Consider the following 54,138-nt stretch of genomic DNA (forward strand, 5'->3'; position numbering starts at 1 on the left):
GGGATTTTATTGTTCACAAATCCAGTGTGGGAGCGAGCCTGCTCGCGAAGACGGCAGACCGGGCAACAACGCCCCCAACTGGCGCACCAAAATACAGCTATAAATCGCCGAACATCCCCGATACGACGCCTTTTCATCCATAACGACGACGGTCACAACGCTGGCACGCCCACTGCACACGCCCTCCCCGAGCTTTCCAAACCGTTCAGGGAGCAAAGGCATGAACACACAACTCAAACCCACGCTGGGCACGCTACACCTGTGGGGCATTGCGGTCGGGCTGGTGATTTCCGGAGAGTATTTCGGCTGGAGTTACGGCTGGGGCGTGGCCGGGACGCTGGGCTTTCTGGTGACCTCTTTCATGGTCGCCACTATGTATACCTGCTTCATCTTCAGTTTCACCGAACTGACCACTGCGATTCCCCACGCCGGTGGTCCCTTTGCCTACAGCCGCCGTGCCTTTGGTGAGAAAGGTGGATTGATCGCCGGGCTGGCGACGCTGATCGAATTCGTCTTCGCGCCGCCAGCCATTGCCCTGGCAATCGGCGCTTACCTCAACGTGCAGTTCCCCGCCCTCGACCCGAAACATGCCGCGGTCGGCGCGTACGTCGTATTCATGGGTCTTAACATTCTCGGCGTGAAGCTGGCGGCGACCTTCGAACTGGTGGTCTGCGTGTTGGCGGTCGCTGAGTTGCTGGTGTTCATGGGCGTGGTCGCCCCGGCCTTCAGCTTCAGCAACTTTGCCCTCAATGGCTGGGCGGGTTCGGATGTGTTCGGTGCACCGGCGATTGCCGGGATGTTCGCGGCGATTCCGTTTGCGATCTGGTTCTTCCTCGCCATCGAGGGCGCGGCCATGGCCGCCGAAGAGGCCAAGGACCCGAAACGCACGATTCCCAAGGCCTACATCAGCGGCATCCTGACCCTGGTGTTGCTGGCCATGGGCGTGATGTTCTTCGCCGGTGGCGTCGGCGACTGGCGCACCCTGTCGAACATCAACGACCCGCTGCCGCAAGCGATGAAAACCGTAGTCGGCGAAAGCTCCGGCTGGTTGCACATGCTGGTGTGGATCGGCCTGTTCGGGCTGGTGGCGAGCTTCCACGGCATCATCCTCGGCTACTCACGGCAGTTCTTCGCCCTCGCCCGTGCCGGCTATCTGCCGGCCTCCCTGGCGAAACTGTCGCGCTTCCAGACGCCGCACCGGGCGATCATCGCCGGCGGCGTGATCGGCATCGCCGCGATTTACAGTGATGGCTTGATCAATCTGGGGGGCATGACGCTGACGGCAGCGATGATCACCATGGCGGTGTTCGGCGCCATCGTGATGTACATCATGAGCATGCTCAGTCTGTTCAAACTGCGTAAAACCGAACCGAACCTGGAGCGCACCTTCCGCGCGCCGTGCTACCCGCTGGTACCGTTCATTGCACTGGTGCTGGCGGTGGTGTGCCTCGTAGCCATGGCCTGGTTCAACACACTGATCGGGCTGATTTTCCTCGGTTTCATGGCGGTGGGTTTCGTTTACTTCCAGCTCACCTCGCAACTGCGTGCCGATGCACCAGCGGATGCGATGCTGACCGGGCTTTAAAACGGCCAATGTGGGAGCGAGCCTGCTCGCGAATAAACTGAGACTGTCGCGGGGTACCTTGCCGACCAGCGCTATCGTTGGCGACTATCGCGAGCGAGCTCGCTCCTACAAGGCCTATCAGGCATAGAATGGAACCACTGCGAAAATCATTCGCTCAAAAGTGGTAGGCACGATCGATTGGCGAAACCCGCCAATCGGCCTGCTTTCAAGGAGAACCCTATGCCCTGGTATGCCTGGTTGATTCTGATCGTTGCAATCGGCTCGATCGTTGGCGGATTGATGATGCTGCGTGACACCGCCAACAAGGTCGAGTTGACCGATGAACAACGTAAACGCGTGGCTGAACGCAACGCGGAAGCGGACGCCAAGGATGCGCAGGACCGCTGAACTGATCTGATAAGGAAATTGTAGGATCGAGCTTGCTCGCGATGAATTCAAAAGCGCCGCGTTTAACCGGAAAACACGCGTAATCGTTTACGACCATCGCGAGCAAGCTCGCTCCTACAAGGACCTGGGACTATTTTTCCCAATCCGCCTTGGCAATGTGCAAGCCATGCACCCCCTTGTACGCCGCACGTTCTGGCTGGCTCCAGCCCTCCAGCAACGAATCCTCCAACCGATAAATTTCCACCCCCAGCGGACGACATACGCTCAACGGATCCTGCGCATCCGGCTCCTGCATCGAAGCATTGTAAGGGGCAGGCGATGTGCTAGCATCGAGATTTCAATGCCCCGACAGGTCAGGGCAAACATTGGATGTTTTGAGAAATTCTGAGGATTGATAATGTTTTTTAGGAAGCGAACCGCTGCTGTTAACGTAGATGAGAATACGACCTATACACTTGACTCGTTTCCGCTTCGGCCGCCGCTTCCTCTTCCTGAGGGTGTATCGAGGGAGGAACTGTTCGATTGGTTAAAATCCGTTCGGGTCGCCGATGCGCCCGATAGCATCGTTGAGTATTGCGTCCAGGATTTCGAACGTTTCGTCCAGACGTTTGGATTGGTTAAACGGGCCACTGCAGATGCTACCGGCGAACTGACTGGCTTGGAGCTAGGGGGAAACCCATACTTCTCGACGATGCTGCTGAAGAAATTCACATCTGTTGACTGGAGCCTCGGGAATTATTTTGGCGACCATATTCCTAAGGGCGACGCGCAGCAGCGTGTTTATTTGAGTGAGTTTCGAGCGATTTCGACCAAGACGCACGTCGATCTCAAATATTCGCATTTCAATATTGAAGAGGACGATTTCCCATTCGAGTCGGAATCTCTCGATATCGTCCTGTTCTGTGAAATCATCGAACACCTCTTAAACGATCCATGTGCAGTGCTTCGGCAAATAAAACGAGTTCTCCGAGACAACGGAACGCTGGTTTTGACCACGCCCAATGTAAACCGCCTCGAGAACGTCGCGCGCATGATTGTCGGCTCCAATCTGTACGACCCGTACAGCGGTTATGGTCCGTACGGACGTCACAACCGTGAGTACAACAAACACGAATTGTACAATCTGCTCACGTATCTCGGATTTACCGTAGACGAGATTTTCACGGCCGACGTACACCAGAATGATACGGGTTCATATCTGGATCCGGATAAGTTCGGGCAGTTGATCAAATACCGCGAACATGATCTCGGGCAGTACATTTTCATCCGCGCCAGAAAGACCGGCGAAGATAAAGGGAAAAAACCAGCGTGGTTGTACAGATCCTACGAACCTGCAGAACTCGAGTGATTTCCCTCTTGCTGTGAAAGTGATCACAAAAGGTCAAAAGGTCGTCCAAACCGCCTTCGGACGACCTTTTTGCTTTTACATTTCCCAATCCGCCTTGGCAATGTGCAAGCCATGCAACCCCTTATACGCCGCACGTTCCGGCTGGCTCCAGCCCTCCAGCAACGAATCCTCCAACCGATAAATTTCCACTCCCAACGGACGACATACGCTCAAAGGATCCTGCGCATCCGGCCCCCACATCGCCAGTGACAAATCGCCGCCCGGACACGTCGACAGCGCGCACAGCAAATCAATCTCGGCAAAGAACTCCAGGTAGTCACCCTGCTGCGCCGGGCAGGCTTTCATGAAGTACATGTCGTCGTGATTCAGGCCCGTGCACTGAAAGATGTTCAGCACGTCGTGCACATCGAATTCAGTCAGGCCATGGGGCAGTACCGCGCGGGTCAGGTTGGAGTGGCAGTGATGATGAAAATCTTCGCCGGTGAGCATTTTGTTCACATAGGGATCGCAACGGGTGCCGAGCAAATCGTGCAGGCGGCCACCATGCTCGTCGATGCCGTAACCGGCCAGGCTGTCATCGGTGATGGTCACCAGCGGCCGTAGAAAAGGCAGGTTCGACCACAACCGATCATGGGTGCTGACGTGCGCGCCCTGCAGCTGGCGAGTGCGCGAAGCCCACAGGCGTTCGCGCGGATCGTGGGCATTCCACACGTTGAAGTCGCCCACCTGCGGACCGACAGGCGTCGTGACTCTGAACACATGTCCGGCCGGGACATGCCAGGCGCGGCCGGTGCGAATGGGTACCTCGAACGACTCGATCAGCGTGCGCCCATCCTTCGTGTCGCGCACCCGCTCGTAAAAGGCCTTGTCCACCTGCAAGGCCGAACCTTTGCTGACTTGATAGGCCGCCGGATAGTCTTTGTACATGGCACGAATCCTCGATCAGTGATGGGAAGAAGGGGCAAGCATTTGCAACAGCAGATGCTCGGAATCATCGAGATACAGGCTCATCGCCTCCTCGGCGGCGCGTTTGTCACCCTCGACCAGCAGCTCATGGATCAGTCGGTCGCGAGCCAGCCAGGGCGCCTGAAAACTCGATTCATCGGGAGCGGTGCAGAACACCAGGCGCAATTGCGCGACGACGTTGGTGAAGAACTCATCGAACAACGGACTGCGCAGCAACCCGACGATGTGTTGATGAAAGGCCAGGCTGTGGGTGCCGACGTCGCGCCAGTCTTCGCGCTCACGCGCCAGCTCGGTGGCCTCCAGGGCTTCGAGCATCCGGTCGGATTGATAGTCGCGAAGCGGGCGACTCATGCTGATGGCCTGCAGCTCCAGGGTGCGCCGAACCTTGAACAGATCCCGCACATCGTCAAAGCCCAAGCGGCGAACCATGACGCCTTTGTTGCGAACATAACGGGTCAGGCCTTCCTGCCCCAGGCGATGCAGGGCTTCACGAATGGTATTGCGCGAGGCGTTGTAGGCCGACACCAGATCGTTTTCCACCAGCGCCATGCCGGGCAGCAAACGCCCGCCGATAATGTCCGCGCGCAATTCCAAGGTGATGTGATCGGCCAGTGAAAGTCCGCTGCTCATGCTCATTGCCTCAAGATTGTTCAACAATCGTCAAGCAATGAGTAATCACTATTCGTGCCATTACTTGTGTGCGTTTGAACCAAGTTCGACGCATCTGCATGCTTTTTAGAAGTAGAAGTACAGTCACCATCCAATTTTCATTGGTTAATATGGCGCATTGATGTGGAGATATCAGATGCGTTACTCGCAGGACCATAAAGCCCAGACCCACCAACGCATCATCAAGGAAGCCTCAGAACGCTTTCGCCGTGACGGTATAGGCGCGACCGGCCTGCAACCTCTGATGAAAGCGTTGGGTTTGACTCACGGTGGTTTTTACTCGCATTTCAAATCCAAGGACGAGTTGGTAGAAAAGGCATTGCAGGCTGCCGGCGATCAGGTCGCCGGCATTTGCGCCGAGCTGTTTGCCCAGGAGCGCCCGCTTGAAGCATTCATCGACGCCTATTTGTCTGAATGGCACCAGACTTCGCCCCACGAAGGTTGCCCGCTGCTGACCATGTCATCGGAACTCGGTATGCGCGGGCAGCCGAGCCCAACCTCCGACGAGGTGTTGAACGCCCGGCTTCAACAGATACAAGGCACGCTTGAAGGTGAAAACGTGGTGGACCGAAGCATCGTCATCATGTCGACACTGGTGGGGGCGCTGCTGCTTTCGCGCAGCGTCGAGAATCCCGAGTTTGCCCGGCAGATTCTCGACGTCACGCGGACTCACCTGAACGAGTCCCAGGCCTAGCCGTTCCAGCGCTTGAACAACACGCTGGCATTCACCCCGCCAAAGCCGAAGCCATTGGACAAGGCGTAATCGATGGCCATCGGCCTGGCCTGACCGTGGACGATGTCCACACCCTGGGCAGCAGGGTCCGGGTTATCGAAGTTGAGCGTCGCCGGTACGACCTGATCACGGATTGCCAACAGGGTGAAGATCGCTTCAAGCCCGCCTGCTGCGCCGAGCAAATGCCCGGTGGCGGATTTGGTCGATGTCACCGCGATCTTGTTATCCGCACCAAACAGCGACTTGATTGCCGCCAACTCCCCGAGATCGCCAACCGGTGTCGAGGTCGCGTGGGCATTCAGATGCTGAACCTGCTCCGGCGAAACACCCGCCTGAGCCAATGCCAGCGACATTGCGCGACGCGCACCGCTGCCATCTTCAGGGCCTGCGGTCAGGTGATAGGCATCGGCACTGGTGCCGTAACCCACCAGCTCCGCCAGGGGTTTTGCGCCACGGGCCAACGCATGCTCCAGGGACTCGATCACCAACAGACCGGCGCCCTCGCCCATGACAAAGCCATCACGGCCACTGTCGAAGGGGCGTGAAGCGCGCTCGGGGGTGTCGTTGTACCCGCTGGACAAGGCGCGAGCGGCCGCAAACCCGGCGAGGCTGACCCGATCGATCGCAGCCTCCGCACCGCCACACACCGCGATGTCCGCTTCGCCGGAACGAATCAGCCGCGCCGCGTCGCCAATCGCCTGGACCCCGGCCGCACAGGCCGTCACCGGGGCACCCAATGGGCCTTTGAAACCGTGCTGGATCGACACATGGCCCGCCGCCAGATTGACCAGAAACGACGGGATGGTGAACGGCGACAAGCGCCGAGGACCACGGCTATCCGTCGTACGCACCGCATCGGCAATCGCCCCGAAACCACCCACACCGGAACCAATGATGGTCGCCGTGCGCTCCTGGGCATCGGCGCTCTGCGCCTGCCAACCCGCCTGCTCCAGCGCCTGACGCGCCGCTTCGATGGCGAACAGAATGAAACGGTCCATCTTCTTCTGTTCTTTGGGTGGCGTTGCCACATCCGGATCGAACCCCGCTTCGGGATCCTCCTGAATCGTCGGCACAACGCCGCCGACCCGGGCCGGCAGATCGGCTATCACCTCATCCGGCAAATTACGCAAACCGGAGCGCCCGGCCAACAGACGCTGCCAGACCGCTTCGACTCCGCTACCCAGCGGAGACACCAGGCCCATGCCCGTTACAACCACTCGACGATCACTCATACCGCAATACCTCGTGCCGATTTATCGCGCTTCATTTGTAACGCGTAGCGGCTTTGCTTTTGGAAAGATTAGGCGCCATCACGTGACGGGCCGCGACAAAAGCATCCCAGTCAGCTGCATCCGGCAGGGACGGAATGGTGACCAACTCACCCTGATCCAGGCCCGACAGCGCGGCGTCGACCATCTCGCCCGCCTCCATCACCATCTCCGCCGGAATCTGCGAAGCATCGATACCGGAACGCTCCCAGATTTCAGTACGTGTTACCCCTGGCAACACAGCCTGGACCTTGACCCCGGTGCCATCAAGCTCGGCGTTCAACGATTGGGTAAGGCTCAACACATAAGCCTTGCTGGCGCTGTAGGTGGCATTGAAACGCTCGGGAAACAACGCCACCACCGACGCGATGTTAATGATCGTACCCCGACCCGCCTTGGCAAAACTGGCCGCTGCAGCCGAAGCCAAGCGCGTGACCGCAGTCACGTTCAACTGAATCATTCGCTCCAGCTGATCGGTGTCGGCATTGGCCAACAACCCATCCGCCGCCACACCGGCATTATTCAACAGCAGGCTGATACTCGAATCACTGCGCAACCGTTGCTCAAGCTTGAGCACATCATCCTTTTGCGTCAGATCCGCCTTGAGCACTTCGACCTGGACGCCATACTCGGCGCGCAACTTGCTGGCCGCCTCGTCGAGCCGCTGCTGATCGCGAGCCACCAGCAACAAATCAAAACCACGCGCCGCCAGACGCTGAGCGTAAACCGCGCCAATACCGGAAGAAGCACCGGTGACGAGGGCCGTACCTTGGGATTGGGGAGAATTCATGGCTGTGCTCCGCAGGAGATGCTTGTGGGAAGGCCAGGCGCCTGGGCTTTAGGGCACCTGGACGGGAAACTCATTTATTATAGACATAATCTAATCTGAATATGATAGCCGTAATTTTCATAAGGCCGATAAAAGGTAATGTCTGGTAGCGATTGTGAAAATCGAGCAAGAGGCGGATTTTCATCTGTCGTGCTCTCATACCGCCACACGCACGGGTCCACACACGGGCTTCCAAACTATTCGATTATGGACCATCAGCCCGAAGTGATTTACTTGATTAAGGTCTTCAAGATCAAGCCTCACCGGCCATGGTGCCCTGGCACATGAGACATGGCTGTTTCGATAGGTTAATAATGGCTTGTTTCGAGCGCCCCCCATCCGAGCATCGCGGGTTTGAGATTGGGGTGAGTTGTAGGCGCGTGTTGAATCTGGCACTTCTTCAACCATCATTTGATCCACGGCGATCAAGCAGGTGAATTGCACGCTCACAAGCCTGGAATGTAGTGGCGGACCGTAGAAGCGGTAGAACGACGTCTGCCTGACGCACCGCATCAGGCGTTTTATAGTCCAGTGTCCGGTGTGGGCGCTCGCAGGTGTAGATCACTACAGACTCATCCGCCTCTTTGCCGGACCGTCTAAGCGCGCCATGCATTATCTACCAGTCACTTGATCACCGTGAACGGATGCTCTGCCTAGCGAACGAATGCACTAGACTTTTAAGTATTGAATAATGGTTGATACGTTTTCTTCCAACGCGTTCCTAGAATTATCGATAGTTAAAGCCGGTGCCAAAGGAGGTTCATAGGGCGATGAGATCCCCGTAAAATTTGTCAGGGAACCGCTGCGCGCCTTTCGGTATAGTCCTTTAGGGTCTCTTTGTTCACAAACACTTAGCGGCGTGCATACAAAAATCTCATGAAAGCAATCATCGCCGATTATATTGGACGCCAGTCTGCGGTCCTCTATCATTGGAGAAATGATCGCCACGATGACTATCAAGCCCGCATCATTCATGAGCTTGGCAACCTCAGCTATTCTCCTTATATTTTCTGATCTATCAGACAAGCTAAATCCCAAGTCTTTATTGAGACCATGCCTGACGTTATCACCATCAAGGATGAAGCAAGATTTACCTTGGGCAGTTAGACTCTTATCCAAGGCACACGCCAAGGATGATTTTCCAGACCCGCTGAGTCCCGTTAGCCAAATAGTAGCGGCTGACTGCCGTAGCCGGGACTCCCGGTCTTTACGAATCAAGGCTCCCTGGTGCCAACTAAGGTCATCCCCGTATCCGCTCATTTCACCAAGACCTCGCTATCTGAAAAAACCTCACACTCCGGCCCGTCAAACCATGCTACGCCTTCCTGTACAAAAGTCATTCTTAGCGTTGACAGCGCCGCCAGCTCAGGAGCGGTGACCTTTACGTTAAGCTTCAGCGTTTGTCCGGCTAGCAAAGTTTGCTCGATCCTGGTCCTGACCCCATCAAAAATGATGAGTTCACCCGTAGCCGAATTTATCCAGTGATAGCTAATATTGATTGGGTAACGGCCGCGACTCTGAAAACGGTATTTCGAGTTATTGGTTATCTGAACCTTGACATCGAAGCTTGCGCCCTGCTCGACAGCGCCTGGTGAAGATACTATATTAATATGAAGACCTTTTCTTTCCTCTGAGGACAGAGGGATATTATAAGCCTCGTCCATATGTCTAGGGTTCGAAATATAATTACTAACCAGCAACGAGTTTACCAACTCATCATATCTTGACTCAAAAACCCCGACTGCCCAATCGTAAAGCTCTTGATCCAACGAGGTAATTTCTCTTATAGCACTAATCGCCTCATTTGATATTTCACTGTCCGCCGGTCGATTGTCCGATACTCTCAGTTTCTGATGAGAGAACTGCGGATATACATCTAGAGCATTCGACAATAGATGTAGCGAGTGATTCATTTTCTCTGCAATGCCAAAGAACATGAATTTTTCCAGCCGAGACTTAGCCAGATCAAGTAATGCTCGATCATTAATACGTGCAGCATAACTTTTAACTGTGGCCGTACCATAGCCTACTGGATCTTTAGAAAGCTGGTCAAAGTCGAGATCTGCAGCAAGAAACAGAGTTTGGGTGTTAACCATATCCCACTGAGTATCTTTGTCCGTAACAAAATCCAATAGAGACCAGTTTTCCCCCACGACGCGATCATGGCGATAAGCATTTGGATCACGCTTGACATGTGAGTACCATGAAATCGTACGCTGCACAGGATCTCTCAACATCGTTATGTAGTTCAAATCCTTCCCTATATAACGATTCAAATCAAACCATAGATGCCCACGATAATAATCATACCCTGCAACATTATCTCTATCCAACTTAAAAAGCTCGGGAAGTAATTGAGCCGGGCATATCTGTGAATGATCAAACTGAGCATCCAAAAACGCAATAAGAGAAGTGCCAGCCGTCTTTGGAATATGAAGATAGTAAAGTGATTTATTCATTATTCACCGAACCCACAAAAAAATTAATACAAACTATCAAGCTATAAAATAAACCAAGAAACTTACGTGAACAAAGAGATAAAATAGCTGCCCTTTCAACGCCGAAAATCGAATTTTATAACATAATCTCTTAGAGCAGCAGTTTTCGATTTCAGAATAACCCAAGACGACCTCGAACATGATCAGGATACTTTCCTCCATGCGTAGCCGCCCATGGTTTTGCAGGAACGGGAGATTTGTCTTTTGATCTGGGATGTGACTCACTTCGTCAGCGCCATATTTCGGCATGTACAAGAAGCACCACCGTGTTACTGAGGGATACTCCCGCCAAAAACGAGAAAAGCCCTGCAGACATGAAACTGCAGGGCTTCTCGGTCAGGCCGACCATCACATTAAGGCCGGTAAGGCCGGTCAATGACCAGCCCCTTGGCGTTGAATAATCAGCTTAGTTCACTTCCAGCTTCTCGCGATTGCGATCCAGAATCGCCTTGCCGATGCCCTTCACTTCCAGCAACTCGTCCACCGATGCGAACGGTCCATTAGTTTCACGATACGCAACAATCGCTTTGGCCTTGGCTTCGCCGATACCGGACAATTGGCGTTGCAAGGTGGAAGCATCGGCGCCGTTCAGATCGACCTTACCGCCCTGTGCCTTTGGCGACACCTCTTGCACCAGCGGTGCATTACCCGCCTCCGCCTTCACTGCGGGCGCGGAAATGGATACCGTCGAGACACTGGTGAGCAGGGCAAAAACCAGAGAGTAGAAAAAACCAGTACGCATATTGAAGCTCCATGACATCGGTTGAGGAAGCAGCTTTTCCGAAGCTGCCTCCCAAACTTAGGCGATGTCTGGAGCCTGTCAAAAATATGTCCGTTACAGGATATGAAACAATCAGGGTTCGAGGCGACGCTGCTGATAGATCCAGTCAACGATCTCGCCATCGGGGGTGTAGCCACTGACGGTGTCACGCAGAAGTTGACGGACGCGTGCGTAATCGTCCTGATCAACGGCAACCAACAACTCGCGCAAGCGGCCTTTGAGCAAATCCCAGGGCAAATGATCCTCGTTGGCACTCATGATCATCGGATGTTGCGTTGCCGAAACGTTGTCGCCAATCAGCAACTCCTCGTAAAGCTTCTCGCCAGGACGCAAGCCGGTGAATTCGATCGAGATATCGCCTTGCAGGTTTTTCTCCGAACGAACGCTCAACCCGGATAGATGAATCATCTTCTCCGCCAGCTCGACGATCTTCACCGGTTCACCCATGTCGAGCACGAATACATCGCCGCCCTGCCCCATGGAACCGGCCTGGATCACCAACTGCGCGGCTTCGGGAATGGTCATGAAATAACGGGTGATTTTCGGGTGGGTTACCGTCAACGGACCACCGGCCTTGATCTGGCTGTGAAACAGTGGAATCACCGAACCTGACGATCCCAGTACGTTGCCAAAACGAACCATAGTGAAACGGGTCTTGTTGACCCGGGATACATTGGCCTTATCGCCAAACAGAACTGGGGCAATCTCGCGACTCAGGGCTTGCAGCGTCAACTCGGCCAGGCGCTTGGTGCTGCCCATAACATTCGTCGGACGAACCGCCTTATCAGTGGAAACCAACACAAAGTTGGACACACCCGATTGCAACGCAGCCTGAGCGGTGTTGAGCGTACCAATGACGTTATTCAACACGCCCTCGGCAATGTTGTGCTCGACCATCGGCACATGCTTGTACGCCGCAGCGTGATAGACCGTGTCCACACCCCAGGTCTTCATGACATCCAGCAGTTTGTCCTGGTGACGAATGGAGCCGAGGATCGGCAACAGCTCGACAGGAACCGACTCGCGACAGCCGCGTTGCTCCAATTCCGTCAGAATGCTGTAGAGATTGAATTCACTGTGGTCGAACAGCAAAAGCGTGGTCGGGCCAAGAGTGAAAATCTGCCTACACAATTCCGCACCGATCGAACCACCGGCACCGGTTACCATGACCGTCTTGCCTTTGATACAACGCTCCAGCAAATCCGGCTGCGCCGGCACCGAATCGCGCCCGAGCAAATCGGCGATGTCCACTTCCTGGATGTCTTCGACCTTTACCCGGCCACTGGCCAGGTCAGTAAAGTTGGGGACGCTTCGAATGTGTAGCGGGAAACGCTCAAGAAAAGTCAGAATTTCCCGACGTCGAGCACGGGTAGAAGATGGCAACGCCAGAAGAATTTCCTGGGCCCCCGTCTCATCGATCATTTGCTGAATGTGTTTGGGTTTATAGACCTGCAGGCCAGCAATCGCCCGATCCGCAATGCTTGCGTCATCGTCAATAAAGGCCACAGGGCGCATGACCCGCCCCATACGAAGCGCGGCGACCAACTGGTTGCCAGCGACGCCGGCACCATAGATCGCCACCTTGGTCAGGCCGTCATCACGGTTAGTGAACGGTACATGATGATTCCCTGAGAACCAGTCGCCCATAAAGTATTGGCGCATGCACAGGCGCAGACCACCGATGATGACCAGGCTGAGCCACCAATAGTTGAAGACGATGGAGCGTGGCACGACAGCTTCGTGGTTGCTGTACCAATAGACCACGACCGCCAGGATGAGTGATGAGAGACTGACGGCTTTGATGATGGCAATGAGCGCGTCGTTACCGAAATAGCGCATGACGGCACGGTACATGCCAAATCGAACGAACAGAGGTATGGCAACGATAGGAGCGCTGACAAACAACCAAAAATGGACCCTGAAAGGGTTGTACATATCATCGATACCCAATCGGACGATGAACGCCAACCATAGAGCCCCCCAGACCAAAACAATGTCTGTGGCAACCTGAAGCAGTCGCTTGCGACGCCGGGGAAGACCTAAAAGGCGTGCTCTGACCTTGTCCATTAACTCTTCAAACACCTCAGTTTTCTCCCTTCAACTGCCATATCACCTTAGTGGAACCTTATAGGCGCATCTCATCCACTTTTAAACCTAAATGACAGAACTGTTACCCAGTTTTTTCCTGTGGTGCTTCAAGCTCACCCGCATGAAACTTGATGGCTAACACAACTAATGGAGCATAGGCCAGAATCACCCCCACCCCGGAGTCCAGACCGAATTGAGTAACGCCTAGTGCGATAGGCAACAACCAAAGCAAATTGATCGCTCCAACGACCGCCGTAACCGTTAAATGGCTGCCAAACCGACGAGAGGCGAACTGATACGCATGACTGCGATGCGCTTCATAGACCTTGTCACCCCGGAGTAAACGGCGAAACAGTGTGAAAGTCGCATCGACAATGAACACGCCTAGCAGGATCAGCCAACCCCACAGCAAATCAGCTGAAACCCACGCGGCTTGCAGCGAAAGCCCTCCAAGGATCACACCCAGGAACCCGCTTCCAGCGTCCCCCATGAAGATCCTGGCTGGTGGGAAATTCCAGAAAAGGAAACCCGCAACGGCAAAGGCCAGCAACAAAGGAGCCCAAATCAAGTCGTTCGCACCACCGAGCCAGTACAATACGCAGGCCCCCAGGCAGGCGCAAATCGCCTCAACACTGGCAATGCCGTCGATACCGTCCATGAAGTTGTACAGATTGAGCAGCCACACCAGATAAAACGCGGCCAGCACATGACCCAACCATCCGAGGTCAAAGGTGCGCCCAAAGAACTCAATTACGGGCAAGCCACCAAGCCAGTACAGCAACCAGATTGATGCAGCGAAATGCCCCAGCAAGCGCCAACGGGCGGCGATGTGCCCGTGGTCATCCATGAAACCGATCACGGCAATCAGGGCGCCGGCACCGGCGATAGCCAGAAACGCCTGGAAAGTCATCAGCCCTGCAAAAAAGAGCATGAACAGCGCCATGGTAAACGCCAAAACGATTGCCACTCCTCCCCCCCGGGGCGTGGGAACCGAGTGAGAGCTACGCGCATTGGGTATATCCATCAGGCTCCGCGACAGGGCGTAATGGCGTAATGCCCAAGTGAGGGAGAAAGACACGATGACGATGACAGGGATAAACCAGCCATAACTCATGATTTACGGGAATCCAGAAAATGTTGCGCTGTCTGCGCCAACGCTTGATCGAGAGTGACCGGAGGTATCCAGCCCAATAGTTGTCGGTTCTTGCTGATATCGACCTGTAAGGACCCGAGAATACGGTCAGCCAGCGCCCGCTGGCCCAGCAACGCTGCAACGCCACTCATCAAACCGGATGGAACGGGCAACAATCGGGCAGGCTTGCCCAGGGCTGCCGCCAGTTTGCTTAAAAGCTGCGTAGTCGAAACATCTTCATCATCGCTGGCCAGGAACACTTGATTGGCCGCAGCCGGATGGTGGCAACAGGTCACGATCAAGTCCACCAGATTGTCCAAGGCAACGAGGCTACGCCGGTTGTGGACCGAGCCAAATGGCAAAGGAACACCACGATACAACCAACGCATCATGCTCAAAAAGTTGGCCTTGACCCCCGGCCCATAGACCAATACTGGCCGGATGACGACGACTTCCATCCCCGTGGTTGCAGCGAGTGACTTCAATCCTTGCTCTGCCTCGAGCTTGGAAATGCCATAAGGGTCGATCGGCGCAGGCTTGTCATCGGCACGGTAGGCGATGCCGGGCGGAGTACCTTCACCATTCACCTTGATGGAACTGATGAAGATGAAACGCTTTACTCCGCACGCTGCGGCCTGACGCGCGAGGTTCAATGTAGCTTCGACGTTGACTTCGCGAAACGCGGACAGTGGGTCGAGAGCCACCTCATTCATGACATGAACACGAGCGGCCGCATGGATAACCACATCGACGCCAGTCAGGGCTGCCTTCCAATCGTTCGTTGCGTTGAGACCGCTCAATGGGAGCGATCGTACGCCCGTACTCAGTGCGGCGGGCTGAGTTCGCAGCGGCGCAACAACCGTACAATCTGGAAGCTGTACTAAACGATTGATCAATGCCTGCCCCAGAAATCCGCTTCCGCCAGTAACCAGAAATGTTTTAGATCGCATGGGAGGCTCTTGGAATTGAAAAGAACAGCAATGCCCGGGCACCGTGCTGCAACCGCTCAAAGAAGAGAGCGATAAATCTCGGCATAGGATTTTGCCATCGAATCAGAAGAAAACACCGCTTCGAAACGCCGCGCCGCAGCCTCTCCCATCGACGCAGCCAGCTCCGGTTGAGTCCAGAGCTGGTTCATTGCCGCGGCCAGCGCGACAGAGTCGCGGGGTGGAACGACCAAGCCGGTCTCCCCTGCGATGTTGATGTAGGTGGTACCAGAGCCTATCTCACAAGAGATCATCGGCTTGCCGTACATTGCCCCCTCAAGCAACGAAATGCCGAACGACTCGGATCTCAGGTGTGAAGGAAAAACAAATGCGTAGCACAGTGCCAGAAGCGCTGCCTTGTCATCGTCAGGCAACCCACCCAGGAAATGCACATTAGAAAGGCCCAATTGATTGGCCTGCGCCTTGAGTTCAGCCTCAAGGTGCCCGCCGCCTAAAATGACAACGGGGAGCTGAGTCGATTTAGCCGCCTCAAGCAGATAGTCCAATCCCTTGTAATAACGCAACGCGCCGACAAACAGAAAAAACCGTTCGCCCAGCCGCGAACGCCAAAACTCGAGTTTTTCAGCCGAAGGCGTCGGATAAGTTTCGCGATCCAGTCCATAAGGCACGACACGGACCTTGTCCTTGAATCGTGTCAATACCGGACTGCTTTCAGCGTAGTTGGGAGACGAGGCGACAATGCAGTCAACATTGGACAGGAAGCGATTCATCAAAGGCTGATAAAGCTTGAGAAGTGTCTTTTGCTTGACGATATCTGAGTGGTAACTGACAACGGCCGGTTTTTTGATTCGGCTGATGAAATGCACCAGATCCATGTAAGGCCAGGGAAAGTGGTAGTGAACAATGTCCGCCTTCTTCACCAACTCGGAAAAATCCTTGAGCGCCGAGAGCGAGAAACCTGTAGAGGCGACATGCAGATCGAGTTTGGAGCGGTGAGTCAGATGGTGCCCCACCTTTTCGTTGCGTGCAGCCCCCCGCTCACTGAGATAAAGCACTTCAGATTCATATCCGTGCCGGAGCCCGCCCTCGGCAATCTGAAAAATGACTTGCTCAATACCACCCATGGTCTCCGGGTAGTACGTCTTGAAGAAGTGCAGAACCTTGATCATTGTCCTTTGACCACCTTCTGATAAACCTGAAGCGTTTCCATTGCACAGCGCTCCCATGAAAACCTTGCCGCATGCAGTAACCCTTGCTCTACGGCACCGGATCGCCACGCCTCATCCTCCAGCCCTCGCCGGATAAGTTCAGTCAATGTCTCGGTGTCCTGAGCTTCGCACATGAGGGCCGCCTCACCGGCAACCTCCGGAAGCGAAGAACTGTTGGAGCACACCACCGGGACACCCGAACTCATTGCCTCAAGGACCGGCAAGCCAAATCCTTCATAAAGCGATGGAAAGGTAAAAAGTCGGGCTCCGGCAAATAACAAAGGCAGATCTTCACTGGGGACAAACCCCAGGTAGTAAGCCCATCCTTCGCGCTTTGCACTGTCGAGCCGCTGATGAATGCTCTCGTTTCGCCAGCCATGGTAGCCAGTCAGCACCAATGGCCAACGCTTGCGAATTTCGATCGGCAAGCGGGAGTAGGCATCCAGTAACGTCTCGATATTCTTGCGAGGTTCGATTGTTCCGACAAACAAACTGTAACCACCAACGTCGAGACCATGACGCGACAACGTGCTTCTGAGTTCGTCGGCGCTACGAGGATGAAACTCGGCGGAACTGGCCAACGGAACCGTATGAATACGATCAATAGGCCATGAAAAATAATCGGCCAACTCTTTACGGGTGTACTCAGAATCAGTGATCAGCGCGTCCGCCCTAACCAGAGTGGTTTTAAGCTCTTTCTGCAAGTAGCGCACAAGTTGCGGCGCATGGCAGTGAGACCACGTAAAGGGCGACAGATCGTGAAAGGTTGCAACACTGCGCCCGGCGAACGGCGGCAGATAATAATTAGGGCTGTGATATAGAAAATCACCATGACCTTTTAACGCACGCTTCCTGAGCAACGGCATAAGCAGCCGATAGGCTTCAACCGCCAGGAAGTTTTTTTGAACGGCCCGCTTCAAGCCGTAACCGTTACCCGAAGCGTCGGCAGCCGTAGGCAACGAAGGCAAAAACCGCCGACCGGCAAAAAACTGCAGGTCGGTGATTTCCGGGTTTTGCTGCAGCCGCAGCGCCAATTCGTAGGTGTAACGACCGATGCCGGTCAGCGGGAAGCGGACCGGTTCAACAGAAAGAATTAACTTCATTTATTCAGCCGTCAGCATCCAACGCAGGGTTTCACTCAGAGGCGGTGTGGTCCAGCCGGGTACCAGCGCTCTCAATCTGGCGTTGTCGCCGCACAAGGTTTTCACTTCGTTGGCCCGGACAAAAGCTGGATTTACTTCAACTTCAATGTCTTGTCCGGTAAACCCTTCGCACATTTCGATCACTTCACGAAGTGAATGGGTTTGTCCAGAACTGACATTAATTGTCTGTCCTAGTGGTTTCACCTCGATCAACCCTCGATAAGCGGATACCAGTGCACGAACATCGCTGAAATCACGCCAAACATCGAGATTACCCAATTCGATTTTTTGCGCCTTACGACGGAAATGAGAAACGATTTTGGGCAACAGGAAGTTTTCCGCTTGTCCAACACCCGTGTAGTTGAAAGGACGAGCGATGACTATCGGCAGCCGATCCTGCCAAAGGTTGGCCATATACTCCATGGCCAACTTGCTAACGGCATAATCGTTGGCCGGCGCAGGAGCAGTGGACTCCGAAAGCAGTCCACCCGAAGCATTGCCATAAACATTGGCACTGCTGGCGATCAACACGCAATCCAGCGATTTTCCGCTGGCTTCGACGGCCTCGAGCAGATTACGCGTCCCGATGAGATTGACCTGATAGAACGCGTTCGCTGCACCATGACCGACAAACGCCAATGCCGCGAGATGAACGACAACATCCGGCTGAATCTTTGCCAGCAGCGTACGCAAACCCGGACCATCAGCCAAGTCGACCTGGTGATAATTGCGCTCATCGGAAGGCTGACTACCCAACCCGATAACCTCATAACCATGAGACCGAAGCTCATCTGCCATGTAACGACCGGTGAAACCCTGAATCCCCGTAATCAGCGCACGTTTGCCGGCAATGGTCATCAGAACGAGAATCCTTGTTCATTTCGACGCAGGTCCGCTTCAACCATCATGCGGCACAGCTCTTCCAGCGAAGTTTTCGGCTCCCAACCCAGTACTTCCTTGGCTTTGGCCGGATTACCGATCAGCAACTCGACTTCAGTCGGGCGGTAGAATTTCGGGTTGATGGTGACCAGCACCTTACCGGTTGCGGCATCAGTACCCTGCTCGTCTTCCGCGGTCCCAGCCCAGGATATGGTGATACCAACAGCCTTGAACGCCATGGAGACGAAGTCGCGAACAGTTTCGGTGCGGTTAGTCGCCAACACGAAAGTATCCGGTTCATCAGCTTGCAGCATGCGCCACATGCCTTCTACATACTCTTTGGCAAAACCCCAGTCGCGTTTGGCGTCGAGATTGCCCAGCTCCATCTTGTCCATCAGGCCCAGCTTGATCTTGGCGACGGAGTCAGTGATTTTGCGGGTCACAAACTCACGGCCACGCAGCGGAGACTCGTGGTTGAACAAGATACCGCTGGTCGCGAAAATCCCGTACGACTCACGATAGTTGATGGTCATCCAGTGAGCGTAGAGCTTGGCTACACCATAAGGGCTACGTGGGTAGAAAGGCGTGCTCTCGACCTGCGGGATAGCCTGAACCTTGCCGAACATCTCGGAGGTGGATGCCTGATAGAAACGAACCTTCGGGTTCACGATACGAATCGCTTCAAGCAGGTTTACCGCACCGAGTCCGGTGATTTCTGCGGTAGTGAGCGGCTGCTCAAAGGAAACACCCACGAAGCTCTGTGCCGCGAGGTTGTAGACCTCGGTGGCTTCAGTGGTTTGCAGCAGACGGATGCTGGCCGACAGGTCGGTCAGATCGTACTCGACCAAATGCAGATTAGGGTTGGACTGGATGCCCAACTCTTCGATACGCCAGAAATTGACAGAACTGGTACGACGGTAGGTACCGTAAACGGTGTACCCCTTCTCCAGCAGCAGTTCCGCCAGGTAGGCGCCGTCTTGACCAGTGATGCCAGTAACAATTGCTTTCATGCGAATCCTCTAAACTCCATTTTGAGCCTTGGTTGGGTGGCTCATCAAGACAAGATGCACGGTCGGTGCCGTGCCACCATTCTAGTTTGTAATGATACCTAAATTGCCTGCGCTATAGGAACTTTACCGGGAGGAGAACTAACGCCTCTCGTCGCCTCAAAAGCCCAACCGCCGCCCCCCTCAAAAAAAACCTCGACACAAAAGTGACGAGGTAATGATTTTTGCAAATCAGGTGATCATCTTACTGATGGATGATCATAAATTTAACAGGGAGACAGGTCCATAAGTACCAAGCAGCCCTCCACATCATTGAATACGCAAGGAAACAAACCCAATTCCTAATTTTCGTACATCACCACCCGCACCGAGCTTATTAGGAGAAACAGGTGTTGGCGGGAAGAACGAAATGGCATCAACAGAATCTCCTTGGAGATCAACTTTCAACCGCACCTCTGATGTCATTGAAGCAAGCGTCACCTCGTACTCATGACTACCAATTAGCACTTTAATAGGTTTACCTGCATTAGAAGCATATGCATGCGCTGCCAATACAAGAGTAAATTTTTGCGGCAACGGAGAACTAAAATCGATACGGACACTATGAGAAAGATTCCTGTCAGACCAACGCCCCCAAGGTTCAACACCCGAAAAACCCTTGACGCTCTTTACAAAAATCGGCCAACCGGTTCGCCTAAAATCTATTCCTTCCTGCAAACTGGCAGTGTAGCGCACACCCAAATGGTCAGCATAATAGTTCGTTTTTTCCATAATATGCCTAACACTTAATCCAGCAAGATCAACACTCGCAGACGAGTTCAATCTGAAAAACACGAGTTCTCCATTAGCGCTAGTCAACAAAGGTGCTTCGCCAAGTAATGTCGTCAATCCATCAACTAATCCCTTAGCATTATCGGAGTAACCACGGCGATCTATATAAATACCCTTGAACCCCAAACGCTGTACGACGTCTATTTGTTTCCCTAAAGGCTCTTGAGAAAGTGAGCGGTAAAATAAGTCGCCGTCACGACCCTTCATTCCACCGAAATTCCATCTCAAAGCCTTAGAATGCAAAACACCTGCTGCCAATTGGTAAACAGACAACCGAAATAGAGGGGGGGTCTCTGGAAAACCTAAATATGGAAGTTGATAGACCGCAGAACCTGTGGGCAGAGAATCTTCGATCGCTCTTACAAATTCTCGATCACTCTTATACGCGTCCTGCTCTTTTACATTACAAGTTCCGCAAGCGGGTACCGTTTGATCGTACAACCCCACGAACAGCAACACTAATGCGATTATCAGGGACCAAAGACGGACCTTCGACGAAAATCTCTCCACTAGCATCTGGAGAGCTATGAAAAAAATAAGTATCGCGCCAAATCCAACAAAAACACTAATCCTGTTCCAACCTCTTATCGAAGCCGAGACAAAAGACGAAAAAATCGCACCCAAACCGCCGATAGTGCCAAACATAAAAAGAACAAATACAACAGCGACCAAGAAGCCCAGAGTAGAGTTCAACCTCACTCCGGAAAGTGATGCCAATAGCAACAAAAACCCAATCAACAATCCCAAAGAACCAACCACACCCAAGGTTGAGGATGCATTTTCATTAATCAATGGAAATATAGAGTTATAGTAGTTAGTAAATGCACCAACCCAAGGGATTCTATGATCAGCTCGAGGAAGGATCAGTTGCATTAACTTAAAGCTATAGATCTCGGCTTCTAGCGGCGATCGCTGTGCGACTTCAGGGTTAGCACCACTCTGATAATCTCCAATCAAATTAGGAGTTACGTTGAGCAATACTCCGGCAACCAACACAGACACAATTAGCAGCGCACGCGCTGGCGCGTGCAGGCGTCTAGATTTAAGCCAACCGAGCGCCCCTCCCAGAGAAACAACGATAACGCCAAATAGCGCGTAATACACACCAAAGGAAGCAAGAATCAGCAATGCGAGGACTAAAGCCAAGTACTTTACTACAACCAACGAACTGATTTTTTTCCAACCCCCATCATCTGAAGACTGAAAAATAGCAAACGAGAGGTAGAAGAAAATTGGTACTACAAAATACCAAGTATAGAACAGATGGTTAAATCTCAAAATATGAAACGGCAAAAAAGTAAAAAGCAAAGCTCCAACTAGTGAAAAAGAACGCAAAAGTCCAAACGCTCTCATAACAACAAATGAAGCTATAAAAACAGCAGGAAACCCAAGAAGGAAAAACAGATTCGTCCCAATAAAACTGTTACCCAACAACATACCAAGCAGCTTGATTAGTAAGTGACTACCAAAATCCGAGCCTGGGAAATCCAAAAAACTTGAGCCAAACGGGTAACCACTTCGAGCATTCTCAAAAAGCCACCCTTCCGTTACTCGCTGTGCCATCCAGGCGTGAAAGAGGCCGTCACCAGAGTACTGATAAGGGATGGAAATATTTGGCCATAGACCAGCCGGCCACCCACTCATCAGGACACTTGCAAGAAAAAATGAACACAGCGACCCAAAGAGTACTAACCACCAATCCTCTTTGAATGTCACCAACTGAGACTTTAGCCTAGGTTCCAAACTTAATGCCGGCATCTGGCGAAACGATTTAATTGATGTCACCGTTCTAAATCCCTTAACAACTAATCAAAATTTACGCGTTCCGACTCAACAACCAGCGGCATATTTCGAACTTGCGTATGTACGGAACCTATATACTCACCCAACATACCTAAAAACAGAATCTGCACTGAGCTAAAGAAAAACAAAGAAATCAACATCGGTGCAACGCCAAGCTGAAACGAGTCCCAAAACAGAATTTTCGCTATCAAAAACCCAAAGGCTATCAACAAGCTAAGTAAAGCAAGGACCCCGCCCCCCATAACCATCAAACGCAATGGAACTTTCGAATGATTTGTAATACCCAACATCGCAATATCATAAAGGGTATAAAAATTATTTTTTGTAATACCGCGTTGGCGCCGGGGTTGCTTGAATGGGACTGTGGCGATTGGAAATCCGATCTCACAAAGTAGCCCGCGAAAGTAGGGGTAAGGGTCATCGATTTTTTTAAGAACATCAAGCACGACACGATCGAAAAGCCCGGCACCTGTGGCATTTTTGACAAGAGGAACTTCAGAAATTCTGGAGATGAACCGGTAATATGCTTTTCTGGCGAAAAACATCAACGGTGATTCCTCGCTCTCAGGCTTGACGGCCAATACGGTCTTAAACCCCTCCTCCCACTTTCGTACAAACTCCTCTATCATCTCCGGCGGATCTTGAAGATCAGAGGCTATCAAAACGCATGCATCTCCCCGGGCCTGCAATATCGCATGATAGGGAGACCGAATATGCCCGAAATTCCTCGCATTAAGGATTAATTTTACTCGCTTATCCTCTGCGGCAATCCCTCTGAGCTTTTGAATGCTCCCGTCAGTAGAGCAATTATCGATAAAAATATGCTCATAATCATAATCCAACTTCGACATAACAGCCGTAATACGCTGACAAAGCTCATCAATATTGGCCTCTTCATTGTAACACGGCGTTACGATACTAATAAGCTTACGCATAATTAAAAACAAACCTGTTATTTATAAAGAAAGAGAGTATCGCCATTGGAAGAATCAGCGCAATGCCAGACACATATGGCACGACCCCAAAGTGCGCAAGTCCGGTTATGCACCCTAGATTTAAGCAATATACAAACGCATAGCCGATTACAAATCTAAAAATAAGTTTATTATTTTTAGATCCAAAAACAATAGAGCCCGTACTTTTAAAGTTAAACAACACACCCAATACGGTAGCCAGAAACAGCGCAATACTGTAGTGAAGCCCTATATAGAGGAAAAATGCAAAGCATCCGTAACCAAAAGCCGCATTCAACAACCCCACGAGCAGGAACCTTAGAAATTTAATTTTAAAAAGACTACGAAACTTCACAGTCGGACTTCCCGATCTGAAACGCCTTCCAAATACAAGTCAATTTCACTCAGAATACCACTCAACGACGACTCACGCGGTAAGTAACCGTACTTTTCCGCAGCACGATTAAGCGAGTAGTAGTTCGATTTAGATCCTGTCGCATTGAGTTTTGCACTGTCACCGATCACATCATACTGAAGGCCGAATTTTTCTTTTATCCGTGCCAACAAAGAAAACTTGTCGATGGGATCGAGCGTATAGCAATCAACAGAATCATTTACTGGGTCTGCAGTAAGCAGCTTCTCTATTAACTGAAAAAAATCGACAGGTGACAGATAATCCCTCACCATATTTTCAGGCGACACGCCCAATACGTCACCAGCCTTCAGCGCACGCAAGATATCACTTAAGAAAAAACGGGCATCTGGGGACTGTCGGTGACTAAAGTAACCAAACACTCTTAAATCGATAATACTAAAATCAGAGAGTGCTCGGTGGCGGCATTCTGCGTAAAACTTCGCGATAGAGTACCAATCTTGCGACTGCAAATCATTTATTGGAAATGTAGCTTTGGAACATTCGCCAACGGGCTCTTCGAAATTCGTGCCGTAAGCAGCACCACTACTCAGAAAGATATACTTGCAGTGAGGGTGTTTTTTTATATAAGCCAGAGCGAGCTGATCATATTGCTCTGTAACTTCAAAAATCTGCGACCCCATGATTTTGGCTCGAGCAGGATCACCTACACCTACAAAATTTATAATTGCATCGAAGCCGCCGTCAAGACTAAAACTGGAATAATCCAGCACGGGAAAACATTTACGCTCCGCTATTTTTCGAACATCCGGACTCAGTGCAGCCAGGTTACGCACGAACAAATGGCACTGGTAGCCCGTGCTATCGGCAAAAGACGAAACCAAATCTTTTGCGATATGACTGTTAGCCCCCAATATTGCAATATTCATTTACTTGTACCCAGTAGAGGTGTCTGCTCATCAATGGGACGACCAAACTCCAGTCTCGGCCGGCACTCCCGGGCATCAGGCATAAGCACTTCAATAAGCATAGGTTTCGGCTCATTAAAAAAGTCCGCTACTGCAGTACGAAATTCCTCAAGCTCAACAACACTTACTGAAGTGACGCCATAAGCATTACCGATCGCTTCAAACTGGGAAGTATAACCATCCCAATAAGTAGATGAATTCCTTCCCTCGAAGTACATCTCCTGAAAACCACGAACCATTCCTAACGAATGATTGTTCAGCACGATAGTCAATATAGGGAGTTGATCTCGTGCAATGATGTCCAGTTCTTGAATATTGAGTTGCGCACCACCATCCCCGGTGATTACAACAACAGGTTTGCTCGCGGCATAACAGACACCTACAGCCGCTGGTATGGCGAACCCCATGGTGCCCAGGCCGCCTGAATGGTGCATGGCTTGACGCTTGCCTAACTTGATCGTATGCGCTGCCCACATCTGGTTATTACCGACATCGGCCACATAATCAATGGCTCGCCCCTCAGCAAGCTCATTCAAGACACCAAACAAATGAAATGGACTAATTTTCCAACTAGAATACTCGTCAACAAAAGTCTCTTTGAACTTAAGTATCAACCGATTTGACCAGTTTTTCCACTCAGGATTGATCTCACTGCCATACAGCAAGAACTGGGAGAAAACTTTTTCGAGATCCACTTCGTATGCACAGTCAGCGGCAACCCTGTTATTCAACTGCCCAGGCTCAATATCGAATTGAATTATCTCTGCTTGAGGCGCAAAGCTTTCAGGCTTCGCCCCTGTTTGCCGCACGTCCATTCGACTACCCAGAACAACTAAAAGATCACAGTTCTGAACGGCATAATTAGCTGCTCGAGTACCATAAGCTCCTAACATTCCGAGATAATAGTCGCTCGATGGTAGCTTCTCAGCACCCTTCAGGCTGGCAACATGCGGTATCCCCATTTGATTAATCAGAGAAAGCCACTCAGAAAAGTTTAGTGCATTTACGGCCCCGCCACCAATTAGCATCAAAGGGCGACTGGAACTCTCCAACTTTGATTTAACAACCTCATAGTCAGAAAAGCCCTCACCAACATGCTCATTCAGACTTTTTCTGCCCAACAAATCAGCCAACTTAGAGTCATCCAACTCTGCACGCTGAATATCCATAGGAATATCCAACAACACAGGTCCTGGACGACCTTCTTTAGCGATATATATAGCTTTCAACAGGCACGGGATCAACTCATCGACATGGCTAATTTGACAAGCATACTTCGTTATACTTTTAACCAAGGCAACACTATCCAACTCTTGAAAACCTTGTTGGCGTATAGACCTGTCGCCTTTCAACTCATATGTATTGACCTGACCAGTTAAAAATATACATGGATGCCCGTCAAGCCAGCAATCAGCGATTCCAGTCATCAAATTTGTAGCACCTGGGCCACTTGTTCCTAATGCTACACCCAAGACTTTATGGTTTGTAGCACGTGAAACTGCAGATGCAGCAAAGGCTGCGCCTTGCTCGTGATGCATAGAAACTAATTTGGTTTTACCCAACAAATTAATACTATCCACCAGGTGAGTAATCATCCCACCAATAAGCTCAAAACCATGCAGAACGTCATTTTCTGCAAGTACTTTTGCTACTGCATCTGAAGCTTTCATATTTAGAAACCGATCCCGAAGAACTCTTCCAACTTCTCACCGACGTAGTCGAAATGCTCCTGACCCAATGCTGGTTGAACACCGAGCCAAAAGGTTTGGTTCATCGTGCGGTCGGTATTGGTCAAATCACCAACAACTCTATACTCCACGTTTTGAAAGTAAGGCTGGCGAGTGAGATTACCGGCGAAAAGCAGTCGTGTTCCGATCTTGTTCTGATCGAGAAATTTAAGCAGATCCACTCGATTGACACCCGCGCTCTCCTTGAGCGTTACCGGAAAGCCGAACCAGGAAGGATCGCTATTTGCCGTAGCCTCAGCGATCTCAAGAAACTCGCTCAAGCTGGAAAGACGTTCTTTTAGCAGCTTGAAGTTACGCTTACGAGTATCGATAAACTCTTGAGCACGATCCAGTTGCGCCAGACCACAGGCAGCCTGCATATCAGTAATTTTGAGGTTGTATCCCAAGTGAGCATAAACATACTTATGATCATAACCTTGAGGCAAACTACCAAACTGCTGACCGAAACGATTACCGCATGTATCATCACAACCAGGCGCGCAGTAGCAGTCACGCCCCCAATCTCGGAAGGACTCAGCGATTAGTTTGAGTTGGGCATTGTTGGTAAATACTGCCCCACCTTCACCCATCGTGATGTGGTGCGCAGGATAGAAACTCAGAGTGGCGATGTCACCGAAAGTACCAACCAACTTACCATCATAGGTGGCGCCCAGTGCATCACAGCAATCTTCAACCAGCCACAGGTTGTACTTCTCGCACAATTCCTTGACCTTACCCAGATTGAAAGGGTTACCCAGAGTATGGGCAAGCATGATTGCCTTGGTCTTGGGCGTGATGGCCGCCTCGATGAGATCGGCGTTGATATTGTGAGTAGCCATATCAACGTCTACAAACACCGGTATGGCGCCGAACTGGACAATTGGGTTAACTGTGGTCGGAAAACCGGCCGCAACACCAATGACTTCATCGCCTTTTTTGATGGCTCGCTCGCCAAGCTTGGGCGATGTCAAGGTACTGAAAGCTACTAGGTTAGCCGAGGAGCCGGAGTTGACGCTAAGCAAATACTTGACGCCCAGAAACTCAGCGAGTTTTTTCTCAAACTCTGCGTTGAAGCGGCCCGTTGTAAGCCAGCCATCAAGGGACGCTTCGACCATCAGTTGCAGTTCGCGTGCGCCGATCACCTTGCCGGATGGTGGAATAACACTTTCACCAGCAACAAATGGCTTGGCAGCCAAAGCAGTCTGGGCATAACGCTCAACGAGCTGGCTGATTTCCTGACGGAGCATATCGGGGGTCATGAGATTTCCTACTTAAAGCTTTAGTTAATTAGTTACTTGTGGCCATAGCCGTCATATAGCCGTTTATTTCTTCCATACAACGAGCCCGCATGTCATCGCTGCGCAACCATGCACGGTGCCAATTGACAATATGGATAAGTGTTGTTTCCAGGTCCCAGGTAGGGGTCCAATGCAGGTGCGCACGTGCTTTTGAGATATCCAGCTTGAGATAACGGGCTTCGTGTGGTTGCGGGTCGTTGTCCAGCTGCCAGCTAGCGCCTGCGCCCCAAGCTTCGACCATATGGTTGAGTATCCACTCCACAGGCCTCGCATCTTCATCCCTAGGTCCAAAGTTCCAACCTTGGGCGAATGGATGGCCATGTTCCCACAAATTCTGCGCCAGAACCAAATAGCCACCCAGAGGCTCGAGAACGTGCTGCCATGGACGAGTGGCCTGTGGATTGCGGACGATCACAGGTATGCTTTTCTCAACAGCACGGAGGATATCTGGAATAAGGCGATCCTCCGCCCAATCACCACCACCAATCACATTTCCCGCTCTCGCGGAGGCAAGTGCTGCTGATTTTTCACTACTGAAGAAAGATTTGCGGTAAGCCGAGGTGAGCAACTCTACGCAGCCCTTACTATTACTGTATGGGTCGTGCCCGCCCATCGGTTCATTTTCGCGGTAGCCCCACTCCCACTCCTGGTTTTCATAGCATTTGTCGGTCGTGACGTTGACTATGGCTCTCAGGTTAGAGCACTTGCGAGCGGCTTCTAACACATGAAGTGTGCCCATGACGTTGGTCGCATAGGTTTCCACCGGCTCACGGTACGACAATCTGACCAATGGCTGAGCCGCCATGTGGATCAAGATATCAGGATCAAACGCTGTCATGCTGTCGATCACGGTTCGCAAGTCACGAATGTCGCCGATTTCAGACTGCATGCCTTCAGATACACGAGCCTCATCGAATAGCGCAGGCGTCGAAGGCGGGGTGAGCGCAAAACCCTTTACTTGCGCACCCATACCCTGCAGCCAGAGCGACAGCCAGCTGCCCTTAAAGCCAGTGTGACCGGTGAGGAAGACTTTTTTCCCTTTCCAGAAGGCAGGTGCGACAGTAGCTTTCATATTATTCCCAGGTTTTCCACGGAGCCTTGCCATTGTGCCATAGATTTTCAAGCATGTTTTTGTCATGCAAAGTATCCATTGGCTGCCAGAAGCCGTGGTGTTCGTATGCCATCAATTGGCCGTCAGCAGCGAGGTTCATCAGTGGGTCTTGCTCCCATACGGTGCTGTCGTCGGTCAGGTAATCGAGTACCTGGGGAGTCAATACGAAAAATCCCCCGTTAATCATAGCGCCGTCACCCTTGGGCTTTTCTTTGAAGTTGAGTACCTGCCCCTTCTTGATATCTAACGCACCAAACCGACCTGGCGGGTAGGTAGCAGTGAGTGTTGCCGCTTTACCATGTTGTTTGTGGAAAGCCACCGTCGCACTGATGTCCATATCTCCAACACCATCACCATAGGTAAAGCAGAACGCCTCTTCATCACGAACATAGTCTGCCACTCGACGCAGACGCCCCCCTGTCATTGAAACGTCACCAGTATCAATCAACGTCACGTTCCAAGGCTCCGCGCGCTTGCCATGCACTTCCATGCTGTTTTCTCGCATGTTGAATGTTACATCGGACATGTGAAGGAAGTAGTTCGCAAAGTACTCCTTAATCAAGTATCCCTTATAACCACAGCAAATAACAAAATCATTAATGCCGTGAGACGAATACATTTTCATGATATGCCAAAGTATCGGCTTCCCACCGATTTCCACCATTGGCTTTGGTCGAATGCTGGTCTCTTCGCTCAAGCGCGTCCCTAAGCCACCTGCTAAAATTACTGCTTTCATAATCCCTCCTGATTAGTTTGAACGCACAAAGGCATCTGAGTAAAAATTCTTTGCGGGCAAGCCCGCCTTAGCCAGCGATTCACGAGCAGAAAAAATCATATCTTCCGAGCCGCAGGCGTATACAACCGATTGAGAAAGATCCAAAGCATCCTCCATCAAAGCTGTTTGTACATAGCCATTCCGCCCAGCCCAAGAAGAATCTGCCCGAGACAATACCGGTATAAACACAGCGTCCAAACCATCGAGATTCGGCTCCCAGTAAATATCTTTTTGAGTGCGCCCCCCCCAATAGATATAAATCTTCTTTCCCACAACCAGTGCAGGGGTACTGAGGATTTGCTCTAGGATCGCTTTGACTGGCGCAATTCCAGTGCCAGTTGCCAAGAAAACGATATTTTTGCACTCTTTTTCACGCAAACTAAAGGTACCCAACGGCCCCTCTAATCGCAAAAGATCATTCACCTTAGCCTCAGTGAACCAATACTGTGACATGACACCCTGCTCGACTTCCCGTATGTGCAGTTCCAGTTTTGCATCTTCACGATGAGCATTGGCAATGGAATAACTACGACGAACACCACCAGCGCCAATTACATCCAAGTACTGCCCAGGCAAATAAGAAAACTTACTATTAGGTGGAAGCCTCAATATGAGCTGAATGACATTATCAGCAAGCATCCCAATTGCATCAATTCTGCAGGGCATAGTTCTGACACTGATATCGCCAAGAGCGCCAATATCTTCAATATCCAACTCAACGTCAGTACTAGCATAACGACAACATGTCAAAACGTACCCATCTTGACGCTCTTCCTCACTGAGCGAAAGCTCACCTTTGAAAGCCTCTGTCTCCCCGCTCACCACTTTTGCCTTACAAACGCCACAGCGGCCGGTCCTGCAACTGTACTCCAACGTTATCCCTTGAGTTCTAGCATTATCAAGCATCGACTCGCCGATCGCCGAATTAAACACCTTCCCGTTACATATAGTGACTGACTTCATAATCCCAACCAGATAACTTAAATTATTGATAAAAACTATAAAATATATACTAACTACCTAACCAGTTCTATACGCCAATCACGAGGCGCCTCGACTTGACGAGTGAGCCTGTATATTTTCGAAGCCTCTCTAGGCTTTGACTCAAAGATACCAGCGATTGCCGGCTCACTAGGAATGTATACTCGTTTCCTAGCAACCTGATATATCAGATTACCATTAATAAATACCGGCTGACCTGAAATATCTATTGTATCACCGTCTGCTACCCCATCTAACAACCCAGACTCGATAGCATGCACTAACGAGTTCCTTGGCTCCCCAAATATAAAGTCCAGCTTTTCAGAACGATCCAAACTAACGAGAAAATTAAACCCTAACCAAGATGAAAACACCAAACACACCACACCCTTCAACCACACATTGGATAATTGGGCTACAAAGAACCACCCAAGAGCCATCATAAGGGCTACGCCAAAATATTGATAATAAACACCTATATGACCCACACCAACTATCAATTCAGACTGATACTTTGAGGATATTGAGATCAATAACGGAGGAAAACACATCAACACCAGCGCAACAAAAACAATACCTAGACTTGGGAAATTTTGAGATAGGCGTCTCCTCTCAGAAAATGACCAAAAGCAGAAAAAAGACAACACAAAAAGCACCACCATAATAGCTGCATGATCTTTCATCAACGCAAACGCTTGAAGCAGAGAGAAATCCCCCTCCCCCCTCAAAAAGTAATAACTACCAGGCAATCCCGAAGCAAACTGAATCAGATAAGTAACAGGGATCTTATCCATTGCGCCGATTTGCGAGCCCGGATAACCCACCACCGCCATATCTTTAATATACAATGTCACAACGACATAAATTACAAACGGAACAGTAACAATCAATATTCCCGGCCACTTTCTTTGACAGCTAGAAAAAAATATCATTAGAAATGCAATCGGCACGTAAATAACATTTAACTCATAACAAAACGCCGAAAACAACGCAATCGAAGATGACAGCACTACTAACCACAACGAACCACCGCGAAGCCACTTCACCAACAATATCAATGACAGTATCAACTCAATAGCCAACATTTGCAAAAAGGTAGCATAGGACCCGATAGGGTCATGAAAATCCCTCACCTGAAAGCACATCAACAAAAATAATACAAACAACCCAGTCATTGACCACGCCGACTGCAAGAGCCGTAACAGATGCACAACAAGCCCGATATTTACAGCAACCAATACGACATCAAAAAACCGAACCAAAGCAGGGTCATTCACATAGTAGTAAAAACTATAAATAAAAGGAAAGGAAAGCATTAGCCTTCCAGCATGAAGCCAACTAGTCATGATTTTTATAGAGAAATCGAAGAGAGAAGTCTCCGCCCTATTAATCAACCCCCACACTTGGCTATTTAGCGAGTCATCAAACCAGAATCCGTTTGTTAAATATGGATACATGACTATAACAAACAGAATAGATAACGCGACCACAATTACTAAATCAATGGTTCGAAGTCTGATAGCATGTATTGTGAACACGTGGCTCATATCCTTTCCGTTTCAGCATACGGTTATTTGTTCACCCCCTTTAACAGAGAGCATACAAAAGCGAAAGCCCCTGCACGAGGCACTTGCAGGTCAAAAATCGACGAATTATATCCGAGATGTGCAGTGGAAGGGTGAATAGTCGCCCATTTTTAACCCAAGCTTGACACCGCCAGCACGCCTGTATTCGACTCCTGATTCGGTTGAGTTCAGGGCATGATCACCATGCCGAAAGGGCTTTATGACGACATTTTTTCCGTTTTAGCAAATGCTTGAGCAAATGCTGAGGAAATCAACTCCTTTTAGGACAAGCTAGAGCTGTTAGCCAATGACGACGCCCCTCCCCAAAATTGTTCAAGTATGCGACGACAACGCAAACCTCTGCAGGCCTACCTTCCGCACATCGAAGCCATTCACGATCAACCCGAGCTGAACTGAGCCTGTGAAACCGAACACTGGAGAAAAAATCATAGGCCAACTCGAGACCGATGCGAATTTCGCTGACTTTAATTTCTTGTTGGCAGAGTTCAGCGAGAAAAACCACGCACTTCAGACAACAACGGATTCAAATCAACGCATCTTGTAATTGCTTAGCACTTTCCTCCCACGTCAACCATGGCATTGTCCTGGACTGAGGGTGTTGACCTCGCTCGAATAACTGCATCCAGGCCCTAACGAATCGCGCCAGATCGCTCCCTGACATGCCTTCGAAATAAAACGCATGTTCGGCTGCGATTTCCCGGAAAACCGGAAGGTCACGGACAATCATTGGCAGATGGTGCTGAGCCGCTTCAATCAGCGGAAGACCGAATCCTTCACCCTCGGACGCCGCAATCAGACAAGTCGATGCTGAATAGATTTTTTCTAGGTATTCGTCACTGATGCCTTCCAGCCAAAAGAGTGTGCGCCCTTTTGCCGGGTGTACACTCAGACGCTCAACTAGGTCATCGACCAGCCATCCCCTCTTGCCGACGATGACCAGGTTGATTTGATGACCTTCTTTCCACAGTTCTTCAAATGCCGCCAGCGTTTGAGAATGCCCCTTTCGAGGCTCAATAGTACTGACCATCAAGAAACTTGGTCTGTCAGCCAAATTACTTAACACATCCTGTGCATCCTCAGGTAACCCCAAAGATGGTAAACTGCTGTTGATATCAGCCCCCAAATGGAAACTCTTAACCACCGGCTTGTTACCTGCATACTTTTCTGTATTGGACGCCAGCCATTGCTCCATTTCCCCGGCCACAGCGCCAGAAATGCAAATAAGTTTGCTTGCGACCATACTGATCTTGCTCAGCCAGTCATTAAAAAACTCAGCATTTGGCGAGGGCCACCAATCAGGGCGATGGAAGAGCAACAGGTCATAAACGATGTAGTTAACCTGCACACCCATCAGACGCATTTGACTATGCAGCGGATAGAGCTGGCCGGTCAAATGCATATTCAGATCCAACGATAAGTAAATATCATCCTGCGCGTAGTCAATCACCGCATCTATCGTTTCAGGGAACTGGGCATGAATACGCGAGGCAAAGTTATTGGCGTAGTAATATCTTCCGTCTGCATAATAAACAGGACGCACTTTCAGGCCCGAAGGCGGCGCACTCAAAAACTCATGCAGCAGACTACGCACGACGCGTTGAATACCTGACTTTGCATCACTATGAACAATGCAGGAGACATCCAGTAAAAGCTGCTTTTCTTCTTCCAGGCTCGCGAAGTTAAAGGCGAGACTTTTTGCTATCTTGAATAAATCGTTATCGTCAGGCTGAGTCCCCGAGAGTTCAACTAGGCGCTTTTGCAAAACGTCTTTCGAATAACATGAAGCATCTATAGCTGCTGGAAGCGCACCTTGCTCCAGCGCCGCAATTGCTTTCTTGGCCGAATCGTCCCAAGAAAATTTCGCGACTTGCTCGGCCGCACTTTCGACCAAGCGCGCATGAAAAGCCTCACTCTCCAGCGCTTTGGCCATTTTCGCTGTGATGGACTGAGTGGAAAGAGGATCAAACAACGCGTCGGCAAATCCAATGACTTCCGGAATACTGCTGCAGTTAGAACCAATTACCGCTGCACCACACGCCATAGCTTCGAGCACTGGCAGGCCGAAACCTTCGTGAGTAGACGGAAAGACAAACAGCTTAGTCAGCGAGTACAACGAGGCCAGGTCGCTTTCACTCACATAGCCGGTCAGGACCAACTCAGTAGGTTTCACCCTATACTTCTTCGCTAGAGCGAGCAGTTCCATTTTTTGCTGAGGCTGCAACTTACTCACGATGACCAGTTGGTGCTTATCTTTTAGAGAAGCGGGCAGCTTGCTGTAGGCCTCTAGTAGACGGCCGAAATTTTTTCTCGGATCAAAGCCACCTGGGGCATACAGGATAAACTCGCTTTTTATTCTCAGGCGTTCCAAAACGAGCAGACTCTTGTTCAAGTCATGCTTATCGCGGATAAACTGGTCGCCAATGGCAGCCGAAATGTTCGCTATCTTGGACCCGTCCATACCCAGTTGAGTAACAGCTTCCTGACGCGATGAATCAGAGATGGCTAACAGCGTATCCGCGTTTTTCAACCAGTCGATTTTACGGTAGTAATAATCCTGAAGGTCGAATGTCGGGAGATAGACCTCCTTGTTCATATACGGAATCAGGTCATAGAGCACCACTGCTGTCTGATGACTTGCAGGGATTGCTCCAATCGAAGTAACAGCGTTAGACCTATAACCTTCGAACAAGCTACTGACCACAACTGCGTCCGGCTCAAGCGTACTCAGAAACGTTTCGCGGACAACTTCGGAAGCACGTGCCAACCACGGGCTCGGGTTTATATCATTGGGTACGTCAAAGATACGGATCCGACTCTCCGGGATAAGACCTGAAAAAGCGGCGATGATATCGGGAATGCTTTCTGGCATGCGACTGTTCAGCGCCAACCATATTTCATGTTCGCCAGCGTTTCGCGCCATGGCCAGCGCCAGGGAAAGAGAATAACGACCGATACCTCGATAACGACTTTCAGACTGGGCGCCTTGTAGGTCAATAACAATACGCATCAGCGGTTTTCCTTGCTCTCAAATGCCAGTTTCAATTCGGAGTAAATACGGGTCACCCGTGGACTCGCAGTGAGGATGCTATCCTCGGGCGCCTCTACCGGGTCACGCTGCATGCTTCCATGGCGCAAGGCGAATTGCCTCATAAATTCAAAGAGCCTTGGGTAGGACTTTATCTTATTACTGATACGCATCTGCAGACCGGGCCGGTTCATGACAAAGCGTATCGAGCGGACCAATAACGAACGAATGACGCGTTTGGCCAGGCGGACGGGAAGCGTTATCGCCCCCCGGAACAGTGATTTTGAAGCGCGCAAGGGCTGAGTGACTCGCCATGACGTACTGTTCAGGAGCGCCATTATCCGAGCTTCATAGGCATTGACCTGAATCCGCCAATGGTGCTCACTTTTTGCCGATTCATTTAGACGTGTCTTGAGTTCCTGTAACGCATCCTGGAGATTATTCAGCTCCTCACGCATCCCATCCTTAACACGGTTCAACTCCTCGCGCAGCCCATCCTGAGCATGAATCAGTTCGTCGCGCAGCCCATCCTGAACATGATTTAGTTGTTCACGCAGTTCGACGGCAGATGAACCACTTTGCTCCATCCACTGTGCGAGTTGCGTGTCATAACGACGTGCGAGTTTCTCAAGCGACAGACCATAATCTTGAGCAAAGACTGCGTCGAATTTTTCAATCTGTTCAGGGGATGCTTGTTTTTGCGCGATGATTGCATAATCCGGACTGACGCCATGCAACACATTCAACAAGTCAACTGACCCACCTTCGGCTAGCGCAGTTGATTCTTGCAGGCGCAGCAGTTTAGAGCGGCAAAATCCTGAATACTCAGTCAGGAAACTCAAAAGCAGATGCGGGATCGGACGCTCATGAGTAGGGTCAAGAAAGAAATTCTGAGTGCCTACCACCAGATTTTCCGTGTTGGGGGTTTCCAGTATGAGCAATCCGGCAGGTTTGAGTACGCGCAGTGCCTCTGCAACCAGTACTTTCAAAACCTCAAAGGGAATGTGTTCAGCGATATGAAAACCCGAGACTACTGTCAGGCTTTCATCCGGCAAGCTTTTCAGCATTTCCAGTGCATCACCCTCTTCAACCGGCAGTCCCAGCGCGTGACAAGCGTCAAGCATGCCAGTATCAAGATCGACGCCCAGAGGATCGAAGCCCACCTGGGTCAGTATCTCCAGCCACTCCCCGCGACCGCACCCCAGATCAAGCGCTTTACTCTCTGGATACAGCTGAATGAGAGACTCAAGAAATGGCACATAGACTTGTTGCCGCTCCCGAATCAATTCACGCGAACCACGATAGCGGTCTTCAAAAGCTCGGTAGAACGGAATGTTCATCGGCTGCACTCCACGCTCGGTGGCATCCAGGCCAGCCCTACAAACTCGCTTTGTAAAAGATTGACGACGTTGAACACGAGAGTTAAATCCATCCACTCATAATTACGTGATAAATGACTGCCCGATGTATGCAATGCGACAGCAACGGAGTAAGAGCCAACACCCAGATTCGCTGCGAAAGTGAACGAATAGCTCAACGCTTCCCCCGCTTCCAGGTTGTCAATTTTGCACCCCAAATGGTGACTGTTGGTACCAAAGACTGGCTGTCCCAGTCTGTCCTTGATGAGGTAGCCGACCACAAGCTCTGGGATCGCACTGTTGATCTTTGTTTTGATGCGCAAGGAAACGCTTTCACCGACTGATACATACTCGATAGGGTCGCCTGCTGTGTTATGCAAAGTGACGGACTCGATACTCGCTTCTCCGGTGCCGGATCGGGTCTGTATGGAGCCGTCTTCCAACTCACGGAGCTGTACTGTCGAGTTCTCTTTTTCGGCGATCAAGGCATTGTAGAAATCCATGACCTCTTCAGGCTTGCCGTCTTTCAAGACGGCGCCTTTTTCAAGCAGAATCGCGCGATTGCATAGTGCCTGGATCGAACCGCGGTCATGAGAAACAATAAGTAGCGTGGTTCCCTGCGCCTGAAACTCGCGAATACGGTCAAAGCTTTTGTGCTGAAAGTAACTGTCACCTACTGCAAGCGCTTCGTCCACGATCAGAATTTCAGGACGAACTGCAGTGGCGACGGCGAAGGCAACACGCATTTGCATCCCGCTGGAGTAGGTGCGCACAGGCTCGTCGAAATACGAACCGATTTCGGCGAAAGCCTCAATTTCACCAATGACACCACTGATTTTTTCAGCACTGAACCCCATCAGGCCAGCAGCGTGATAGACATTCTGGCGCCCGGTCAAATCAGGTGTAAACCCCATACCCAACTCAAGAATGGCGGCAATACGTCCATTAACGCGAACGCTGCCCTCCGTTGGCTGCAAGGTTCCAGTGATCATTTTCAGCAGCGTAGATTTTCCCGCACCGTTTTGACCGACGATACCGATGGCTTCTCCCGGATTGATGGAAAAGCTGATGTTCTTCAGCACCCAATGCTCTTCTCTGGGACTGAATTTCAGCCCGAACCAACGGCCAACTCGCTGCAATTCAGAGGCGTAGGTGCGATAAGCCTTACCCAAGTTATCTACAGTCAGCAGGCTCATAACACGTCCACCATTTCCGGCGCAGCGCGGCGGAACATAAACAGCCCCAACAGCATCAAGCCCAACGCGATAACAGTCGTCACCGCGATTAACTCGATATTGGGGGTTTTGGCGTATACCAAAACATCGTGGTACGCACTGACGATCGGGAACATGGGGTTGATTTCCATGTAGTTTCTGAATTGTTCAGGAATAATATTGACGGGGTAAACCACGGGGGTGAACCAAAACCAGACTTGCAACAGGATAGGTACCACTTGGCCTACGTCCCGAATGAAAACGTTCAGTACACCGAGAATCAAGCCGATACCTACAGCCAGGCAAGTGACTGAGACCGTCAATGGGATGAGCCATAGCATCTGAATGTGTGGCCATTGACCCAACAAAGCAAAAACCACCAATAGCGCGACAAACAGCAACGCATAATTGAGCAGGCACGATCCCACGACAATCACCGGCAAGGTGATACGCGGAAAGCGCATTTTTTTCATGAGGTTGCCTTGATCGATGAACAAGGTCAAACAACGCCCGATGATCTCCGAGAACAGGCTCCACGCCAGCATACCCGCCATCAAATAGAGGGCGTACGCGTACTTATTGTCGATCCCAGGCAGCTTTGCTGCCAGAACGTTGGAGAGCACCAGCGCATAAATGGCGACTTGAGCCAGCGGATTGATGATCATCCACAGACCGCCTAAGCGGCTTCGAGCAAAACGGGCAGAAAACTCATTACGGATGGATGAAAAAACGAAGCCTCGGTAATCCCAAAGGCTTTTGAACAGCTCCAACATTCCTGACTCCTGGTAAAAGTGAAGCCAGGTTGCTTCACTCTTTGCAATTCTGAATCGTGCGATTTACAGCGCAGGGATAGAAGCCTTTTTCAGGCTCCATCGCTTCACACCCCATAATCATACTGAAGGTACTTACTGCTGGATCAAACCGGCAATTTCCGCCACATAGCGCGCAACAAGCTCTTCTTTCGCACGACTTTCCACGTTCAACCGGAGCAATGGCTCCGTATTGGAACCCCGCAGACTGAAGCGCCAATCGCCAAATTCAAGACTGATCCCATCTGTTTCATCAATAAGCGGTTTTTTCGGCAGGAAGTGTTCGAGCACTTTTTTCAAGGTCTCATTCACATCGACCACACGGTAGTTAATCTCTCCGCTACAAGGAAATGCTTCGATCCGCTCGTCAACCAACTGTGCCAGTGTTTTTTCGGAGGTTGTCATCAACGCCGCCACCAACAACCACGGAATCATTCCGCTATCGCAGTACGCAAAATCCCGGAAGTAATGGTGGGCGCTCATCTCTCCACCATACACCGCATCTTCCTCTCGCATGCGCTCCTTGATGAAGGCATGCCCGGTTTTGCTCTGAACCGCGATACCACCCGCCTGCTCGACCTGCTCAATGGTGTTCCAGGTCAGGCGCGGGTCATGGATGATCTTGCTGCCCGGATGTTGTTTGAGCAGCATTTCGGCCAGCAGGCCCACAAGATAATAACCCTCGATAAACCGGCCATCGGCATCGAAGAAGAAGCAGCGATCAAAATCACCGTCCCAAGCCAGGCCCATGTCGCATTGATTGGCCAGCAATGCCTGACGAGTCAGCTCGCGGTTCTCAGGCAGTAGAGGATTGGGGACGCCGTTCGGAAAGTTGCCATCGGGTTCTTCGTTGATGAATACCCACTGAAGCGGCAAGCGAGCAGCTAATGCTTGCAGCACAGGGCCGGCAGCGCCGTTACCCGGGTCGGCGAGGATCTTGAGAGGCTTCAAGGCGCTGACGTCGACGTAAGTAAGCAAATGGTCGATGTAGGCGGTCTTGTCGAAAGCCTGACGAACCTCACCTTTTACTGACGCAGCTCCCCCCAGATTACCCTGATCGACACGCTGGTGTATGGCGTCCAGACCAGTGTCACCACTGATAGGCCGGGATTCCGCCTTGACCAGCTTCATGCCGTTGTAGCCTTTAGGGTTATGACTGGCAGTGATCATCACGCCACCGTCAACCTTGTAGTGGCTGGTGGCAAAGTAAACTTCTTCGGTGCCACAAAGCCCGATGTCGATCACATCAGCACCCGCCTCGGTAATACCGCGCATCAATGCGGTTGCGAGGGGCGGGCTTTCAAGCCTCATGTCCTGGCCGACAACGAAGGTTTTACCTTGCAGTTCGGCTACGAGTGCACGACCGATGCGGTAGGCGATATCTTCGTTGAGCTGAGAGGGAACCTGACCACGGATGTCATAGGCTTTGAAGCATTGCGTCACGATAGGAGGATACATTCTACTCACTAGCTGAAATGTCCGTTGCCGCCCTGGGGCGGCAACGGTAAGAATGGATCACCAGAGCCTGATGGCACTGGCGCGCTGCCCCGCGAGGCGCGGGACTCGCATCGGAATCAGTGTCGTTATTGATCGACCCGACCGTAATTGTCTTCGAATCGAACGATGTCATCTTCACCCAGATAATCACCGCTCTGCACCTCGATCAGCACCAGATCGATCACTCCCGGGTTTTTCAGGCGGTGTTTGTGACCCGCACGGATGAAAGTTGATTCATTGGTATGAAGCATCAGTTCTTTCTGATCGTTAACGACCACCGCTGTGCCGCTAACAACGATCCAGTGTTCGCTGCGATGGTGGTGCATTTGCAGCGACAGAGAAGCGCCAGGCTTCACCACAATGCGCTTGATCTTGAAGCGCTCACCGTTTTCCAGCGTTGTGTAGGTCCCCCAAGGACGATGCACAGTGCGGTGAAGCAAGTGAACTGTGTGACTGCACGCCTTGAGCTGGTTGACGATATGCTTCACGTCTTGGGCATGATCTTTGTGAGCGATCATCACCGCATCAGGTGTATCGATTACCAACAAGTCTTCAACACCAACCAGTGCGGTCAGGCGGCCTTCACTGTTCACGTAGTTGTTACGCGAACCATGGGACAGCACTTCACCTTCAAATCGGTTGCCGTTCTCGTCAGACTCCGTCAGTTCGCTGACCGCATTCCAGGAGCCGATGTCACTCCAACCGATATCACACGGAACCGTGGCAACTTTGGACGAGCGTTCCATTAGTGCGTAATCAATGGAAATATCTGGAACTTCTGCGAATGCATCGACGTCGAGCGCCAAACAACGGTATTTTCTGGAAGATGTCAGGCGCGAAACTTCGATTGTTTTGTTCACTGCCTCTACGACATCTGGAGCATGCTGGCGCAGTTCTTCCAGAACCGTGCCCACCCGGAAACAGAACATCCCGGAGTTCCAATAATAGTTACCGGCGCTGATATAACTTTGCGCGGTGTCCAGATCAGGCTTTTCTACGAATCGTGCAACCTTCAGCCCGCCTTTCAGTGGCGCGTCTTTTTGCGCTTCGACGTAACCAAAACCTGTTTCAGGATAAGTCGGCTGAATACCGAAGGTTACCAACCAACCCTCGGCCGCAAGCTTCATGGCACTGGTCACGGCCGCGGCAAAAGCTTTTTCGTCTTGAATCAAATGGTCAGCCGCTAGCACCAGCATCTGGGCGTCAGGCCCGTGTGTGGCCTCCAGCTGCAATGCAGCCGCAGCAACGGCAGCGGCAGTGTTACGACCGAAAGGTTCCAGAATGAACCCTTGGGCAAGTTTGGCATCATTAACTGCGCCGTACTCGTCTTCGGTCTTGAACAAGAGCTCGCGGTTGGTCACCGTAAGAATCTCCACAACACCTTCCAGGCGCGCAGCCCGGAGGAAGGTCTTCTGGATGAGATTCTGGCCATCCGGCAGCTCCATGAACGGCTTCGGATGGGCTTCTCGAGAAACGGGCCACAAACGGCTGCCCACTCCACCAGACAAAATTACGGGAATCAGTTCCATGCGCTAAATCCTTAATCCCCCTTCTGGCAGGTAGGCCAGCAAGCGGGGCTCGGTTATGTTTCCAGTCATTCCTGCATCGTAATCAATGCAAAATATTGCTTGAAGCGAATGCAAAGGTGACAGCTCATATTTGATCTCCACCTATCGAGCCTTCCCGAACCCGCTTCCCTGATGCCTTGCTCTACCCTGATCGAAAGCTCCTGCCTGGCTTTTCACTGTGGAAACAGCTCGACACGGAAGTCCTCTATGAAGGGAAAGCAAGCCAATTGAGATCGAGATGCAATGCCGAACTAGGTCAGATATGTCTGCCGGCCATTCTACAGGGAGTATCGAGAATTAATAACTCATGCGCCGACGGGAGACGAAAAATCATTTGTAAAACAATCAGGTGCTTCAACTTTGAGCCATCAAAATAACATCAATCATTACTGGCCTCAAATCTGTAGTCCGGGCACCTTGAGCAATTTCTGCAAGTAAGCCCCATATGCCGTCTTGCCAAGACGATCTGCTTGTGCCGAAAGATCTACTGCAGATATCCACCCACTGTTGTAGGCGATTTCCTCTAGACACGCCACCTTCAGACCCTGGCGCTTCTCAATGGCATGCACGAAGTGGCTGGCCTCAAGCAGCGACTCCGGCGTGCCAGTATCCAGCCAGGCAAAACCCCGACCCAGAATTTCTACCTTGAGCGCCTTGCGCTCCAGGTAAGCAAGATTGACATCCGTGATTTCCAGCTCACCTCGAGCAGACGGTTTGATGCTCTTGACGATCTCGACCACCTGATTGTCGTAGAAGTACAAACCAGTGACCGCGAAGCTGGATTTTGGATTAGCCGGCTTCTCTTCGATGCTCAGCGCCTTGCCATCCGAATCAAACTCCACCACGCCGAAACGCTCTGGATCAGACACGTGATATCCGAAGACTGTCGCGCCATGCTCTTGATTGCTGGCCAAACGCAGACTGTCGGAGAAGTGATGACCATAGAAAATGTTATCGCCCAGAATCAGGCAGCAAGGGTCGTTACCGATAAAAGCCTCGCCAATGATGAAGGCTTGCGCCAGTCCGTCCGGACTGGGTTGCTCCGCATACGTCAGCTTGATGCCATACAGGCTTCCATCACCCAATAGCTTGCGAAAATTTGGCAGATCTTCTGGCGTCGAGATGATCAGGATTTCACGGATGCCTGCGAGCATCAGTACCGACAGCGGATAAAAAATCATCGGCTTGTCGTAGATGGGCAGCATTTGTTTGGACACGCCCAGGGTCAACGGATGCAGGCGCGTGCCCGAGCCACCCGCGAGGATGATGCCCTTGCGATTTAGGGTAGTCATTTGTGCAGTACTTCCATGAGCATTCGGGTAACGCCACTTTGCCAATCAGGCAAGTGTAGAGAAAAATTGTCGCGCAGCTTTTGCGTGTCCAAACGCGAGTTCAGAGGGCGACGCGCAGGGGTTGGAAAGGCGCTGGTTGCGATTGAGTTGATTGCCGCAACCGCCAGTTGCTCGCCATTGGATTGAGCAAAACCGATAACATGGCTTGCATAACCGTGCCAGGACACTTCTCCACTGGCGGCCAGATGATACAAACCCGACAACTCAGGACGTCTCAGGACCTGTTGAATGGCCAACGCAGTAATGTCGGCAATCAGGTCAGCCCCGGTGGGAGCACCGAACTGATCCGCGACCACGTTCAGCGTTTCGCGCTCCCTGGCCAGACGCAGCATGGTCAGGGCAAAGTTATTGCCACGCGCACCATATACCCAACTGGTACGAAAAATCAGGTATTTGCATCCACTCGCGATAATCGCCTGCTCACCGGCGAGCTTACTGGCACCGTAGTGATTCAGCGGTGCGACCGGATCAGATTCGCGCCATGGCGTGGAACCCTGACCGCTAAAGACATAATCGGAAGAATAGTGAACCAGCCAAGCGCCCAGAGAGACCGCTTCATCGGCCATCACCCGGCATGCCTGCCCATTCACACGACTGACCAACTCAGTTTCGGACTCTGCCTTATCGACCGCAGTGTAAGCAGCGGCATTGACGATCAAGTCCGGCCTCACCTGCCGGATCGTTGCACGTAACGCAGTCAAATCAGCCAGGTCACCACACAAACCCTCCACGGCATGCCGATCGAGGGCAATCAGCTGGCCAAGCGGCGCGAGCGAGCGCTGCAGCTCCCAACCCACCTGCCCGTTTTTCCCCAGCAAGAGGATTTTCATACCTTGCTCAAACGAACGGCGTAGTTTTGATCCATCCATTGCTGATAGCTGCCGCTTTTCACATGGGCAACCCACTCCAGATTGCCGAGGTACCACTTAACAGTTTTGCACAGACCGGTTTCGAAGGTCTCCTCTGGCACCCAGCCCAATTCGCGTTGGATCTTGCCGGCATCGATCGCGTAGCGCTGGTCGTGACCAGGACGATCCTGAACGTAGGTGATCCGACTGGAGTGCGGCCGGTACGGGGAGTCCGGGCAGAGCTCATCGAGCAGCGCGCAAATTGCGCACACCACTTCAATGTTTTGTTTTTCGTTGTGGCCACCAATGTTGTAGGTCTGCCCCACAACGCCTTCTGTTACCACTTTATAAAGTGCGCGAGCATGATCCTCGACATAGAGCCAGTCTCGAACCTGCCTGCCATCGCCATACACAGGCAGAGGCTTGCCTTCCAGCGCATTGAGAATGATCAATGGGATCAGCTTCTCAGGGAAGTGATAAGGGCCGTAGTTGTTTGAGCAATTGGTGACTAGCGTCGGCAGACCATAAGTACGACCCCAAGCGCGAACCAGATGATCAGAACCCGCCTTACTGGCTGAATACGGCGAACTTGGTTGATAGGAGGTGGATTCAGAGAAGCGCTCATCAGCGCTCTCAAGGTCCCCGAACACTTCGTCTGTCGAAACATGATGAAAGCGGAAGCTGGCTTTGCGCGCATCATCCAGCGACGCCCAATAGTGACGCGTTGCTTCCAGCAGGGTGTAAGTCCCGATGATATTGGTCTGGATGAACTCAGCCGGCCCGGAGATGGAGCGATCGACATGAGACTCTGCGGCCAAATGCATGATGGCATCGGGTTGGTACTGACGCAGGATACGATCAATCTGTTCTCGATCGCAGATGTCGACACGCTCGAAAAAATAACGAGGGTTTTGGCTGACTTCAGCCAAGGATTCAAGATTACCGGCGTAAGTCAGCTTATCGACGTTCACCACAGAGTCGTGAGTACTGGAGATGATATGGCGAACAACTGCCGAACCGATAAAGCCCGCGCCGCCAGTGACTAGAATTTTCACGCGAAACCATACCCTTGAGTGACTGACAGCAGCGCCATCTGGCGTGCAGAGCTTTATTCAAAGCCAGCGCGAACAGAATGGCCCATATGCCGCAGCTATGCAGCATCTAAGGTCTTATGCTGGCGCGATAATCGGATATGGACAAGCAGTGACGTCTATTCAGTCAAGCAAGGCGCCTGCGAGATGCTCTGGATGTACGCCCCAGAAACCAGCTGATAATCGGCCCGACCACCATGCCAATGAGCAAGGCAACCACCATGACTACCGATACCGGGAGTTGCGGCCCGGCCCAGCCCAGGAATAGCAGGGTAACGGATTGCTGATTCTCTAGAACGAACGCCAGGATCGCCAGTACCAGCAGCAGGACGAATACCGCGATCAATACGCGCTTGAGGTTACGCATGAGCGGCTCCTTGTAGAGTGGCGACGATCAAAGCCCTTCCTCTTCTTCCTCGTTCACACGGTCGCGCAGTTCTTTGCCTGGCTTGAAATGTGGCACGAACTTGCCGTCGAGGCTGACGGACTGACCGGTTTTTGGATTGCGCCCTACGCGCGGTGCGCGATAGTGCAGAGAGAAGCTGCCAAAGCCGCGGATCTCGATGCGATCACCGGTGGCCAGACATTGGGACATTTGCTCAAGCATGGTCTTGATGGCCAGCTCCACATCCTTGGATGAGAGCAGCCCTTGATGGGTGACAATTCGTTCGATCAACTCCGACTTCGTCATATTTTTCCCTTCTTTTTCAAGCAGCTAGGAAAATCGCTCCCACGGTTTTAGCATGCCCCAACGAATTTGAACAGTCCAAGTTTTGACATCCCCCTGCACACCGCGCAATACCCGGTTTTCAGGCCGGCGAGCCATAGCGTTCACCTGCATATAACCAGCATGGTGCGCGTCAGGTATCCCGCCGGATTGAAGCCGAAGGGAAAGTCATCCTCTTCCTTGGCATCATCAGACCTTGTCACAACCTTGTAGCCAGCCCCCTTGCATTCCTTCGCCGCTCGTTTGAGGCACTTCTCCCAACCCGACCCCAGCCCCGAACAATCAACCTCAATGCCACTGACCCCGCGTACTGCATGAGTCTTGGCACTGGTGGCACATCCCGCCAGCGTCAGTACTGCTATCGCTACAATGAGCTTGTTCATTCACTTCCTTATGCCAGGCGCCCGGCCCGACCGCCGTTCGCTTCAGAATAAAGACTAGCTGTAATTAAGCGATTGATCCCGTTAAAGAAAGAGACATCCTTTAACGGCCATTTGTTTCAAGCTCAACCGAAGCCAGGCCATACACCCTAAGACCCCGGTCAAATTCCAGGCACAAAAAAGGGCGACCGAAGTCGCCCTTTTTTTACAGAAAGTCAGAACTTAGTTCTGTTTTTCCGCTTGTGCAGCACGCAGCAGGTCACCCAGAGTGGTGGCTACTGGAGCATCCGTAGCTACTGGCTTGTCGCGCAGGCTCTGGATGGCTTCTTTCTCGTCTTCAACGTCTTTCGACTTGATCGAGAGCTGGATTACACGGCTCTTGCGGTCAACGCTGATGATCTTGGCTTCTACTTCTTCGCCTTCTTTCAGAACGTTACGCGCGTCTTCAACGCGGTCACGGCTGATTTCGGAGGCTTTCAGAGTTGCTTCGATATCGTCGGCCAGAGTGATGATGGCGCCTTTAGCGTCAACTTCCTTCACGATGCCTTTAACGATGGCGCCTTTGTCGTTCTCTTGAACGTACTCGGAGAACGGATCGCTTTCCAGTTGCTTGATACCCAGGGAGATGCGCTCGCGCTCTGGGTCAACCGACAGGATAACGGTGTCCAGCTCGTCGCCCTTCTTGAAGCGGCGTACGGCTTCTTCGCCCACTTCGTTCCAGGAGATGTCGGACAGGTGAACCAGACCGTCGATGCCGCCGTCCAGACCAATGAAGATACCGAAATCGGTGATCGACTTGATGGTGCCGGAGATCTTGTCGCCCTTGTTGAACTGGCCAGAGAAGTCTTCCCATGGGTTCGACTTGCACTGCTTGATGCCCAGGGAGATACGACGACGCTCTTCGTCGATGTCCAGAACCATAACTTCCACTTCGTCGCCGACTTGTACGACTTTCGAAGGGTGGATGTTCTTGTTGGTCCAGTCCATTTCGGAAACGTGTACCAGACCTTCAACGCCTTCTTCCAGCTCAGCGAAGCAGCCGTAGTCGGTCAGGTTGGTTACACGAGCGGTAACGCGAGTGCTTTCTGGGTAACGGGCTTTGATAGCAACCCATGGATCTTCGCCCAGTTGCTTGAGGCCCAGGGAAACACGATTGCGCTCGCGATCGTACTTCAGAACCTTGACATCGATCTCGTCGCCAACGTTGACGATTTCGGAAGGATGCTTGATACGCTTCCAAGCCATGTCGGTAATGTGCAGCAGGCCATCGACGCCACCCAGATCGACGAATGCGCCGTAATCGGTGAGGTTCTTGACGATACCTTTGACTTGTTGGCCTTCCTGCAGGGATTCCAGCAGAGCTTCGCGCTCGGCGGAGTTCTCGGCTTCCAGGACGCTGCGACGGGAAACGACAACGTTGTTGCGCTTCTGGTCGAGTTTGATGACCTTGAATTCCAGCTCTTTGCCTTCCAGGTGCGTGGTGTCGCGCACTGGACGGACGTCAACCAGAGAACCTGGCAGGAACGCACGGATGCCGTTAACGTCGACAGTGAAGCCGCCTTTAACCTTACCGTTGATAACGCCCTTGACCACTTCTTCGGCTGCGAAGGCTGCTTCCAGAACGATCCAGCATTCAGCGCGCTTGGCTTTTTCACGGGACAGCTTGGTTTCACCGAAACCGTCTTCAACCGAGTCCAGAGCAACGTGAACTTCGTCACCGACGTTGATGTTCAGTTCGCCAGCGTCGTTGTAGAACTGCTCCAGCGGGATCAGTGCTTCGGACTTCAGGCCAGCGTGAACGGTTACCCAGCGAGCTTGGTAATCGATATCAACGATAACACCGGTGATGATGGAGCCTGCCTGAAGGTTCAGGGTCTTTAGGCTTTCTTCAAAGAGTTCCGCAAAGCTTTCGCTCATTTTAATTCCTGTTGATGAGGGCGAAGAATACGCCCATCTCCACATCCCAGACGATGTGGGTTAGTTTCATTTAAAAGAAGCGCCACAGGACTATGACTGGTCCCCTGCGGCCCTCTTGGTCACCCGGCGATATCGCGAATGGCGATCTCGCTCATGATGCGTTCCAGCACCTGGTCGATGGATAATTCCGTGGAATCCAGCTGTATGGCGTCAGCCGCCGGCTTGAGCGGGGCTACCGCTCGCTGGGTGTCACGCTCATCGCGCGCACGTATCTCATCTAGCAGACTCGACAGACTAACACCATCGACTTTGCCCTTCAACTGCAAGTATCGACGGCGCGCACGCTCCTCGGCACTGGCAGTGAGGAAAATCTTCAGCGGCGCATCCGGAAAAACCACCGTGCCCATGTCACGCCCATCGGCCACCAGGCCCGGCGCCTCTTGAAAGGCGCGCTGGCGCTGCAGCAGCGCCTCGCGCACCGCAGGCAATGCAGCCACCTGGGAGGCACCCGAACCGACGCTTTCCGTACGGATCACGTCGCTGACTTCGTCGCCTTCCAGAATGATGCGCTGCAACTGACCGTCGGTCGCCGCAATGAACTGCACATCCAGATGAGCGGCCAGTTTTTTCAGCAACTCTTCATTGGTCAGGTCGACGCCATGGTTATGCGCGGCGAACGCCAGCAACCGATAAAGCGCACCGGAGTCCAGCAGGTTCCAGCCCAGGCGCTTGGCCAGTATCCCGGCGACGGTGCCTTTTCCGGAGCCGCTTGGCCCATCAATGGTGATGACCGGTGCAATGTTTTTCACGACTGAGCCTCTTGGGCAACGCGAATACCGACCTGCGCGCACAGCGCGAGGAAGTTGGGAAACGACGTCGCGACGTTGGCGCAATCATGGATGCGGATCGGCGCAGAGGCACGCAGCGAGGCAACACTGAACGCCATGGCAATCCGGTGATCGCCGTGACCGTGCACTTCGCCGCCACCGATCAGGCCGCCATCGATAATGATGCCGTCCGGCGTCGGTTCGCACTTGACGCCCAGCGCCAGCAGACCATCCGCCATGACCTGGATACGGTCCGATTCCTTGACCCGCAGCTCTTCGGCGCCACGCAGCACGGTACGCCCTTCAGCGCAGGCGGCAGCCACGAACAGCACCGGGAATTCGTCGATGGCCAATGGCACCAGTTCTTCCGGAATCTCGATACCTTTGAGTTTAGCTGCCCGCACACGCAGGTCAGCCACCGGCTCGCCGCCGACCTCACGCTGGTTTTCCAGGGTGATGTCAGCGCCCATCAGACGCAGGATGTCGATCACCCCGGTGCGGGTCGGGTTGATGCCGACGTGTTCGAGCACCAGCTCCGAACCTTCGGCAATCGATGCGGCCACCAGGAAGAACGCCGACGACGAGATATCGCCCGGCACTTCGATGTGGGTGGCGGTCAGCTTGTTGCCGGATTCGACCGACGCGGTTGCGCCATTGACGGTGACCGGGTAGCCAAAGCCGCGCAACATGCGCTCGGTATGGTCACGGGTCGGGGCAGGCTCGGTCACGGTGGTTTTGCCATCGGCGTACAGCCCCGCCAGCAGCAGGCAGGATTTCACCTGGGCACTGGCCATTGGCATGGTGTAGGTCAGGCCTTTGAGCTTGTTGCCACCACGAATGGTCATCGGTGGACGACCTTCTGCAGCGGTTTCGATCACGGCACCCATTTCACGCAGTGGATTGGCCACGCGATTCATCGGGCGCTTGGACAGCGAAGCGTCGCCGGTCAGGGTGCTATCGAAGTTCTGCGCGGCCAGCAGGCCGGACAGCAGGCGCATCGAAGTACCCGAGTTGCCCAGATAGATCGGACCCGGCGCAGGCTTCAGGCCATGCAGGCCGACGCCGTGAATGGTCACGCGACCGTGGTGCGGACCTTCAATCACGACGCCCATGTCACGGAAAGCCTGAAGCGTCGCCAGGGCGTCTTCGCCCTCGAGGAAACCTTCCACTTCGGTGACGCCTTCGGCCAGGGAGCCAAGCATGATCGAACGGTGGGAAATCGATTTGTCACCCGGTACGCGAATCCGACCGGACAGGCGGCCACCAGGTTGAGCCAGGAAAATCAGATCGTTGGAATTCATAGCGTCCACATAGGCCCTGCGGGCCAGGATTTTACTGAAATGCTCGCGGGCAACCCGGGCGCGAGTGAAAACGCCCAACAATTGGTGCCCATCCCCTGCATCGACCGCGTCGCGCAAGGCGTCGAGGTCGCTGCGAAATGTATCGAGTGTGCGCAGGACAGCCTCGCGGTTAGCGAGGAAAATGTCGTGCCACATCACCGGGTCGCTTCCGGCGATTCTTGTGAAATCGCGGAAACCGCCCGCAGCGTAACGGAAGATCTCAAGGTTTTCATTGCGCTTGGCCAATGAATCGACCAAGCCGAACGCCAGCAAGTGCGGCAAATGGCTGGTTGCCGCCAACACTTCATCGTGGCGCTCGACCTGCATGTGCTCGACATCGGCGCCCAATTCGCGCCACAAGCGGTCGACCACTGCCAAGGCTGTCGGATCGGTCTGGTCCAGCGGCGTCAGAATCACTTTATGACGGCGAAACAGCTCGGCATTGGAGGCTTCCACCCCACTCTGCTCGGAACCGGCAATCGGGTGCCCCGGCACGAAACGCGACGGCATGCCGCCAAACGCTTCGGTAGCGGCACGCACGACATTACCCTTGGCACTGCCGACGTCGGTCAGGATCGCCCCACCCAGATTCATGCCTGCCAGCCGAGCCAGCAGTTTTTCCATGGCGAGGATCGGCACCGCCAACTGGATAACGTCGGCACCCTGGCAAGCCACTGCCAGGTCGTCTTCACAGCGATCCACCACGCCCAGCTCAACCGCCAGCTTGCGCGACTGCGGATCGAGATCGACCCCGACCACTTCGTGGCACAGGCCACTTTCACGCAAACCCTTGGCAAACGAACCGCCGATCAACCCCAGACCGACCACCACCAGGCGCCCGATCATAGGTTCAGCAGATTGCAACGCAGTGACATCAACCACGAGCCAGAACCTTGGTCAGCGCCTCAAGGAAGCGGCTGTTTTCCGCTGGCAGTCCAATGGTGATGCGCAAGTGATTCGGCAGGCCGTAGTTGGCCACCGGACGCACGATCACGCCTTCGCGCAGCAAGCCCTGGAACACGGGAGCGGCTTCGCGCCCGACATCGACACAAATGAAGTTGCCTTTGGAAGGAATCCAGCTCAACCCCAACTCACGGAAACCCGCTTCCAGTTGTTGCATGCCGGCTTCGTTCAGGCGACGGCTTTCAGCCAGGTACTCGGCGTCCTGCAGTGCGGCGCAGGCAGCGGCCAGGGCCAGGCTATTGACGTTGAATGGCTGACGCACGCGGTTCAGCACGTCGGCGACCACGGCGGTGGACAAGCCATAACCGACACGCAGCGCCGCCAAACCATAAGCCTTGGAGAAGGTGCGCGAAACCAGCAGATTCGGGTAGGCAGCCAGGAAATCCAGGCCGTCCGGCAAGTCGCTGCCTTCGGCGTACTCGATGTAAGCCTCGTCCAGCACCACCAGCACGTGCTCCGGAACGTCCTGCAGGAATTCGTCCAGTGCCTCGGTATCAAACCAGGTCCCGGTCGGGTTATTCGGGTTGGCGATGAACACCACACGGGTATTGGCATCGATCGCCGCGAGCATCGCCGGCAGGTCATGACCCCAGTTTTTGGCCGGGATCACCTTGGCCTGGGCACCCACCGCCTGAGTCACGATCGGATAGACCGCAAACGCATGTTCGCTGAACACCGCATTCAGGCCTGGCGCCAGATAGGCACGCGCAACCAATTCAAGGATGTCATTGGAGCCGTTGCCCAAGGTCACCTGATTGAGCTCGACGCGGCATTGCTCAGCCAGCAGGGTCTTGAGCGCAAAACCATTACCGTCGGGATACCGGGTCAACTCAGCCAGCTCTTCGCGGATGGCCGCCAATGCCTTGGGGCTGGCGCCCAGAGGGTTTTCGTTGCTCGCCAGTTTGACGATGCTGGCCGGATCGATGTCCAGCTCGCGCGCCAGTTCGTCCACGGGCTTGCCTGGAACGTAAGGCGAAAGTTGTTGCACGCCCGGCTGTGCCAGAGCGAGGAAATTACCACTCATTTGCTACCGCCCTTAGAGAACTGCTTTCGGGTAGGAACCCAGCACTTTGAGTGCTACTGCTTCCTGACTGATCTTTTCCAGCACACCTTTTACCAGCGGATCGCGGTGGTGGCCGACAAAGTCGATGAAGAACACGTAGGTCCATTTACCACTGCGCGACGGACGGGTCTCGATTCGCGTCAGGTCGATGCCGTTATCATGGAACGGCACCAGCAACTCATGGAGCGCACCGGGTTTGTTGCTCATGGAAACGATGATCGAGGTCTTGTCGTCGCCGGTCGGCGGCACTTCCTGGTTGCCGATCATGAGGAAACGCGTGGAGTTATCCGGACGGTCCTCGATTTTCTCGGCCAGGCGGGTCAACCCGTACAAACCGGCCGCCATGTCGCCGGCAATCGCCGCCGAGTTCCACTCGCCCTTGACCCGCTTGGCCGCTTCGGCGTTGCTGGACACCGCCACGCGCTCGACATTCGGGTAATGCGCATCCAGCCACTTGCGGCACTGGGCCAGGGACTGGGCGTGGGAGTAGATACGACTGATGCTGTCGGTCTTGGTGTTTTCACCGACCAACAGGTGGTGGTGAATCCGCAGCTCGACTTCACCGCAGATCACCATGTCGTGTTCGAGGAAGCTGTCGAGGGTGTGGTTGACCGCGCCCTCGGTGGAGTTTTCCACCGGAACCACGCCAAAGTTCACCGCACCGGCCGCCACTTCACGGAACACTTCGTCGATCGCCGCCATCGGCTTGCTGATCACCGCGTGACCAAAGTGCTTCAGGGCCGCCGCCTGGGTGAAGGTGCCTTCCGGGCCGAGGTAAGCCACTTTCAACGGCTGCTCGAGGGCCAGGCACGAGGACATGATTTCACGGAACAACCGCGCCATCTCTTCGTTGCCCAGCGGTCCCTGGTTGCGCTCCATGACGCGCTTGAGCACCTGAGCTTCACGCTCAGGACGATAGAACACCGGCACTTCGCCTTCGGCCAGCGAGGCCATCTTTACTCGCGCGACTTCCTGGGCGCAGCGCGCACGCTCACTGATCAGCTCCAGGACTTTCTCGTCCAGGGCATCAATGCGCAGGCGCAGTGCCTTGAGTTCTTGCTCAGACATTAGCCGTGTTCCTTCTCGAACTCTGCCATGTACGCCACCAGCGCGTTGATCGCGTTGATGTCGACGGCGTTATAGATGGAAGCGCGCATGCCGCCCACGGAACGGTGACCCTTGAGGTTCAGCAGGCCACGTTCGTCGGCGCCCGCCAGGAACGGCTTGTCCAGACGATCATCCGCCAGGCGGAACGGCACGTTCATCCACGAGCGGTCCGACTTGTTGATCGGGTTGCTGTAGAGACCGCTGGCATCGATGAAGTCGTAGAGCGTGCGCTGCTTCACTTCATTGAGCTTGCCAATGGCTTCGACACCGCCCTGTTCTTTCAGCCACTCAAATACCAGGCCGGACAGGTACCAGGCCAGGGTCGGCGGAGTGTTGTACATCGAGCCGTTATCGGCCGCGATCTTGTAGTTGAGCATGGTCGGGCACAGGGAACGGGCGCGACCGAGCAGGTCTTCGCGAACGATGTTGACCACGATGCCGCTCGGGCCGATGTTTTTCTGGGCGCCGGCGTAGATCATGCCGAAGCGCGAGACATCCGTCGGGCGCGAAAGAATGTCCGACGACATGTCGGCCACCAGCGGAACATCACCGGTTTCCGGGATCCACTGGAATTCCAGGCCGCCGATGGTTTCGTTCGGCGCGTAGTGAACGTAGGCCGCGTCCTTGGACAGCTTCCACTCGTTCTGGCCGGGGATGGCGAAATAGTCGTAGGGCTTGGCGGTAGCGGCAACGTTGACGTGGCCGTAGCGCGACGCTTCTTCAATGGCTTTCTGCGACCAGATACCGGTGTCGATATAGTCGGCAGAGCCGCCTTCGGGCAGCAGGTTCAGCGGAATCTGGGCAAATTGCTGGCTGGCGCCGCCTTGCAGGAACAGCACTTTATAGTTCGAGGGGATATTCAGCAGATCACGCAGATCCTGCTCGGCCTTGGTGGCAATGGATACGAACTCATCGCTGCGATGGCTCATTTCCATGACCGACAGGCCCTTGCCGTGCCAGTCGAGGAGTTCACCCTGGGCGCGCTGCAGGACAGCTTCGGGAAGCGCCGCAGGACCGGCGCAGAAGTTATAGGCTCTCTTGCTCACATCCAATCTCGCTCTGATTTGGTGGTATCACGCAATAAATCACATTAACAATCGACACAGGGTCCCTGCTGAAGCAGACAACCTGTGGGAGCGAGCCTGCTCGCGAATGCTTCACCGCGGTGTTTCAGAGATA

The 54,138-nt window shown here is 52.7% G+C and carries 46 protein-coding genes; 4 read left to right on the plus strand and 42 right to left on the minus strand.

Annotation, left to right across the window (positions count from 1 at the left end; all coding sequences use genetic code 11):
* Positions 1-220: 220 nt before the first annotated feature.
* From eat to ACW9HW_RS08060, 3 genes are all read left to right on the plus strand, one after another.
* Positions 221-1,585 carry an ethanolamine permease gene (eat, locus tag ACW9HW_RS08050; protein ID WP_095196522.1) on the plus strand — a complete coding sequence of 455 codons (1,365 nt, stop codon included), beginning with the start codon at positions 221-223 and terminating at the stop codon, positions 1,583-1,585.
* Positions 1,586-1,804: 219 nt separating this feature from the next.
* Positions 1,805-1,972, plus strand: a complete 168-nt coding sequence (locus ACW9HW_RS08055; protein WP_009050155.1) for a DUF2897 family protein — start codon at positions 1,805-1,807, stop codon at positions 1,970-1,972.
* 397 nt (positions 1,973-2,369) lie between these two features.
* Positions 2,370-3,320: a class I SAM-dependent methyltransferase gene (locus ACW9HW_RS08060; RefSeq protein ID WP_457399304.1), complete on the plus strand. Its 951-nt coding sequence runs from the start codon at positions 2,370-2,372 to the stop codon at positions 3,318-3,320.
* A 75-nt stretch (positions 3,321-3,395) separates the two neighbouring features.
* Here the strand turns inward: ACW9HW_RS08060 and ACW9HW_RS08065 are convergent, their stop codons facing one another.
* Together ACW9HW_RS08065 and ACW9HW_RS08070 are read right to left on the minus strand one after the other, a co-directional pair.
* The gene (locus ACW9HW_RS08065) at positions 3,396-4,247 is read right to left on the minus strand and encodes an urea carboxylase-associated family protein (RefSeq protein ID WP_457399305.1); all 852 of its coding nucleotides are present in this window, start codon (positions 4,245-4,247) and stop codon (positions 3,396-3,398) included.
* A 15-nt stretch (positions 4,248-4,262) separates the two neighbouring features.
* A complete protein-coding gene (locus ACW9HW_RS08070; protein WP_457399307.1) occupies positions 4,263-4,916 on the minus strand; it encodes a GntR family transcriptional regulator in 654 nt (217 codons plus the stop codon).
* Between the two features lie 175 nt (positions 4,917-5,091).
* On the opposite strand from ACW9HW_RS08070, the gene ACW9HW_RS08075 reads away from it, so the two are divergent.
* A complete protein-coding gene (locus tag ACW9HW_RS08075) occupies positions 5,092-5,649 on the plus strand; it encodes a TetR/AcrR family transcriptional regulator (RefSeq protein ID WP_095196519.1) in 558 nt (185 codons plus the stop codon).
* Here the strand turns inward: ACW9HW_RS08075 and fabF are convergent.
* The 40 genes from fabF to serC form a co-directional block, all read right to left on the minus strand.
* Entirely contained in the window at positions 5,646-6,920 is a 1,275-nt protein-coding gene (gene fabF / locus ACW9HW_RS08080) for a beta-ketoacyl-ACP synthase II (protein WP_457399309.1), read from the minus strand. The two genes, ACW9HW_RS08075 and fabF, sit on opposite strands and share 4 nt — an antisense overlap.
* Before the next feature lie 31 nt (positions 6,921-6,951).
* Complete coding sequence (locus tag ACW9HW_RS08085) at positions 6,952-7,746, minus strand: SDR family NAD(P)-dependent oxidoreductase (RefSeq protein WP_457399311.1); 795 nt, start codon at positions 7,744-7,746, stop codon at positions 6,952-6,954.
* A gap of 708 nt (positions 7,747-8,454) precedes the next feature.
* Positions 8,455-9,045 carry an adenylyl-sulfate kinase gene (gene cysC / locus ACW9HW_RS08090; protein WP_457399313.1) on the minus strand — a complete coding sequence of 197 codons (591 nt, stop codon included), beginning with the start codon at positions 9,043-9,045 and terminating at the stop codon, positions 8,455-8,457.
* Positions 9,042-10,244, minus strand: a complete 1,203-nt coding sequence (locus ACW9HW_RS08095; protein WP_457399314.1) for a sulfotransferase family 2 domain-containing protein — start codon at positions 10,242-10,244, stop codon at positions 9,042-9,044. The genes cysC and ACW9HW_RS08095 overlap by 4 nt, the downstream gene beginning before the upstream one ends.
* Positions 10,245-10,689: 445 nt before the next feature.
* Positions 10,690-11,025, minus strand: coding sequence for a ComEA family DNA-binding protein (locus ACW9HW_RS08100; protein ID WP_457399316.1), 336 nt, complete (start codon positions 11,023-11,025; stop codon positions 10,690-10,692).
* Positions 11,026-11,136: 111 nt separating this feature from the next.
* Positions 11,137-13,131 (minus strand): polysaccharide biosynthesis protein, encoded by a 1,995-nt coding sequence (locus tag ACW9HW_RS08105; RefSeq protein WP_457399318.1) that lies wholly within the window; start codon positions 13,129-13,131, stop codon positions 11,137-11,139.
* Positions 13,132-13,234: 103 nt separating this feature from the next.
* Positions 13,235-14,266, minus strand: a complete 1,032-nt coding sequence (locus ACW9HW_RS08110; protein ID WP_457399319.1) for an MraY family glycosyltransferase — start codon at positions 14,264-14,266, stop codon at positions 13,235-13,237.
* Entirely contained in the window at positions 14,263-15,234 is a 972-nt protein-coding gene (locus ACW9HW_RS08115; protein ID WP_457399321.1) for a UDP-glucose 4-epimerase family protein, read from the minus strand. The genes ACW9HW_RS08110 and ACW9HW_RS08115 overlap by 4 nt, the downstream gene beginning before the upstream one ends.
* Before the next feature lie 56 nt (positions 15,235-15,290).
* A complete protein-coding gene (locus ACW9HW_RS08120; RefSeq protein ID WP_457399323.1) occupies positions 15,291-16,400 on the minus strand; it encodes a glycosyltransferase family 4 protein in 1,110 nt (369 codons plus the stop codon).
* Positions 16,397-17,542 (minus strand): glycosyltransferase family 4 protein, encoded by a 1,146-nt coding sequence (locus ACW9HW_RS08125; RefSeq protein WP_457399326.1) that lies wholly within the window; start codon positions 17,540-17,542, stop codon positions 16,397-16,399. The genes ACW9HW_RS08120 and ACW9HW_RS08125 overlap by 4 nt, the downstream gene beginning before the upstream one ends.
* Positions 17,543-18,439 (minus strand): GDP-mannose 4,6-dehydratase, encoded by an 897-nt coding sequence (locus ACW9HW_RS08130; RefSeq protein ID WP_457399328.1) that lies wholly within the window; start codon positions 18,437-18,439, stop codon positions 17,543-17,545. It lies immediately after the preceding gene.
* The gene (gene gmd / locus ACW9HW_RS08135) at positions 18,439-19,470 is read right to left on the minus strand and encodes a GDP-mannose 4,6-dehydratase (protein WP_457399330.1); all 1,032 of its coding nucleotides are present in this window, start codon (positions 19,468-19,470) and stop codon (positions 18,439-18,441) included. The genes ACW9HW_RS08130 and gmd overlap by 1 nt, the downstream gene beginning before the upstream one ends.
* Positions 19,471-19,776: 306 nt before the next feature.
* Positions 19,777-22,083: a DUF7024 domain-containing protein gene (locus tag ACW9HW_RS08140; protein WP_457399332.1), complete on the minus strand. Its 2,307-nt coding sequence runs from the start codon at positions 22,081-22,083 to the stop codon at positions 19,777-19,779.
* A 20-nt stretch (positions 22,084-22,103) separates the two neighbouring features.
* The gene (locus ACW9HW_RS08145) at positions 22,104-23,036 is read right to left on the minus strand and encodes a glycosyltransferase family 2 protein (RefSeq protein ID WP_457399334.1); all 933 of its coding nucleotides are present in this window, start codon (positions 23,034-23,036) and stop codon (positions 22,104-22,106) included.
* Entirely contained in the window at positions 23,029-23,409 is a 381-nt protein-coding gene (locus tag ACW9HW_RS08150; protein WP_457399336.1) for a GtrA family protein, read from the minus strand. Before ACW9HW_RS08150 ends, ACW9HW_RS08145 begins: the two co-directional genes overlap by 8 nt.
* Positions 23,406-24,356 (minus strand): NAD-dependent epimerase/dehydratase family protein, encoded by a 951-nt coding sequence (locus tag ACW9HW_RS08155; RefSeq protein ID WP_457399338.1) that lies wholly within the window; start codon positions 24,354-24,356, stop codon positions 23,406-23,408. Before ACW9HW_RS08155 ends, ACW9HW_RS08150 begins: the two co-directional genes overlap by 4 nt.
* A complete protein-coding gene (locus ACW9HW_RS08160) occupies positions 24,353-26,065 on the minus strand; it encodes a thiamine pyrophosphate-binding protein (protein ID WP_457399340.1) in 1,713 nt (570 codons plus the stop codon). Before ACW9HW_RS08160 ends, ACW9HW_RS08155 begins: the two co-directional genes overlap by 4 nt.
* A 2-nt stretch (positions 26,066-26,067) precedes the next feature.
* Positions 26,068-27,381 carry a lipopolysaccharide biosynthesis protein RfbH gene (rfbH, locus tag ACW9HW_RS08165; RefSeq protein ID WP_457399342.1) on the minus strand — a complete coding sequence of 438 codons (1,314 nt, stop codon included), beginning with the start codon at positions 27,379-27,381 and terminating at the stop codon, positions 26,068-26,070.
* 28 nt (positions 27,382-27,409) lie between these two features.
* Positions 27,410-28,492: a CDP-glucose 4,6-dehydratase gene (gene rfbG / locus ACW9HW_RS08170; RefSeq protein ID WP_457399344.1), complete on the minus strand. Its 1,083-nt coding sequence runs from the start codon at positions 28,490-28,492 to the stop codon at positions 27,410-27,412.
* A gap of 1 nt (position 28,493) precedes the next feature.
* On the minus strand, positions 28,494-29,267 hold the full coding sequence (rfbF, locus tag ACW9HW_RS08175) for a glucose-1-phosphate cytidylyltransferase (protein WP_457399346.1): 774 nt from the start codon (positions 29,265-29,267) through the stop codon (positions 28,494-28,496).
* 12 nt (positions 29,268-29,279) lie between these two features.
* Positions 29,280-30,269, minus strand: coding sequence for an FAD-binding oxidoreductase (locus ACW9HW_RS08180; RefSeq protein ID WP_457399348.1), 990 nt, complete (start codon positions 30,267-30,269; stop codon positions 29,280-29,282).
* A gap of 53 nt (positions 30,270-30,322) precedes the next feature.
* Positions 30,323-31,834: a hypothetical protein gene (locus ACW9HW_RS08185; protein WP_457399350.1), complete on the minus strand. Its 1,512-nt coding sequence runs from the start codon at positions 31,832-31,834 to the stop codon at positions 30,323-30,325.
* 562 nt (positions 31,835-32,396) lie between these two features.
* Positions 32,397-34,880, minus strand: a complete 2,484-nt coding sequence (locus tag ACW9HW_RS08190) for a glycosyltransferase family 4 protein (RefSeq protein WP_457399351.1) — start codon at positions 34,878-34,880, stop codon at positions 32,397-32,399.
* Positions 34,880-36,238 (minus strand): methyltransferase domain-containing protein, encoded by a 1,359-nt coding sequence (locus ACW9HW_RS08195; protein WP_457399353.1) that lies wholly within the window; start codon positions 36,236-36,238, stop codon positions 34,880-34,882. The genes ACW9HW_RS08190 and ACW9HW_RS08195 overlap by 1 nt, the downstream gene beginning before the upstream one ends.
* A complete protein-coding gene (locus tag ACW9HW_RS08200; protein ID WP_457399355.1) occupies positions 36,235-37,452 on the minus strand; it encodes an ABC transporter ATP-binding protein in 1,218 nt (405 codons plus the stop codon). Before ACW9HW_RS08200 ends, ACW9HW_RS08195 begins: the two co-directional genes overlap by 4 nt.
* Entirely contained in the window at positions 37,449-38,243 is a 795-nt protein-coding gene (locus ACW9HW_RS08205; RefSeq protein ID WP_457399356.1) for an ABC transporter permease, read from the minus strand. Before ACW9HW_RS08205 ends, ACW9HW_RS08200 begins: the two co-directional genes overlap by 4 nt.
* 132 nt (positions 38,244-38,375) lie before the next feature.
* On the minus strand, positions 38,376-39,737 hold the full coding sequence (locus ACW9HW_RS08210; RefSeq protein WP_457399357.1) for a phosphomannomutase: 1,362 nt from the start codon (positions 39,735-39,737) through the stop codon (positions 38,376-38,378).
* Positions 39,738-39,862: 125 nt separating this feature from the next.
* Positions 39,863-41,305 carry a mannose-1-phosphate guanylyltransferase/mannose-6-phosphate isomerase gene (locus ACW9HW_RS08215; protein ID WP_457399359.1) on the minus strand — a complete coding sequence of 481 codons (1,443 nt, stop codon included), beginning with the start codon at positions 41,303-41,305 and terminating at the stop codon, positions 39,863-39,865.
* Between the two features lie 434 nt (positions 41,306-41,739).
* Positions 41,740-42,636: a glucose-1-phosphate thymidylyltransferase RfbA gene (rfbA, locus tag ACW9HW_RS08220; RefSeq protein ID WP_457399361.1), complete on the minus strand. Its 897-nt coding sequence runs from the start codon at positions 42,634-42,636 to the stop codon at positions 41,740-41,742.
* Positions 42,633-43,526, minus strand: coding sequence for a dTDP-4-dehydrorhamnose reductase (gene rfbD / locus ACW9HW_RS08225; RefSeq protein ID WP_457399362.1), 894 nt, complete (start codon positions 43,524-43,526; stop codon positions 42,633-42,635). Before rfbD ends, rfbA begins: the two co-directional genes overlap by 4 nt.
* Positions 43,523-44,599 (minus strand): dTDP-glucose 4,6-dehydratase, encoded by a 1,077-nt coding sequence (gene rfbB / locus ACW9HW_RS08230; RefSeq protein WP_457399364.1) that lies wholly within the window; start codon positions 44,597-44,599, stop codon positions 43,523-43,525. The genes rfbD and rfbB overlap by 4 nt, the downstream gene beginning before the upstream one ends.
* 163 nt (positions 44,600-44,762) lie before the next feature.
* On the minus strand, positions 44,763-45,002 hold the full coding sequence (locus ACW9HW_RS08235; RefSeq protein WP_457399366.1) for a LapA family protein: 240 nt from the start codon (positions 45,000-45,002) through the stop codon (positions 44,763-44,765).
* Positions 45,003-45,029: 27 nt separating this feature from the next.
* A complete protein-coding gene (gene ihfB / locus ACW9HW_RS08240) occupies positions 45,030-45,326 on the minus strand; it encodes an integration host factor subunit beta (RefSeq protein WP_007899751.1) in 297 nt (98 codons plus the stop codon).
* 140 nt (positions 45,327-45,466) lie between these two features.
* Positions 45,467-45,745 (minus strand): hypothetical protein, encoded by a 279-nt coding sequence (locus tag ACW9HW_RS08245; protein ID WP_457399368.1) that lies wholly within the window; start codon positions 45,743-45,745, stop codon positions 45,467-45,469.
* 219 nt (positions 45,746-45,964) lie between these two features.
* On the minus strand, positions 45,965-47,659 hold the full coding sequence (rpsA, locus tag ACW9HW_RS08250) for a 30S ribosomal protein S1 (RefSeq protein ID WP_047527094.1): 1,695 nt from the start codon (positions 47,657-47,659) through the stop codon (positions 45,965-45,967).
* 119 nt (positions 47,660-47,778) lie between these two features.
* On the minus strand, positions 47,779-48,468 hold the full coding sequence (gene cmk, locus ACW9HW_RS08255) for a (d)CMP kinase (RefSeq protein WP_077047283.1): 690 nt from the start codon (positions 48,466-48,468) through the stop codon (positions 47,779-47,781).
* Positions 48,465-50,672, minus strand: coding sequence for a bifunctional prephenate dehydrogenase/3-phosphoshikimate 1-carboxyvinyltransferase (locus ACW9HW_RS08260; protein WP_256590332.1), 2,208 nt, complete (start codon positions 50,670-50,672; stop codon positions 48,465-48,467). The genes cmk and ACW9HW_RS08260 overlap by 4 nt, the downstream gene beginning before the upstream one ends.
* 28 nt (positions 50,673-50,700) lie before the next feature.
* Positions 50,701-51,813 (minus strand): histidinol-phosphate transaminase, encoded by a 1,113-nt coding sequence (hisC, locus tag ACW9HW_RS08265; RefSeq protein ID WP_095196491.1) that lies wholly within the window; start codon positions 51,811-51,813, stop codon positions 50,701-50,703.
* A 12-nt stretch (positions 51,814-51,825) separates the two neighbouring features.
* Positions 51,826-52,920, minus strand: a complete 1,095-nt coding sequence (gene pheA, locus ACW9HW_RS08270) for a prephenate dehydratase (RefSeq protein WP_020800126.1) — start codon at positions 52,918-52,920, stop codon at positions 51,826-51,828.
* The gene (gene serC / locus ACW9HW_RS08275; protein ID WP_457399370.1) at positions 52,920-54,005 is read right to left on the minus strand and encodes a 3-phosphoserine/phosphohydroxythreonine transaminase; all 1,086 of its coding nucleotides are present in this window, start codon (positions 54,003-54,005) and stop codon (positions 52,920-52,922) included. The genes pheA and serC overlap by 1 nt, the downstream gene beginning before the upstream one ends.
* Positions 54,006-54,138: the final 133 nt, after the last annotated feature.

The organism is Pseudomonas sp. SDO5532_S415 (genome assembly GCF_054071155.1).

Excerpts from the sequence above, each read along its gene's own strand:
- ACW9HW_RS08155 (WP_457399338.1), bottom strand. The coding sequence starts at position 24,356 with ATGAATATTGCAATATTGGGGGCTAACAGTCATATCGCAAAAGATTTG.
- ACW9HW_RS08210 (WP_457399357.1), bottom strand. The coding sequence starts at position 39,737 with ATGTATCCTCCTATCGTGACGCAATGCTTCAAAGCCTATGACATCCGT.
- ACW9HW_RS08130 (WP_457399328.1), bottom strand. The coding sequence starts at position 18,439 with ATGACCATTGCCGGCAAACGTGCGCTGATTACGGGGATTCAGGGTTTC.
- ACW9HW_RS08125 (WP_457399326.1), bottom strand. The coding sequence starts at position 17,542 with ATGAAGTTAATTCTTTCTGTTGAACCGGTCCGCTTCCCGCTGACCGGC.
- ACW9HW_RS08205 (WP_457399356.1), bottom strand. The coding sequence starts at position 38,243 with ATGTTGGAGCTGTTCAAAAGCCTTTGGGATTACCGAGGCTTCGTTTTT.
- rfbF (WP_457399346.1), bottom strand. The coding sequence starts at position 29,267 with ATGAAAGCAGTAATTTTAGCAGGTGGCTTAGGGACGCGCTTGAGCGAA.
- ACW9HW_RS08060 (WP_457399304.1), top strand. The coding sequence starts at position 2,370 with ATGTTTTTTAGGAAGCGAACCGCTGCTGTTAACGTAGATGAGAATACG.
- ACW9HW_RS08195 (WP_457399353.1), bottom strand. The coding sequence starts at position 36,238 with ATGAACATTCCGTTCTACCGAGCTTTTGAAGACCGCTATCGTGGTTCG.
- eat (WP_095196522.1), top strand. The coding sequence starts at position 221 with ATGAACACACAACTCAAACCCACGCTGGGCACGCTACACCTGTGGGGC.
- ACW9HW_RS08180 (WP_457399348.1), bottom strand. The coding sequence starts at position 30,269 with ATGAAGTCAGTCACTATATGTAACGGGAAGGTGTTTAATTCGGCGATC.
- ACW9HW_RS08105 (WP_457399318.1), bottom strand. The coding sequence starts at position 13,131 with ATGGACAAGGTCAGAGCACGCCTTTTAGGTCTTCCCCGGCGTCGCAAG.
- ACW9HW_RS08245 (WP_457399368.1), bottom strand. The coding sequence starts at position 45,745 with ATGAACAAGCTCATTGTAGCGATAGCAGTACTGACGCTGGCGGGATGT.
- ihfB (WP_007899751.1), bottom strand. The coding sequence starts at position 45,326 with ATGACGAAGTCGGAGTTGATCGAACGAATTGTCACCCATCAAGGGCTG.
- ACW9HW_RS08110 (WP_457399319.1), bottom strand. The coding sequence starts at position 14,266 with ATGAGTTATGGCTGGTTTATCCCTGTCATCGTCATCGTGTCTTTCTCC.
- ACW9HW_RS08160 (WP_457399340.1), bottom strand. The coding sequence starts at position 26,065 with ATGAAAGCTTCAGATGCAGTAGCAAAAGTACTTGCAGAAAATGACGTT.
- ACW9HW_RS08185 (WP_457399350.1), bottom strand. The coding sequence starts at position 31,834 with ATGAGCCACGTGTTCACAATACATGCTATCAGACTTCGAACCATTGAT.
- rfbH (WP_457399342.1), bottom strand. The coding sequence starts at position 27,381 with ATGACCCCCGATATGCTCCGTCAGGAAATCAGCCAGCTCGTTGAGCGT.
- ACW9HW_RS08145 (WP_457399334.1), bottom strand. The coding sequence starts at position 23,036 with ATGCGTAAGCTTATTAGTATCGTAACGCCGTGTTACAATGAAGAGGCC.
- ACW9HW_RS08055 (WP_009050155.1), top strand. The coding sequence starts at position 1,805 with ATGCCCTGGTATGCCTGGTTGATTCTGATCGTTGCAATCGGCTCGATC.
- cysC (WP_457399313.1), bottom strand. The coding sequence starts at position 9,045 with ATGAGCGGATACGGGGATGACCTTAGTTGGCACCAGGGAGCCTTGATT.
- gmd (WP_457399330.1), bottom strand. The coding sequence starts at position 19,470 with ATGAAAGCAATTGTTACTGGCATCACTGGTCAAGACGGCGCCTACCTG.
- ACW9HW_RS08100 (WP_457399316.1), bottom strand. The coding sequence starts at position 11,025 with ATGCGTACTGGTTTTTTCTACTCTCTGGTTTTTGCCCTGCTCACCAGT.
- ACW9HW_RS08260 (WP_256590332.1), bottom strand. The coding sequence starts at position 50,672 with ATGATCGGGCGCCTGGTGGTGGTCGGTCTGGGGTTGATCGGCGGTTCG.
- ACW9HW_RS08215 (WP_457399359.1), bottom strand. The coding sequence starts at position 41,305 with ATGGAACTGATTCCCGTAATTTTGTCTGGTGGAGTGGGCAGCCGTTTG.
- hisC (WP_095196491.1), bottom strand. The coding sequence starts at position 51,813 with ATGAGTGGTAATTTCCTCGCTCTGGCACAGCCGGGCGTGCAACAACTT.
- ACW9HW_RS08070 (WP_457399307.1), bottom strand. The coding sequence starts at position 4,916 with ATGAGCAGCGGACTTTCACTGGCCGATCACATCACCTTGGAATTGCGC.
- ACW9HW_RS08200 (WP_457399355.1), bottom strand. The coding sequence starts at position 37,452 with ATGAGCCTGCTGACTGTAGATAACTTGGGTAAGGCTTATCGCACCTAC.
- fabF (WP_457399309.1), bottom strand. The coding sequence starts at position 6,920 with ATGAGTGATCGTCGAGTGGTTGTAACGGGCATGGGCCTGGTGTCTCCG.
- ACW9HW_RS08235 (WP_457399366.1), bottom strand. The coding sequence starts at position 45,002 with ATGCGTAACCTCAAGCGCGTATTGATCGCGGTATTCGTCCTGCTGCTG.
- rfbA (WP_457399361.1), bottom strand. The coding sequence starts at position 42,636 with ATGACTACCCTAAATCGCAAGGGCATCATCCTCGCGGGTGGCTCGGGC.
- rfbG (WP_457399344.1), bottom strand. The coding sequence starts at position 28,492 with ATGAAAGCTACTGTCGCACCTGCCTTCTGGAAAGGGAAAAAAGTCTTC.
- ACW9HW_RS08115 (WP_457399321.1), bottom strand. The coding sequence starts at position 15,234 with ATGCGATCTAAAACATTTCTGGTTACTGGCGGAAGCGGATTTCTGGGG.
- ACW9HW_RS08120 (WP_457399323.1), bottom strand. The coding sequence starts at position 16,400 with ATGATCAAGGTTCTGCACTTCTTCAAGACGTACTACCCGGAGACCATG.
- ACW9HW_RS08095 (WP_457399314.1), bottom strand. The coding sequence starts at position 10,244 with ATGAATAAATCACTTTACTATCTTCATATTCCAAAGACGGCTGGCACT.
- ACW9HW_RS08075 (WP_095196519.1), top strand. The coding sequence starts at position 5,092 with ATGCGTTACTCGCAGGACCATAAAGCCCAGACCCACCAACGCATCATC.
- pheA (WP_020800126.1), bottom strand. The coding sequence starts at position 52,920 with ATGTCTGAGCAAGAACTCAAGGCACTGCGCCTGCGCATTGATGCCCTG.
- rpsA (WP_047527094.1), bottom strand. The coding sequence starts at position 47,659 with ATGAGCGAAAGCTTTGCGGAACTCTTTGAAGAAAGCCTAAAGACCCTG.
- ACW9HW_RS08190 (WP_457399351.1), bottom strand. The coding sequence starts at position 34,880 with ATGCGTATTGTTATTGACCTACAAGGCGCCCAGTCTGAAAGTCGTTAT.
- rfbD (WP_457399362.1), bottom strand. The coding sequence starts at position 43,526 with ATGAAAATCCTCTTGCTGGGGAAAAACGGGCAGGTGGGTTGGGAGCTG.
- ACW9HW_RS08085 (WP_457399311.1), bottom strand. The coding sequence starts at position 7,746 with ATGAATTCTCCCCAATCCCAAGGTACGGCCCTCGTCACCGGTGCTTCT.
- ACW9HW_RS08065 (WP_457399305.1), bottom strand. The coding sequence starts at position 4,247 with ATGTACAAAGACTATCCGGCGGCCTATCAAGTCAGCAAAGGTTCGGCC.